Annotated in this window: 54 protein-coding genes, 4 tRNA genes and 1 riboswitch; of the genes, 20 read left to right on the forward strand and 38 right to left on the reverse strand. The window is 74.9% G+C overall.

Annotation, left to right across the window (positions count from 1 at the left end; all coding sequences use genetic code 11):
• The coding region (locus ACYVKY_RS05715) for an FAD-binding oxidoreductase (RefSeq protein ID WP_460434011.1) at positions 1-265 on the reverse strand (265 nt) is incomplete at its 3' end.
• A gap of 63 nt (positions 266-328) precedes the next feature.
• Positions 329-1,135, reverse strand: a complete 807-nt coding sequence (locus tag ACYVKY_RS05720; RefSeq protein WP_460434012.1) for a GGDEF domain-containing protein — start codon at positions 1,133-1,135, stop codon at positions 329-331.
• 128 nt (positions 1,136-1,263) lie between these two features.
• Between ACYVKY_RS05720 and ACYVKY_RS05725 the strand changes: the two genes are divergently transcribed.
• A complete protein-coding gene (locus ACYVKY_RS05725) occupies positions 1,264-1,971 on the forward strand; it encodes a M50 family metallopeptidase (protein ID WP_460434013.1) in 708 nt (235 codons plus the stop codon).
• 7 nt (positions 1,972-1,978) lie between these two features.
• Here ACYVKY_RS05725 and ACYVKY_RS05730 read toward each other — a convergent pair whose 3' ends face one another.
• The gene (locus tag ACYVKY_RS05730; RefSeq protein WP_460434014.1) at positions 1,979-3,166 is read right to left on the reverse strand and encodes a hypothetical protein; all 1,188 of its coding nucleotides are present in this window, start codon (positions 3,164-3,166) and stop codon (positions 1,979-1,981) included.
• Between the two features lie 86 nt (positions 3,167-3,252).
• On the opposite strand from ACYVKY_RS05730, the gene ACYVKY_RS05735 reads away from it, so the two are divergent.
• The 3 genes from ACYVKY_RS05735 (at position 3,253) to ACYVKY_RS05745 (ending at position 4,526) form a co-directional block, all read left to right on the forward strand.
• The gene (locus ACYVKY_RS05735; protein WP_460434015.1) at positions 3,253-4,050 is read left to right on the forward strand and encodes a siderophore-interacting protein; all 798 of its coding nucleotides are present in this window, start codon (positions 3,253-3,255) and stop codon (positions 4,048-4,050) included.
• A gap of 55 nt (positions 4,051-4,105) precedes the next feature.
• A complete protein-coding gene (locus tag ACYVKY_RS05740; RefSeq protein WP_460434016.1) occupies positions 4,106-4,291 on the forward strand; it encodes a hypothetical protein in 186 nt (61 codons plus the stop codon).
• Between the two features lie 82 nt (positions 4,292-4,373).
• On the forward strand, positions 4,374-4,526 hold the full coding sequence (locus ACYVKY_RS05745; protein ID WP_460434017.1) for a hypothetical protein: 153 nt from the start codon (positions 4,374-4,376) through the stop codon (positions 4,524-4,526).
• On the opposite strand, the gene chrA is transcribed toward ACYVKY_RS05745, so the two are convergent.
• The 5 genes from chrA to ACYVKY_RS05770 all read right to left on the reverse strand — a co-directional run bounded on the left by chrA (position 4,523) and on the right by ACYVKY_RS05770 (position 8,866).
• Positions 4,523-5,899 (reverse strand): chromate efflux transporter, encoded by a 1,377-nt coding sequence (chrA, locus tag ACYVKY_RS05750; protein WP_460434018.1) that lies wholly within the window; start codon positions 5,897-5,899, stop codon positions 4,523-4,525. The two genes, ACYVKY_RS05745 and chrA, sit on opposite strands and share 4 nt — an antisense overlap.
• A gap of 32 nt (positions 5,900-5,931) precedes the next feature.
• Positions 5,932-6,312 carry an ATP-binding protein gene (locus ACYVKY_RS05755; RefSeq protein WP_460434019.1) on the reverse strand — a complete coding sequence of 127 codons (381 nt, stop codon included), beginning with the start codon at positions 6,310-6,312 and terminating at the stop codon, positions 5,932-5,934.
• Positions 6,313-6,370: 58 nt separating this feature from the next.
• A complete protein-coding gene (locus ACYVKY_RS05760) occupies positions 6,371-6,556 on the reverse strand; it encodes a hypothetical protein (protein ID WP_460434020.1) in 186 nt (61 codons plus the stop codon).
• Positions 6,557-6,560: 4 nt separating this feature from the next.
• Positions 6,561-8,228 carry a serine hydrolase domain-containing protein gene (locus ACYVKY_RS05765; protein WP_460434021.1) on the reverse strand — a complete coding sequence of 556 codons (1,668 nt, stop codon included), beginning with the start codon at positions 8,226-8,228 and terminating at the stop codon, positions 6,561-6,563.
• Between the two features lie 95 nt (positions 8,229-8,323).
• The gene (locus tag ACYVKY_RS05770; RefSeq protein ID WP_460434062.1) at positions 8,324-8,866 is read right to left on the reverse strand and encodes a TetR/AcrR family transcriptional regulator; all 543 of its coding nucleotides are present in this window, start codon (positions 8,864-8,866) and stop codon (positions 8,324-8,326) included.
• A 128-nt stretch (positions 8,867-8,994) separates the two neighbouring features.
• Between ACYVKY_RS05770 and ACYVKY_RS05775 the strand changes: the two genes are divergently transcribed.
• The gene (locus tag ACYVKY_RS05775; protein WP_460434022.1) at positions 8,995-9,756 is read left to right on the forward strand and encodes a Rossmann-fold NAD(P)-binding domain-containing protein; all 762 of its coding nucleotides are present in this window, start codon (positions 8,995-8,997) and stop codon (positions 9,754-9,756) included.
• Positions 9,757-9,785: 29 nt separating this feature from the next.
• Positions 9,786-10,691 carry an SDR family oxidoreductase gene (locus ACYVKY_RS05780; RefSeq protein ID WP_460434023.1) on the forward strand — a complete coding sequence of 302 codons (906 nt, stop codon included), beginning with the start codon at positions 9,786-9,788 and terminating at the stop codon, positions 10,689-10,691.
• Here the strand turns inward: ACYVKY_RS05780 and ACYVKY_RS05785 are convergent.
• Complete coding sequence (locus ACYVKY_RS05785; protein WP_460434024.1) at positions 10,646-13,147, reverse strand: MMPL family transporter; 2,502 nt, start codon at positions 13,145-13,147, stop codon at positions 10,646-10,648. The genes ACYVKY_RS05780 and ACYVKY_RS05785 overlap by 46 nt on opposite strands.
• Before the next feature lies 1 nt (position 13,148).
• A complete protein-coding gene (locus ACYVKY_RS05790) occupies positions 13,149-13,826 on the reverse strand; it encodes a TetR/AcrR family transcriptional regulator (RefSeq protein WP_460434025.1) in 678 nt (225 codons plus the stop codon).
• A 132-nt stretch (positions 13,827-13,958) separates the two neighbouring features.
• Here ACYVKY_RS05790 and ACYVKY_RS05795 point away from each other — a divergent pair, with 132 nt between their 5' ends.
• Complete coding sequence (locus ACYVKY_RS05795; RefSeq protein WP_460434026.1) at positions 13,959-14,873, forward strand: hypothetical protein; 915 nt, start codon at positions 13,959-13,961, stop codon at positions 14,871-14,873.
• Between the two features lie 4 nt (positions 14,874-14,877).
• On the opposite strand, the gene ACYVKY_RS05800 is transcribed toward ACYVKY_RS05795, so the two are convergent.
• Genes ACYVKY_RS05800 through ACYVKY_RS05815 form a run of 4 tightly spaced genes read right to left on the reverse strand, consistent with a single transcriptional unit; the run spans position 14,878 to position 19,016 of the window.
• On the reverse strand, positions 14,878-15,876 hold the full coding sequence (locus tag ACYVKY_RS05800) for an alpha/beta hydrolase (RefSeq protein WP_460434027.1): 999 nt from the start codon (positions 15,874-15,876) through the stop codon (positions 14,878-14,880).
• Positions 15,873-16,697 carry a carbohydrate ABC transporter permease gene (locus tag ACYVKY_RS05805; RefSeq protein WP_460434028.1) on the reverse strand — a complete coding sequence of 275 codons (825 nt, stop codon included), beginning with the start codon at positions 16,695-16,697 and terminating at the stop codon, positions 15,873-15,875. The genes ACYVKY_RS05800 and ACYVKY_RS05805 overlap by 4 nt, the downstream gene beginning before the upstream one ends.
• Positions 16,694-17,671 (reverse strand): carbohydrate ABC transporter permease, encoded by a 978-nt coding sequence (locus ACYVKY_RS05810; protein ID WP_460434029.1) that lies wholly within the window; start codon positions 17,669-17,671, stop codon positions 16,694-16,696. Before ACYVKY_RS05810 ends, ACYVKY_RS05805 begins: the two co-directional genes overlap by 4 nt.
• Positions 17,672-17,678: 7 nt before the next feature.
• On the reverse strand, positions 17,679-19,016 hold the full coding sequence (locus ACYVKY_RS05815) for an ABC transporter substrate-binding protein (RefSeq protein ID WP_460434030.1): 1,338 nt from the start codon (positions 19,014-19,016) through the stop codon (positions 17,679-17,681).
• 202 nt (positions 19,017-19,218) lie between these two features.
• On the opposite strand from ACYVKY_RS05815, the gene ACYVKY_RS05820 reads away from it, so the two are divergent.
• Positions 19,219-20,277 (forward strand): LacI family DNA-binding transcriptional regulator, encoded by a 1,059-nt coding sequence (locus ACYVKY_RS05820; RefSeq protein ID WP_460434031.1) that lies wholly within the window; start codon positions 19,219-19,221, stop codon positions 20,275-20,277.
• A gap of 71 nt (positions 20,278-20,348) precedes the next feature.
• On the opposite strand, the gene ACYVKY_RS05825 is transcribed toward ACYVKY_RS05820, so the two are convergent.
• The 4 genes from ACYVKY_RS05825 to ACYVKY_RS05840 all read right to left on the reverse strand — a co-directional run bounded on the left by ACYVKY_RS05825 (position 20,349) and on the right by ACYVKY_RS05840 (position 26,149).
• Entirely contained in the window at positions 20,349-21,665 is a 1,317-nt protein-coding gene (locus tag ACYVKY_RS05825; RefSeq protein ID WP_460434032.1) for a hypothetical protein, read from the reverse strand.
• Between the two features lie 74 nt (positions 21,666-21,739).
• Positions 21,740-22,855: a COG1361 family protein gene (locus ACYVKY_RS05830; RefSeq protein ID WP_460434033.1), complete on the reverse strand. Its 1,116-nt coding sequence runs from the start codon at positions 22,853-22,855 to the stop codon at positions 21,740-21,742.
• A gap of 71 nt (positions 22,856-22,926) precedes the next feature.
• Complete coding sequence (locus tag ACYVKY_RS05835; protein ID WP_460434034.1) at positions 22,927-24,732, reverse strand: alpha/beta hydrolase; 1,806 nt, start codon at positions 24,730-24,732, stop codon at positions 22,927-22,929.
• A gap of 328 nt (positions 24,733-25,060) precedes the next feature.
• Positions 25,061-26,149: a LacI family DNA-binding transcriptional regulator gene (locus ACYVKY_RS05840; RefSeq protein WP_460434035.1), complete on the reverse strand. Its 1,089-nt coding sequence runs from the start codon at positions 26,147-26,149 to the stop codon at positions 25,061-25,063.
• 229 nt (positions 26,150-26,378) lie between these two features.
• Between ACYVKY_RS05840 and ACYVKY_RS05845 the strand changes: the two genes are divergently transcribed.
• Positions 26,379-26,454, forward strand: a tRNA-Lys gene (locus ACYVKY_RS05845).
• 14 nt (positions 26,455-26,468) lie between these two features.
• On the opposite strand, the gene ACYVKY_RS05850 is transcribed toward ACYVKY_RS05845, so the two are convergent.
• The 9 genes from ACYVKY_RS05850 to ACYVKY_RS05890 all read right to left on the reverse strand — a co-directional run bounded on the left by ACYVKY_RS05850 (position 26,469) and on the right by ACYVKY_RS05890 (position 35,915).
• On the reverse strand, positions 26,469-27,308 hold the full coding sequence (locus ACYVKY_RS05850; RefSeq protein ID WP_460434036.1) for an SMP-30/gluconolactonase/LRE family protein: 840 nt from the start codon (positions 27,306-27,308) through the stop codon (positions 26,469-26,471).
• A gap of 1 nt (position 27,309) precedes the next feature.
• The gene (locus ACYVKY_RS05855; protein WP_460434037.1) at positions 27,310-28,314 is read right to left on the reverse strand and encodes a Gfo/Idh/MocA family protein; all 1,005 of its coding nucleotides are present in this window, start codon (positions 28,312-28,314) and stop codon (positions 27,310-27,312) included.
• Complete coding sequence (locus tag ACYVKY_RS05860) at positions 28,311-29,777, reverse strand: glycoside hydrolase family 1 protein (protein ID WP_460434038.1); 1,467 nt, start codon at positions 29,775-29,777, stop codon at positions 28,311-28,313. The genes ACYVKY_RS05855 and ACYVKY_RS05860 overlap by 4 nt, the downstream gene beginning before the upstream one ends.
• On the reverse strand, positions 29,774-30,667 hold the full coding sequence (locus ACYVKY_RS05865; RefSeq protein WP_460434039.1) for a carbohydrate ABC transporter permease: 894 nt from the start codon (positions 30,665-30,667) through the stop codon (positions 29,774-29,776). The genes ACYVKY_RS05860 and ACYVKY_RS05865 overlap by 4 nt, the downstream gene beginning before the upstream one ends.
• On the reverse strand, positions 30,664-31,653 hold the full coding sequence (locus ACYVKY_RS05870; RefSeq protein WP_460434040.1) for a carbohydrate ABC transporter permease: 990 nt from the start codon (positions 31,651-31,653) through the stop codon (positions 30,664-30,666). Before ACYVKY_RS05870 ends, ACYVKY_RS05865 begins: the two co-directional genes overlap by 4 nt.
• Positions 31,654-31,755: 102 nt before the next feature.
• On the reverse strand, positions 31,756-33,054 hold the full coding sequence (locus tag ACYVKY_RS05875) for an ABC transporter substrate-binding protein (protein ID WP_460434041.1): 1,299 nt from the start codon (positions 33,052-33,054) through the stop codon (positions 31,756-31,758).
• 173 nt (positions 33,055-33,227) lie between these two features.
• The gene (locus tag ACYVKY_RS05880) at positions 33,228-34,217 is read right to left on the reverse strand and encodes a LacI family DNA-binding transcriptional regulator (protein ID WP_460434042.1); all 990 of its coding nucleotides are present in this window, start codon (positions 34,215-34,217) and stop codon (positions 33,228-33,230) included.
• A gap of 209 nt (positions 34,218-34,426) precedes the next feature.
• Positions 34,427-35,386 carry a S1C family serine protease gene (locus ACYVKY_RS05885; RefSeq protein ID WP_460434043.1) on the reverse strand — a complete coding sequence of 320 codons (960 nt, stop codon included), beginning with the start codon at positions 35,384-35,386 and terminating at the stop codon, positions 34,427-34,429.
• Positions 35,387-35,444: 58 nt separating this feature from the next.
• Entirely contained in the window at positions 35,445-35,915 is a 471-nt protein-coding gene (locus ACYVKY_RS05890) for a GNAT family N-acetyltransferase (protein ID WP_460434044.1), read from the reverse strand.
• A gap of 109 nt (positions 35,916-36,024) precedes the next feature.
• Between ACYVKY_RS05890 and ACYVKY_RS05895 the strand changes: the two genes are divergently transcribed.
• The gene (locus ACYVKY_RS05895; protein WP_460434045.1) at positions 36,025-36,399 is read left to right on the forward strand and encodes a nuclear transport factor 2 family protein; all 375 of its coding nucleotides are present in this window, start codon (positions 36,025-36,027) and stop codon (positions 36,397-36,399) included.
• Positions 36,400-36,405: 6 nt separating this feature from the next.
• Here the strand turns inward: ACYVKY_RS05895 and ddaH are convergent, their stop codons facing one another.
• Entirely contained in the window at positions 36,406-37,179 is a 774-nt protein-coding gene (gene ddaH, locus ACYVKY_RS05900) for a dimethylarginine dimethylaminohydrolase family protein (RefSeq protein ID WP_460434046.1), read from the reverse strand.
• A gap of 29 nt (positions 37,180-37,208) precedes the next feature.
• Here ddaH and ACYVKY_RS05905 point away from each other — a divergent pair, with 29 nt between their 5' ends.
• On the forward strand, positions 37,209-37,637 hold the full coding sequence (locus tag ACYVKY_RS05905) for a DUF1810 domain-containing protein (protein WP_460434047.1): 429 nt from the start codon (positions 37,209-37,211) through the stop codon (positions 37,635-37,637).
• Positions 37,638-37,644: 7 nt separating this feature from the next.
• Here ACYVKY_RS05905 and ACYVKY_RS05910 read toward each other — a convergent pair whose 3' ends face one another.
• From ACYVKY_RS05910 to ACYVKY_RS05925, 4 genes are all read right to left on the reverse strand, one after another.
• Positions 37,645-38,523 carry a hypothetical protein gene (locus ACYVKY_RS05910; protein ID WP_460434048.1) on the reverse strand — a complete coding sequence of 293 codons (879 nt, stop codon included), beginning with the start codon at positions 38,521-38,523 and terminating at the stop codon, positions 37,645-37,647.
• A gap of 18 nt (positions 38,524-38,541) precedes the next feature.
• Positions 38,542-39,234, reverse strand: a complete 693-nt coding sequence (locus tag ACYVKY_RS05915; RefSeq protein WP_460434049.1) for a class I SAM-dependent methyltransferase — start codon at positions 39,232-39,234, stop codon at positions 38,542-38,544.
• Between the two features lie 61 nt (positions 39,235-39,295).
• Complete coding sequence (locus ACYVKY_RS05920; RefSeq protein WP_460434050.1) at positions 39,296-41,011, reverse strand: hypothetical protein; 1,716 nt, start codon at positions 41,009-41,011, stop codon at positions 39,296-39,298.
• Positions 41,008-41,817 carry an ABC transporter ATP-binding protein gene (locus ACYVKY_RS05925; RefSeq protein ID WP_460434051.1) on the reverse strand — a complete coding sequence of 270 codons (810 nt, stop codon included), beginning with the start codon at positions 41,815-41,817 and terminating at the stop codon, positions 41,008-41,010. The genes ACYVKY_RS05920 and ACYVKY_RS05925 overlap by 4 nt, the downstream gene beginning before the upstream one ends.
• A gap of 123 nt (positions 41,818-41,940) precedes the next feature.
• On the opposite strand from ACYVKY_RS05925, the gene ACYVKY_RS05930 reads away from it, so the two are divergent.
• Together ACYVKY_RS05930 and ACYVKY_RS05935 are read left to right on the forward strand one after the other, a co-directional pair.
• Positions 41,941-43,164 carry a sensor histidine kinase gene (locus ACYVKY_RS05930; protein ID WP_460434052.1) on the forward strand — a complete coding sequence of 408 codons (1,224 nt, stop codon included), beginning with the start codon at positions 41,941-41,943 and terminating at the stop codon, positions 43,162-43,164.
• On the forward strand, positions 43,161-43,853 hold the full coding sequence (locus ACYVKY_RS05935; protein ID WP_460434053.1) for a response regulator: 693 nt from the start codon (positions 43,161-43,163) through the stop codon (positions 43,851-43,853). The genes ACYVKY_RS05930 and ACYVKY_RS05935 overlap by 4 nt, the downstream gene beginning before the upstream one ends.
• 16 nt (positions 43,854-43,869) lie before the next feature.
• Here ACYVKY_RS05935 and ACYVKY_RS05940 read toward each other — a convergent pair whose 3' ends face one another.
• From ACYVKY_RS05940 to ACYVKY_RS05950, 3 genes are all read right to left on the reverse strand, one after another.
• Positions 43,870-45,222: an aminotransferase class V-fold PLP-dependent enzyme gene (locus ACYVKY_RS05940; RefSeq protein WP_460434054.1), complete on the reverse strand. Its 1,353-nt coding sequence runs from the start codon at positions 45,220-45,222 to the stop codon at positions 43,870-43,872.
• 29 nt (positions 45,223-45,251) lie between these two features.
• Positions 45,252-45,365, reverse strand: a riboswitch (SAM riboswitch).
• 106 nt (positions 45,366-45,471) lie between these two features.
• Positions 45,472-46,293, reverse strand: a complete 822-nt coding sequence (locus ACYVKY_RS05945; RefSeq protein ID WP_460434055.1) for an ABC transporter permease — start codon at positions 46,291-46,293, stop codon at positions 45,472-45,474.
• Complete coding sequence (locus ACYVKY_RS05950) at positions 46,290-47,201, reverse strand: P-loop NTPase family protein (protein WP_460434056.1); 912 nt, start codon at positions 47,199-47,201, stop codon at positions 46,290-46,292. The genes ACYVKY_RS05945 and ACYVKY_RS05950 overlap by 4 nt, the downstream gene beginning before the upstream one ends.
• A gap of 141 nt (positions 47,202-47,342) precedes the next feature.
• Here ACYVKY_RS05950 and ACYVKY_RS05955 point away from each other — a divergent pair, with 141 nt between their 5' ends.
• Both ACYVKY_RS05955 and ACYVKY_RS05960 read left to right on the forward strand, forming a co-directional pair.
• Entirely contained in the window at positions 47,343-48,731 is a 1,389-nt protein-coding gene (locus ACYVKY_RS05955; RefSeq protein WP_460434057.1) for a sensor histidine kinase, read from the forward strand.
• A gap of 83 nt (positions 48,732-48,814) precedes the next feature.
• On the forward strand, positions 48,815-49,417 hold the full coding sequence (locus ACYVKY_RS05960; RefSeq protein WP_460434063.1) for a response regulator: 603 nt from the start codon (positions 48,815-48,817) through the stop codon (positions 49,415-49,417).
• Positions 49,418-49,423: 6 nt separating this feature from the next.
• Here ACYVKY_RS05960 and ACYVKY_RS05965 read toward each other — a convergent pair whose 3' ends face one another.
• Positions 49,424-49,609: a hypothetical protein gene (locus ACYVKY_RS05965; protein WP_460434058.1), complete on the reverse strand. Its 186-nt coding sequence runs from the start codon at positions 49,607-49,609 to the stop codon at positions 49,424-49,426.
• On the opposite strand from ACYVKY_RS05965, the gene ACYVKY_RS05970 reads away from it, so the two are divergent.
• A complete protein-coding gene (locus ACYVKY_RS05970; RefSeq protein ID WP_460434059.1) occupies positions 49,599-49,769 on the forward strand; it encodes a hypothetical protein in 171 nt (56 codons plus the stop codon). The genes ACYVKY_RS05965 and ACYVKY_RS05970 overlap by 11 nt on opposite strands.
• A 12-nt stretch (positions 49,770-49,781) precedes the next feature.
• On the opposite strand, the gene ACYVKY_RS05975 is transcribed toward ACYVKY_RS05970, so the two are convergent.
• Complete coding sequence (locus ACYVKY_RS05975; protein ID WP_460434064.1) at positions 49,782-50,126, reverse strand: metallopeptidase family protein; 345 nt, start codon at positions 50,124-50,126, stop codon at positions 49,782-49,784.
• 127 nt (positions 50,127-50,253) lie between these two features.
• On the opposite strand from ACYVKY_RS05975, the gene ACYVKY_RS05980 reads away from it, so the two are divergent.
• The 3 genes from ACYVKY_RS05980 (at position 50,254) to ACYVKY_RS05990 (ending at position 50,527) form a co-directional block, all read left to right on the forward strand.
• Positions 50,254-50,326, forward strand: a tRNA-Glu gene (locus tag ACYVKY_RS05980).
• Positions 50,327-50,351: 25 nt separating this feature from the next.
• Positions 50,352-50,425: transfer RNA gene (locus ACYVKY_RS05985), tRNA-Asp, on the forward strand.
• 29 nt (positions 50,426-50,454) lie between these two features.
• Positions 50,455-50,527 (forward strand) — tRNA-Phe (locus tag ACYVKY_RS05990).
• 30 nt (positions 50,528-50,557) lie between these two features.
• Here ACYVKY_RS05990 and ACYVKY_RS05995 read toward each other — a convergent pair.
• Entirely contained in the window at positions 50,558-51,004 is a 447-nt protein-coding gene (locus tag ACYVKY_RS05995) for an ATP-binding protein (RefSeq protein ID WP_460434060.1), read from the reverse strand.
• A 158-nt stretch (positions 51,005-51,162) separates the two neighbouring features.
• Here ACYVKY_RS05995 and ACYVKY_RS06000 point away from each other — a divergent pair.
• Positions 51,163-52,730: potassium/proton antiporter (locus ACYVKY_RS06000; RefSeq protein WP_460434061.1), on the forward strand; the 1,568-nt coding region annotated here is incomplete at its 3' end.

Below are 52,730 nucleotides of genomic sequence, written 5' to 3' on the forward strand. Positions count from 1 at the left end.
GGGAGGTGTCCAGCACGATGCCCGGCCCGATCGAGTTGCCCGCGATCGACGTCCCCGCGCCGCGGGCGGTCAGCGGCGTCCCCGTCGCGCGGGCCACCTCGAGCGCCGCCAGCACCTCCTCGACGTGCCGCGGCATCACCACCACGGCCGGAGGCACCCGGTAGTTCGACGCGTCGGTCGAGTACTCCGCGCGGCGCCGGGACGAGTCGTCGACGTCACGCAACCCGGCGGCGCGCAGGGCCGCGACGAGATCAGGTGACGTCACGCCCCGATCATCCCAGCCGGACCGCGGGCACCACCGGGCGGCTCGGTCGGTGGACGGTGCCGGTCAGGCCGGCTCGCTCGCGTCCTCGTCCTGCGGGTCGAGCACGACGCGGTCGCGACCGCGGTCCTTGGCCTGGTAGAGCAGCGCGTCCGCGCGCAGCAGGGCCGAGTCGACGGTGTCGCCCGGACGCACGACCGTGGCGCCGATCGAGATCGTCGTGCCCACCTGGTCGCCCGCCGCGCGGACGCGGTCGAGCACCCGCGCGAGGAGCTCCTCGAGCACGTCGCCGCCGCCGAAGACCACGACCGCGAACTCCTCGCCGCCGAGCCGGCTCACCATCCCCTGGCTGCCGACGGCCTCGCGGGCCGCCAGGGCGACAGCGGCCAGCGCGCGGTCGCCCGCCGCGTGGCCGTGCTCGTCGTTGACCCGCTTGAAGTGGTCGAGGTCGAACATCGCGACCGCCTCGACCGTGCCCGCGCGCAGGCGCCCGGCGAGCTCGGCCACCAGCGCCCGCCGGTTCGCCAGCCCGGTGAGGTCGTCCTGGCCGGCGTGCGCCCGCAGCACCGCCTCGGTGCGCTCGCGGCGTCCGATCTCGGCGGCGAGGTCGTCGAGCAGCGTGAACAGCACCCAGAACGCCGGCCCGGCGAGCACGACCGGCGACAGCACCGGCAGCAGCTGGCCCAGCAGCGAGCCGGCCATGCCCGGGTCGAAGGCGAGGTAGACGGCGTTGCAGAGCAGCCACGAGGCCAGCACGCTCACGCCGGTGAACCAGGCCAGCCCGCGCCAGCCGGGGAACCGCTCGCGCAGCTGCAGCGCACCCTGCGCGAGCCGCGAGAGCGCCGGCTCGTCGTCCTGGTCGTGCGCACCCACGCCGGGATGATGGCCCATCGGACCGCTCCCACGGGAGACCCAGGACGCGATCTCGCCGCTCCGGAGCAGCCCGCCGGGTGGCGGCGCGGGGTTCGTCCGGGTCCGTCCGCGTGGTGCAGGCTGGTCGGGTGACGGCGCAGGAGTGGTGGGGCCGCCTGACCACCCCGGCCGCCGACCCGCCCGGGCTCGTCGTCGTCGCCGCGGCGGCGCTCGCCCTGCTGCTCGTGGCCGGCCCGCGCACCTGGCCGCTGGTGCGGCACGCGGTGACCCTCGTGCACGAGGGCGGGCACGCGCTCGCCGCGCTGCTGACGGGGCGCCGCCTGCACGGCGTCCGGCTGCACGGCGACTCCTCCGGGCTCACCACCTCGTCCGGACGCCGCCGGGGCCCGGGCGCGGTCCTCACCCTGGCAGCGGGCTACCCCGCGCCGGCCCTGCTGGGACTCGCCTGCGCCGCGGTGCTGGCCCGCGGCTACGTCCTGGTCGTGCTGGTCGGCCTGCTCGTCGCGCTGGTCCTGCTGCTGGTGCAGGTGCGCAACCTGTTCGGGCTCTGGTCGGTGCTCGTCGTCGGGACGCTGCTCGTCGGCGTCACCTGGTTCCTGCCGGACGCGTGGCAGCAGGGGGCGGCGCACGCCGTCACCTGGTTCCTCCTGCTGGCGTCGGCCCGGCCGGTGGTCGAGCTGCACGCGGCCCGGCGGCGGACGCGCGGGTCCGACCCGGCGCAGCTCGCCGCCCTCACCCGCGTGCCCACCACGGTCTGGACCGGGGTGTTCCTGCTGGTGTGCTGCGGCGCCGCGCTGCTCGGCGGCTGGCTGCTCGTGCGGCCCTGGCTCGGCTGATCCCCGCTCACGGCGTCCGCACGAACCGGTAGCCGTCCGGCGCGAGCCACACCACGTACGGGCCGCCCGCGAACGCCTCGCCGCCGAGCTCGGCCGTCCGACCGCTGGCGGGGTCGTGCACGACGCCGCGCGAGCGCGCAGGGTCGCCGTCGACGGGCCACGTCGACCAGGTGACGAGCCGCTCGCCGACCCGGACCCGCACCCCGCTGCCCCCGTTCCCCGCGACGTCGTCGAGCCCCTCCGCGGCGACGGCGACCTCCCCGCCGTCGACGTCGAGCACGAGCAGGGCGTCGCCGGACCACCAGGCGAGCCGTCCAGCCGCCGCGTCGACGCCGTCCTCCCCGGTCCTGGCCACCTCGTCGGCCGGCACGCCGGGCAGCGACCCGGCGCCGGGCCGGTCCAGCGGGAGCCTGCGCCCCGTCCTGGTGTCGACCCGCACGAGCCAGTCCCCGTCCGCCGGCCGGACGTAGACCTCGTCGCCGTCCGCGGCCACGACCGCCCCCTCGAGACCCGTCGCGCGGGCGCGCTCGGGGCACCCGCTCGCGGTCCGCTCCGCGACCTGCACGACGGGTGGACCGTCGGCACCCGACCTCAGCGACCAGGCCACCAGGCTGCCGGTGAGGACGACCGAGCCCGGCAGCACGCTGCCGTCGGTGAGCACCGTGCGGCGACCGCCGACCAGCGGCGTGCAGACCAGGTCGTCGTCGTGGCGCGGGTCGAGGTGCTCGAGCGTGAGCAGCGCGGTGGCGTCGCGCGCCACCACCGTCGACGGCACGACGTCGAGCGCCCCGGTCGTCCCGCTGCCGAGGTCGACCTGGACCGCGCGTCCCCAGGTGTCGAACCAGTCGCGGTCGAGGTGCTGCTCGCCGCCGGCGAGGGTGCCGTCCGCGGCCAGGCCCAGGGCGCGCAGGTCGTACCAGCCGTCCTCGCGCACCACGAGGTGCGCGGTGCCGGTGCCGAGCACCGCCGCGAGGGCCGGGTCGAGCGGCACGGACGGGAAGGGGTCGCGGTCGAGCAGGTCGGGCACCACCACGCGGCTGCCCGCGACGCCCCCGACGCCCAGCACGACCGCGGCGACCGCGAGCACGCAGGCGAGGACCTGGCCGGTGCGGCGCCCCGGCGCGACCACCTGCTCCTGCTCCTCGACCGCGCCCGCGTCCGGCGCGACCTCGACGAGCGACCTCGACGTCGCCACCCCTCCAGCGTCCACCCGACGACGGCCGCGGGGAAGTCCCCGACCGTCGCGGGTTAGGGTGACCTAAGCCGATCGGAGGAGGACGCGTGCACGGCACGGTGGAGCAGGTCGAGCGGGTCTCGCCCGCGATGGTGCGGGTGGTGCTGGGTGGCGACGGCCTCGACGACTTCGCGATGGTCCCGTTCACCGACGCCTACGTGAACCTGCTGTTCGTCCCGCCGCACGCCCCCTACGCGGTGCCGTTCGACCTGGCCGGGGCGCGCGCGCTCGAGCGCGACGCGTGGCCGGTGCCGCGGCGGTTCTCCGTCCGGGCGTGGGACGAGGCGACCCGTCGGCTGACGATCGACTTCGTCGTGCACGGCGACGAGGGCACGGCGGGCCGCTGGGCGCAGGCCGCCCGTCCCGGCGACCTGCTGCAGCTGGCCGGCCCGAGCGGCGCCTACCGGCCCGACCCGGCCGCCGCCTGGCACCTGCTCGTCGGCGACGAGAGCGCGCTGCCCGCGATCGCGGCCTCGCTCGAGGCCCTGGGCGCCGGCGACGAGGCCGTCGCCGTCCTGCTCGTCGACGGCCCCGGCCACGAGGTGGCGCTCGGGGGCCCGGACGGCCTCGAGGTCGTGTGGCTGCACCGCGAGGCCCTCGCCGGCGACGCCGGGCAGGCGCTGGTCGACGCCGTCGCCGCGATCACGCGCCCGTTCGAGGGCGTCCACGCGTTCGTGCACGGCGAGGCGGTCGAGACCCGCGCCGTGCGGCGGCACCTGCTCGGCGAGCGGGGGGTGCCGCGCGAGGCGCTGTCGGTCTCGCCCTACTGGCGCCGCACCATGACCGACGAGCGCTGGCGCGAGGTCAAGCGCGACTGGCTCGCCGAGGTCGAGCTCGACACCTGAGGGCTCGACGCCGGAGCCCCTCGACACCCGGCGGCCGCCGGACGACGATGCGGGCGTGCTGTCCGACGCGCTCACCTGGCTCGCCGCGATCGCGTTCGCGCTCACCGTCGGCGTCTGGATCAACTGGTACGCCCGCCGGGTCGGCGAGGACGACGACCCGATGCCGCTCGCGCGCCCGGTCGTGACCACCGCCGTGTTCGTCGCGCTCCTCACCGGTGCGCTGGCGACCGCGAACCTCTGAGGACGGCCCCGACGTCCCTTGCGCGCGAACGCGTCCCGGAGGATCGTCGGACGCCTCGGGACGGCTGCCGAGGAGGTCGACGATGCGCTGGGGACGACTCATCTGCCTGGTCGCGTTCCACACGTGGGTCCGCCGCCCCACACCCGGCGACGACACCGGGTACCGGCACGAGTGCGTGCGGTGCGGGAAGATCGACGAGGGCTACGACCCGGCCCCGCGCCTGCAGGGGCTCTAGCCCAGCAGCGCCCGCACCCCGCCGACCGCGAGACCCGCTGCGGCGCAGACGCCCAGCACCCGCAGCACCGACCAGCGCAGCCGGAGCAGCAGCACCCCGGCGACGAGGGCGATCACGAGCGGCACCGGCTGCAGCGTGCCGACGTCCGGCAGCTCGAGCCGCAGCGGACCGGCGCGGACGACGTCGGTGCGGTCGAAGAGCGTGTGCACCGCGAAGTAGACCGCGAGGTTCGCGATCACGCCGACCACGGCGGCGGTGACGCCGGTGAGCGCGCTCGACAGCGCGTGGTTGCCGCGCAACCGCTCGACGTACGGGGCGCCGACGAAGATGAAGACGAAGCACGGGACGAACGTCACCCAGGTGACGAGCAGGCTGGCGAGCACGCCGGCGACCCACGGGTCGAGGGCGCCGGGGTCGCGGTAGGCGCCGAGGAAGGCGACGAACTGCACGACCATCACGAGCGGTCCGGGCGTGGTCTCGGCCAGCGCGAGGCCGCGCACCATCTCGCCCGGTGCGAGCCAGCCGTAGACGCCGACGGCCTGCTGGGCCACGTAGGCGAGCACGGCGTAGGCGCCGCCGAAGGTGACCAGCGCCGTCCCGCTGAAGAACAGGCTCTGCTCGGTGAGCACCCCCTGGGTGCCGGTGAGCCAGGCCGCCGCGGCGACCGGCACGCCCCAGGCCAGCAGCCCGACCCCCAGCACCTTGGCGACGTGGGAGCCCCCGGGAGCGGCGGTGTGCAGCGCGTCGTCCGGGACGAGCGCGGGGGTCGCGTCGTCGGCCTCGCCGCTCGCGGGTGGACTCATCGTCGAGGGCGCGAACCGCCCCAGCCCCCAACCGATCACGGCGGCCGCCGCGACGACGACGGGGAACGGGACGGCGAACGCGGACAGCGCGACGAAGGACCCGACGGCCAGGACGACCAGTGCCGGGTGGCCGAGCGCCTTCGCTCCCACCCGCAGCAGCGCGTGCGCCACGATGGCCAGCACCGCCGGCGCGAGCCCTGCGAACAACGCCGCGACGAGGCCGGTGTCACCGGCCGAGACGTAGAGCGCCGACAGCGCGAGCAGCGCGACCATGCCCGGGAGCACGAACAGCACGCCGGCGACCAGGCCGCCGCGCAGCCCGTTCAGCAGCCACCCGACGTAGATCGCGAGCTGCTGCGCCTCCGGCCCGGGCAGCAGGGTGCAGAAGCTCAGGGCGTGCAGGAACCGGCGCTGCCCGATCCAGCGCCGGCGCTCGACCAACTCGCGCTGCATGACCGCGATCTGCCCGGCCGGACCGCCGAAGGTCTGCAGCGAGATCGCGAACCAGGCGCGCACGGCGTCGCGGAAGGGGACGACGTCCTGCACCGGCGACGAGTCGGGGGTCCGCACGCGCACATCCCACCACCCGGGGCCGCGGTGGGTCAGGCCGGGACGCCGACCAGCCGGCTCCACACCGTCTTTCCGCCGGGACGCGTCCGCACGCCCCACTCGTCGCTCAGCACGTCGACCAGGCTGATGCGCGGACGCCCCCCGGGCGGCGGGACCAGGTCGCCCGGGTCGGGGTCTCGGTCGGTGACCTCGATCGTCGCGGCGGCGCCGTCGCAGTCGAGCCGCACGTCGACCGGCGGCGAACCGTGCCGGACGGCGTCGGCGACCAGCTCGCCCAGCACCATCTCGGCCTGGGGCCGCAGCACGTGGAGGTGCTCGATGCACCAGGCCTCGTCGAGGAACCGACGGGCCTCGCGCGCGGCCGAGGTGTCCATGACCAGGGTCGTCCTGGCGGAAGGGGTCTCGGTGCACACGTCACGATCCTGACCGCAGACCCGCGACGTCGCACGCCGAGCAGTTCGCCCGCGTGGGTCAGCCGTCGTGCAGGGCCTTCTGCAGCGCGGCCCACCACAGGCGGCGGTCCTCCGGGTCGTCGCGCTGGTCGACGATCTCCTCGGTGCGGGTGTCGTCGACGCCCAGGTGCGCGGGGAGCGCACGGAAGCGCCCGCCCGCGGACGCGTCCTCGTCGATGCGCTGCTGCAGCTGCTCCGCGGCCATGGCGTCAGTGTGCGACGTCGGACGGCGCCGCGCCAGTGCCCGGCACCCGCTCGGGTGCGGGGACGCGGAGCAGGCGGGCGCCGCCGCCCGCCACCAGGACGACCCGGTCGCCGTGCTCGCGCTCCAGCTCGAGCAGCCCGTAGCCGCTCACGAAGGCGGCGGGACCCACCCGGCGGGCCTCCTGCCGGCCCTTCCACCAGTGCACGACGAGCCTGCCGTCGACGACCTCGAGCCGGGCCGGGTCGTCGTCCACGTCCCAGGCCGCGTACTCCCCTGCGACCCATCCGATGTCGCCGGCGGGGTCGAACGGCACCGACGAGAAGCGCTGGTACGGCTCGCCATCGAGGACGAGGTGCCGCGCGGTGCCGTCGTCGGCGCGGACGACGCCGATTGGGGTGCCGTCCCAGACGGGGCCGTCGGGCGCGAGCTCGACCGGGGCCGAGCGGTCCTCGGAGGTGAGCACCACCCGGCCGTCGACCTCGGCCACCTCCACCGTCCCGGCGTGGACGTCGAGCCAGGTCCCCACCAGACCGTCGAGCCGCACCGGCGCCGGGCGCGGCTCGGGCGGGCAGGCGCACGAGGGTCCCGCGCCGTCGACCGCCCACCGGTGCAGCACCTCCATGAGCGCCCCCGTGCCGCGGCCGTCGTCCCAGCACGACTGCACGACCACCGCGCGGCCGTGCTCGGGGAACGCGGTGACCAGGCAGTTGTACGAGGCGAGCAGGCCGCCGTGACCGACGGCGCGGTGCCCGCGCCAGTGGCCGGTGTAGAGGGCGAGCCCGTACCCCGACTCGAAGCCGCTGGTGTGGCGGCTCGTCCACGGCGTGCGCAGCTCCTCGAGCGCCGCCTCGGGCAGGAAGACCGACCCGTCGGCGGCGCGGCCGTCGACGAGCACGGCACCGAGGCGCGCCAGGTCGAGGGTCGACCCGAGGCCGAAGCCGGCGGCGTTGCCGTCGCGGTTCTGCGGGAACCGGTGCTGCACCACCGGCCTGCCGTCCCCGCCGGTGCCGTGCGGCAGCGCGAGCGGGTACGTCGCAGCGACCCCGAGCTCGAAGGTGGTGCGCCCCATGCCCAGCGGCGCGAGGACGTGCTCGGCCACGGCGTCCTCGTAGGTGCGGCCCGTGACCACCTCGGCGACGTGCGCGGCGAGCACCAGGACCGTGTTGCTGTAGCGGTGCACCTCGCCCGGCTCGCCCGAGAACCGGTACCGCGCCAGGTCCTCGTGCACGAAGCGGCGCAGCGCGGCCGCGTCCGAGGCCCCCTGGTCCTTGCCCCCGCTCGGCAGCCCGGTCGTGTGGCTCAGCACGTGCCGCAAGGTGATCCGGCGCCCGCGGGCGGGGTCGTCGCGGAACGCGAGGTCGGGCAGGTGCTCGACCACCGGCGCGTCGAGGTCGAGCAGCCCCTGCTCGCGCAGCCGCAGCACCAGCAAGGCGGTCAGGGTCTTGCTGATCGAGCCGAACGCGAAGAGCGTCCCCGGCGAGACCTCGCCCGCGCCGTCCCCCGCCGAGGTGCGACCCCAGCCGCGCGCGAGGACGGTGCGCCCGTCCTCGACGAGTGCGGCGGCGACGCCGACGTACCCGCCGTCCGCGAGCGCGGTCGACACCAGCTCGTCGACCGCGCGGTGCACCGGGTCGGCGTCGTCGAAGCGGGTGGCCCAGGCGTCGTCGCTCACGCCGGGCACCGTACGGGGGCGGGCGCCGGCGGGCGCGCGACTTCGCGCGCGGCGCACCGCACCCATCGCGGACGACGACCGGACGACGCCCGGGCTCAGCCGCCGACGGGACGCACCAGGTTGTCGACCAGCCGGTCGGCGAACGCCTCGTCGAGCGGGAGGCTGGGCAGCAGCAGCCGGTGGTAGCAGGCGCCCCACAGCTGGTCGACGACCGTCTCGGCGTCGACCCAGGGGGCGAGCTGCCCGGCGTCCCGGGCAGTCTCCATCCGCTCGACGGCCAGCCGACGGCGCGGCCCGGCGTACGTCGCCAGGTAGGCCTGCATGAGCGCGTCGTCGTGCTGGGCCTCGGCGATGAGCCCGCGAATGACGGGCCCCGCCTGGGTCGTGGTGAGCAGCGCGACGAACGCGTGCAGCTGGCTGCGCAGGTCGCGCTCGAGGTCGCCGGTGTCGGCGAACTCCAGCGCGGGCTCGACCGCGGCGAAGTAGCCCTCGAGCGCGAGCGCGCCCTTGGACGGCCAGAGCTTGTAGATCGTCACCTTGCTGGCGCCGCTCTCGGCGGCCACCCGCTCGATCGTGAACCGGCCCATCCCGTCGTCGAGCAGCAGCCGGCCCGCCGCCTCCAGCACCTCCTGCCGCACCTGCTCGGTCGGCCGTCGCCCGCGTCCCACTGCGCCTCCTTGATTTGAACGCACCGTTCACTTACGTTCTAATGAACTCAGCGTACACATCTGGTGCGCGCTGGACCGCCCGAGAGGCAGGAGACGTCATGACCACCACCACCGCAGGCACCACCACCGGCCCCCGGCAGCGGGTCGCCCTCGTCACCGGAGGGTCCGGCGGCATCGGCGCGGCCGTCGTGCGGCAGCTGGCCGCCGACGGGTTCGCCGTCGCGGTGCACTACGCCGGCAACCGCGACGCCGCCGAGGCCGTCGCGGCCGAGGCCCGCGAGGCGGGCGCCGCCGCGCTGGTCGTCGGCGGCGACGTCGCCGACGAGACCGCGATGGCCACCGCGTTCGACACGGTCGAGCGCGAGCTCGGCGGCCTCGACGTGCTCGTGCACACCGCGGGCGTCATGCGCCTCGCGCCCGTGGTCGACCTCGACCTGGACGAGCTCGACCGCATGCACCGCACGAACGTCCGGGGCACCTTCGTCGTGGCCCGCGAGGCGGCCCGGCGGGTGCGCGACGGCGGCGCGATCATCACCTTCTCGAGCTCGGTCGTGAAGCTCGCGCTCCCCGAGTACGCGGCCTACGCCGCCACCAAGGGCGCGGTCGACGCGATCACCGCCGTGCTCGCCAAGGAGCTGCGCGGCCGCGACGTCACCGTCAACGCCGTCGCCCCGGGCCCCACGGCCACCCCGCTGTTCCTCGACGGCAAGCCGCAGGAGGCCGTCGACCGGCTCGCCTCGATGCCGCCGCTCGAGCGCCTCGGCGAGCCCGCCGACATCGCGCGCGTCGTCGCGCACCTCGCCGGCCCGGACCGCTGGACGAACGGCCAGGTCCTGTACGTCAACGGCGGCATCGCGTGACCCCCACCACGACCGGACGGAGTTCGATCATGACCACCACCACGACCCCTCGCACCGTCCTCGTGACCGGCGCCTCCAGCGGCTTCGGCGCGCTGACCGTGCGCGCCCTGGCCGACGCGGGTCACACCGTCTACGCCGGGATGCGCGACACCGCCGGGCGCAACGCGCGCGCCACCGCCGACGCCCTCGCCTACGCGAGCGAGCACGGGGTGGTGCTGCGCCCGGTCGAGATGGACGTCGTCGACCAGCACTCGGTCGACGCCGCCGTGCGCACCGTCGTCGACGAGGCAGGCCGCGTCGACGTGGTGGTGCACAACGCCGGCCACATGGTGCTGGGCCCCACGGAGGCGTTCACGCCGGAGCAGCTGGCGCAGGTCTACGACACGAACGTGCTGTCGACGCAGCGGGTCAACCGCGCCGTGCTGCCGCACCTGCGGGCGCAGCGCGACGGCCTCGTGGTCTGGATCGGCTCGTCCAGCAGCCGAGGCGGCACGCCCCCGTACCTCGCGCCCTACTTCGCCGCCAAGGCGGGGATGGACGCCCTCGCGGTCAGCTACGCGGCCGAGCTCGCACGGTTCGGCGTCGACACCTCGATCGTCGTCCCCGGCTCGTTCACGGTGGGCACCAACCACTTCGCGAACGCCGGCCAGGCCACCGACACCGCGGTCGTCGACGCCTACGAGGTCGAGTACGCGGGCCTGACCGACCAGGTCGCCGCGCGGCTCGCCGAGCTGGCACCCGCCGACCAGGACCCGTCCGAGGTGGCGCGCGCCGTCGTCGACCTCGTCGGCACCCCGAAGGGACGCAGGCCCTTCCGGGTGCACGTCGACCCCGCCGACGACGGCGCGGCCGTGGTGTTCGCCGTGGGCGACCGCGTGCGCGCGGAGTTCTACCGCCGGGTCGGGTTGGAGGACCTGCTGATCCCGGTGGGCTGAGCGGCCGCCCCCGCCGCCCGCTCGAGCGAGGCGCCCTCGACGTCCACGTCCGGGAGCACCCGCGCGAGCGGGCGGGGCAGCCACCACGCGCTGCGGCCCAGCAGGTGCATCACCGCGGGGACGAGCAGGAGCCGCACCAGGAAGGCGTCCACCAGGACGCCGAAGGCGAGGGCGAAGCCGAACGAGCGGATGATGACGGCGTCCGAGCCGATGAAACCGGCGAACACGGCGACCATGATGATCGCGGCGGCGACGACGACGCGCCGTCCGGCCCGGACGCCGGCCGTGACGGCCGTGCGGGCGTCGGTGCCGTGGGCCCAGGCCTCGCGCATGCCCGAGACCAGGAACAGCTGGTAGTCCATCGCCAGGCCGAACATGATGCCGATGACGATGGTCGGCAGGAAGCTCAGCACCGGCCCGGGTGTCGTCACGCCGAACAGCGTGGACAGCCAACCCCACTGGAACACCGCGGTGATCGCGCCCAGGGTGGCGAACAACGACAGGACGAACCCGAGGGTCGCGGTCAGCGGCACCAGGAACGAGCGGAAGACCACGACCAGGATCAGCAGCGACAGCCCCACGACGAGCCCGAGGTAGCCGGGCAGGGCGCCGGCGAGCTGCTGCGACACGTCGATGTTGCCGCTCGCGCTGCCGGCCACGCCGTACCCCTCGGGGAGCGCGCGCAGGTCCTGCACCAGCTGCTCGGTCGACTCGCTGGTCGGGCCCCCTGCGGGCACCACCTGGAAGGCGAGCAGCCGCTCGTCGTCGGAGGCGCCGATCGGCGCGACCGCCACGACGTCCTCCTGGTCGGCGAGCTGCTCGGCGACCCGCACCTGCTCGGCCAGCTGGTCGGCGCCCGAGACCGGCTGGTCGAGCTCGGCGACCACCAGGAGCGGCCCGTTGGTGCCGGCGCCGAACGCCTGCTCGGTGAGCGAGAACGCCTGGTACTGCGTGGAGTCGACCGCCTCGGACGACCCGTCCGGCAGGCCGAGCCGGAGCGAGGCGGCGGGGACGGCGAGCAGCCCCAGCACGGCGACGCCGACCACCAGCGTGACCGCGGCCCGCCAGGTGGGCATCGGCCGCAGGCCCGCCTGCGCGGCCGCCTCGGCCTCGTCGTCGGCGTGCCGCTGCTCCTCGGCGGCGTCGTCGTGCCGGTCGTAGAACTGCCGCTCCCTGCGGCGCAGGGCGCGGGTGCCGAGCAGCGCGAGCACCGCCGGCGTGAAGGTGACCGCCATCGCCACCGCCACCAGGACGCAGAACGCCCCGACCGTGCCCATCAGGCCGAGGAAGCCGATACCGGTGACGTTGAGGGCGGCGAGCGCGATCACGACGGTGAGCCCGGCGAAGACGACCGCGTTGCCGGCGGTGCCGGTCGCCAGCGCGATCGACTCCGGGACGGCCATGCCGTGCAGCAGCTGGCGCCGGTGCCGGTTCAGCAGGAAGAGCGAGTAGTCGATGCCGACCGCCAGACCGAGCATGACGCCGAGGATCGGCGTGACGGAGAGCATGTCGACCACGCCCGACAGCGACAGCGCCGCGGTGACGCCGACGCCGACGCCGACCAGCGCGGACACGATCGGGATCGCCGCGGCGAGCGCGGTGCCGAGCACCACGAGCAGGGTGATGGCGGCGACCGCGAGGCCCGCGGCCTCGGCGGGGCCGAAGATCTCGGGCACCTCCTGGACGAGGTCCTGGCTGAGCGCGACCTGCACGCCGGGCAGGTCGGCGTCGAGCAGCTCGGCGGCGACCGCCTCCTTGGTCTCCGGCGTCACCTCGAGCAGCGGCTGCGCGAACTGCACGACGCCGAGCGCGGTGGCGCCGTCGGTGGAGACCTGCCGGACCTCCTGCGAGACGGCGAGCAGGCGCGCACCGAGGTCGGCCTGGCGCGCCTGGTCGTCGAGCTGCGCGCGGCCGGCGTCGAGCTGGGCCTGCTGCTGCTCGAGCGCGGCGAGCTGCGCGGCCACCTCCGGGCTCTGCTGCGCCTGCGGCGGCAGCGCCTCGAGCTGCGTGCGCCCCGCGTCCAGCTGCTGCTGACCGGCGTCGAGCTCGGCCCGGGCGGCCTCGAGCTGCTGCTGACCGGCGGCGAGCTGGTCGGCCTGCTCCTGCCGCTGCTCGGTCGTGGTGAACGGGTCGACCGTGCCGGTGACGCCCTCGACGTCGGCGACGCGGGTGAGCAGGTCGGAGATCCCGGCGCGCTGCTCGTCGGTGAGCTCCGCGTCGTCCTCGGCGTGGAAGACCACGGTGCCGCTGCCGCCGCTCGCGTCCGGGAACTCCTGCGCCAGCTGGTCGACGACCTTCGCCGTCGGGGTGCCGGGCAGCGTCACCTGCGCGGACAGGGTGCCCCCGAACGCCAGGTAGCCGGCGACGCCGAGCGCGAGCAGCACCCCCCAGACCCCGAGCACGGTGCGGGGGCGGTGCGCCGCGAGGGAGCCGAGCGAGGACAGCCAGCGGGCCACGTCAGGGGCCTTCCGTCGAGGGGGTGGGGTCGGGGGGTGCGGTGCGGCGGTCGACCGCGAGGGGTGCGCCGAAGCCGTGCCGGACGAGGCGGAACAGGTCGGCCAGCAGCGAGGCGAGGCGGGCGCGGCTGGTGCGGCCGAGGTCGCCGCCCGTCTCGTCCAGCCAGGTGGCGGCCACGACCGCGGCGCCGTTCATGACGGTGGTCGTCAGCAGCTCGACCTCCAGGGGCGCGAGCTCGGGGTAGCGGGCGCGCAGCCGCCCGGCGGCGCCGGCACCGAGCTGCTGCAGCGCCTGCTGCCGCACCCGCTCGGCGACGGCCTCGCGGCCGGGCGCGGTGAAGACCCGTCCCAGCCGGCTGATCACGTCGGCGACGTCCGTCGACGACAGGGACGCCTCCAGGTCGTCGAGGGGGCTGACCCGCTCGGAACCGGCGCCGAGGTCGTGCCCCACCGCCGCCACGGCCTCCTCCAGCTCGGCCTCGGCGCACGCGACCACGACGTCCTCGAGGTGGGCGAAGTGGTTGAACACCGTGCGGCGCGACACCTCGGCGCGGGCGGCGAGGTCGTCGGTGGTGAAGCCCGTGGGCCCGCGCTCGTCGACCAGCTGGCGGGCGGCGGCCACCAGGGCTGCGCGGTGACGGACCTTGAGCGCCGTGCGGCGGTCGGTCGCGGTGGTCACTCCGTCATTCTGCACTCAGTGCAACTAGTTGCTGCAGGCGGGTCACGGGCCTTGGCCGCACCCGCCCGCCGTGGTTCACTCGATCGCGTCGCCGGACCGGCGACGCCCCCTCTCCCTGCAGGTGGTCCCCGGATGGCTCAGGCGCGACGTCGGCACGCCGCGCGTCCGCTCCCCCGCCGCCGCGACCCCCGCCGGCTCGGCGCCCTGCTCGTCCTGGTCGGCCTGGCCGGCCTGGGCGCCGTCGCCGGGCCCGTCTCCGGTCCGGACGTCGCGCTCGCGTCGGGTCAGCAGGCGGCGGTCGGCGCAGCAGCCGTCCCGCAGGAGCGCCTGGCACCTCGTCGGGTGTCGCGCGACCAGGCGCGTGCGAGCGTGGTGCAGGCGGCCGCCGACGCACCCGTGGCCGCCGTGAGCGCGCCGCTCGCGGTGCCCGGCTCGACCCCCGGGTACGCCCAGGACGAGACGGCCGTCGTCGCCGACCCGGCGCGCGGCGCGGCGGTCCTCGCCCGGCTCGACCGCGGGGCTCGCGTCGACCTCACCGGCCGCACCGAGGCCGGGTTCGCCGAGATCGTCGTGAACGGCGTCACCGCCTGGGTGCGGGCGGCCGACACCGGCGCGAACCCGCCGCCGGCGGAGGTCGAGGAGGCCGCTGGCGACACTGTCGTGGCGAGAGGCTCTGTGCCGCAGGGGGTGTCGGGTGAGCCGTGCCCCGGCGGCAGCGCCGTCGAGAGCGGCCTGCGCGCCAGCACGATCACGACCTACCGCGCCGTCTGCGCGGCCTTCCCGGGCCTCAGCTACGGCGGCCTGCGTCCCGGTGACGACGGGGAGCACGGGACGGGCGAGGCGCTCGACATCATGGTCGACCGGGCCACCGGCGACCGGGTCGCCGCGTACCTGCAGGAGAACGCCGGCCGGCTCGGGGTCGACAACGTCATCTGGCGCCAGCGCATCTGGTTCGTCGGCGATCCGTTCACGCAGTGGAAGGCGATGGCCGACCGCGGCTCGCCGACGGCGAACCACTACGACCACGTGCACGTCGGGACGCGCTGACGCCCTACGTCCCGGCGGCGGGGCGCGCCTCGGGCGGTGCGACCAGGAGCCGCTGCAGCCACCCGACCCGGGCCGCCCGGGCCCGCACCGACAGCTCGGCGTCCGGGGCGAGGAAGTCGAAGCCGTGGACGCCGCCGGGCCACACGTGCAGCTCGGCCTCGCCGCCGTCCGCCCAGATCCGGCGCGCGAGCTCGACGTCCTCGTCGCGGAAGGTCTCGGCCGACCCGACGTCGACGAAGGCGGGCGGCAGCCCCCCGAGGTGCTCGGCACGCGCCGGGGAGGCGTAGCCCGGGACGTCGTCGCCGCCCGCGCGACCGGGGAGGTAGGCGTGCCACCCGGTGGCGTTCGCGGTGCGGTCCCAGGACCCGTGACCCGCCATCTGCCGCGCCGAGTGCGAGTCGTTGCGGTCGTCCAGCATCGGGCAGACCAGGAGCAGGCCGAGCGCGCGCGGCCCACCGCGGTCGCGGGCGAGCAGCGCCGTCGCGGCGGCCAGGCCCGCCCCGGCGCTGACCCCGGCGAGCACGACCCGGTCGCCGTCGAGCTCGAGCGAGCCGCCGTGGCCCGACACCCACTCGAGGGCCGCGTAGGCGTCGTCGACGGCTGCGGGGTACGGGTGCTCGGGGGCGAGCCGGTAGTCGGGCGAGACGACGGCGCACCCGGTGGCGTGCGCCAGCTGGGCGGCCCAGGCGAGGTCGTCGTAGGCCGTCCCGGCCACCAGGCCGCCGCCGTGCAGGTGCAGGAGCACCGGTGGCGGCGCGGCGGTCGCCGGCGGGCGCAGCACGACGAGCGGCACCGGTGCCGCGGCACCACGGGCCGGCACGGCGTGCTCGGTCAGCGCGAACGTGCCGTCCAAGGTCACGGCGTCCAGGTCCGGCGCGGGTGCCCGGTCGCGGATGCCGGCGATCTCGTCGGCGTGCAGCGCGGTGACGACGACGTCGGCCTGCTCGGTGAGGGCCCGCGCGATCTCGGGGTCGATCGGCGGCCGGCTGGTGGCGGTGGTCATCCCTTGAGAGATCCCTGCAGGAGGGCGGCGACGAAGCGGCGCTGGAAGACGAGGAAGAGGATCAGGGTCGGGGTCAGGATCAGCAGCGAACCGGCGCACAGCAGCGGGATGTCGGTGCCCCACTGCCCCTGGAAGGCACCGAGCGCGCCGGCCATCGTCCGTCTGGCCGGCTCGTCGACCAGCACGACGGCGAGCAGGAACTGGTTCCAGGTCCACAGGAACAGCAGGATCGCCAGGGACGACAGCGCGGGCATCGACAGCGGCACGTGGATGCGCCAGAACAGCTGCCACGTCCCGGCCCCGTCGATGCGAGCGGCCTCCGACAGGTCCGGCGGCAGGGTGACGAAGTGGGCGCGCATCCACATCACCGCGAACGGCATGTAGAGGCCGATCAGCGGCAGCACGATGGCCCACCGCGTGTTCAGCAGACCGAGGTCACGCATCTGGTAGTAGAGCGGGATGATCACGCCCTCGAACGGCAGCGTGAGCCCGAGGACGAACGCGATGAAGACGACGCGCCCGCCGGGCGGTCGCAGCTGGCCGAGCGCGAAGCCCGCGAGCGTCGCGAACAGCAGAGCCGCTGGGACGACGCCGATCTCGATGAGCACGCTCGACAGCAGCAGCCGGGCCATGCCGGACGACTGGAACGCGGTGACGAAGTTCGCCCACTGCGGGTCGTCCGGCCACTCGAGCCCGGACGGGTAGGTGCCCTGCGGGTGCAGCGCGGTCGCGAACAGGCTGACGAACGGCATCACCGTCACCACCATCAGCACGACCAGCAGCACCCGGCCGACCCACGTCTCGCGGGAGGACACGATCACGACTTCCCCTCCCGGTTGAACCACTGCAGGGGCAGCACGACGAGCAGCACCAGCACCATGAGCGCCACGGCGAGCGCCGAGGCCATGCCGACCTCGCGCTGGAAGAACGCCAGGTAGTAGATCTGCAGCCCCGGCACGAGCGTGCTGTTGCCCGGCCCGCCCTGCGTGGCGATGTAGACGATGTCGAAGCTGGCCAGTGCGGCGATGATCGTGATGGTGAAGCAGATGACGACCTCCTGCCGCAGGCTCGGCAGCGTGATCGAGACGAACTCGCGCAGCGGCCCGGCACCGTCGATGCGGGCGGCCTCGTAGAGCGAGCCGTCGATCTTCGACATCCCGGCCAGCAGCAGCAGCATGCACAGGCCGAACAGCACCCACGCGCCGATCACGCCGACGGCCGGCAGGGCCGTGCCGAAGTCACCGAGCCAGGCGCGGGTGAGGCCTCCGAGGCCCACGAGCCGCAGCACCTGGTTGACCAGGCCGTCGGTCGACAGCTGCCAGCTCCACATGATGCCCGCGGCGACCAGCGGGATGATCTGCGGCAGGAAGATCACGGTGCGGGCGACGACGGCCAGCCGGCTCGTCGCGATCTTGCGGATCGTGTTGGCCGTGAGCAGCCCCAGGGTCACCGGGACGAGGCTGAAGAACACGATCAGCTCGAACGCGTTGACGATCGAGCCGGACAGGCGCGGGTCCTCGAACAGCGCGGCGTAGTTGGCGAGACCGACCCAGGTCGAGGCGGTCACGCCGTTCCAGTCGTAGAACGAGTACTGCACCGTCAGGCCGATCGGCCGCAGCACGAAGACTCCGTACATCAGGGCGGCGGGCGCGATCAGCGCGAACGCGACGAGCGCGTCCCGCCGGCGCCGTGCCCGACGGGCACGGTCGCCGGCGAGCGCCACGGCCTCCACGGAGGGGTCGCGCCGGCTATCCGCCCCGCGACCGACGGCGGGGTCGGACAACCGTTGCGTCATGGAGCCGTCAGCCGCCGATCTGGCTCTCGTAGTCCGCCTGCACCGCCGTCAGCAGACCGGCGGCGTCCTGCTCCCCGGCCACGAGCTTCTGCAGGTTCGGCGTCCAGCTCTGCGCGTAGATCGCACCGGTCGCGTTCGCGATGAAGTCCATCGCGCCGTCGACCTCGCCGATCTGCGCGCCGGCCTCGAGGGTCTGGGCGGTGACGGTGTCGGCCGCGACCTCGGGCATGAAGGCGTCGGCAGGACCCATCGGACGCGAGCCGCCGACCTCGACCGAGATCGTCCGGGCGGTCTCGTCGGTCGCCGCCCAGTCGAGGAACACCGCTGCGCACTCGGGGTGCTCGGCGTTCGCCGAGACGCCGTAGGTGAGCGGCGCGGACATCGCTCCCTGCGACCCGCCCTCCTCGGCCGGGGGCACCAGGAAGAATCCCGCCTTGCCCGCCATCTGGGTGTCGAGGTTCCCGGACTCCCAGTCGCCGTTGAAGATGAACAGGCTCTCGCCGCCGATGAAGCGGCTCATCATCGTGGCGTAGTCCATGGAGTTCACGTCGTCGGCGAAGTAGCCGGCCTCGACCCAGCGCTGCAGGTGCTCGGCCGCCTCGAGGTTGGTCGGCGTGTCGATGGTGGCACCGGGCTGCTGGAAGATCCACGAGTTGATGTCGGCCGGCGGACCGTACGCGGCCATCAGCCCCTGCAGCGGGAACGCGAGCCCGCCGGTGGCACCGCCGTTGAACTGCGCCAGCGGGACGATGCCCGCCGCCTTCGCGTCGGCCATGGCCTGGTCGAGCTCGTCGAGGGTCGCGGGCGGCTCGGTCATGCCGATCTGCGAGGCCAGGTCCTTGTTGTAGAAGATGCCGGTGAGCGAGGAGTTGAGGCCCATCGCGTACAGCGGGCCGTCACCGCGACGGCCGTCCTCGTCGACGCGCATCTGCTCCAGCTGCGAGGCCGGCCACTGGTCCCAGCCCAGCGCCTCGGCGTACGGGTCGAGGTCGAGCAGCAGGCCGTCGGCGGCCAGCTCGGACACCTGCGGCAGGCGCATCAGGTCCGGCGGGTCGTCGGACAGCACCCGCGGCGCGTTCTGGGTGATGACGGCGAACTGGTCCTCGCGGATGTCGAAGGTGACGTTCGGGTTCTGCTTCGTGAACTCGTCCATCAGCGCCTTGGGGAGCGGGAAGCCGGTCTCGATGTAGGCGCTCAGCTCCACCGGGTCGTCGCCGCAGCTCGGGCCGTCCTCGGCGAAGGTCGGGGCCGCGTCGTCGCCGCCGCTGGGGGCGGGGTCGCTGCCGGGTCCGCTGCAGCCCGCGAGCACGAGCGCGCTGCCGGCGAGCAGCGCGAGGGCCGCCACCCGGCCCGGGGTCCTTCCACCACGTCGAGACACCGGTGTCTCCTTCCGATCTACGTCGCCGCCCCGGGGAGTCCGGGAGGTGTGCTAAATCGTGTTAGCAGTGGCAGTGTCGGCCCGAGCGCCGCACCTGTCAAGCGTCCCGCCGACGGCGCCGGGACGGCGGTCACGACCTGGTTACGATGTGCCCGGCAGAGGGGGTCCGATGGGACGACAGCGGGTGACCCTGGCGGACGTCGCCAGGTCGGCGGGGGTGTCGTCGCCGACCGCGTCGCTCGTGCTGTCCGGACGCGGCGACGAGCTGCGCATCTCCGACATGGTGCAGCAGCGCGTGCGCTCGGTCGCGACCTCGCTCGGCTACCGACCGAACATCGCCTCGATCGGGCTGCGCAAGGGCACGACCCGCACGCTCGGCTTCGTGTCCGACACCGTCGCGACGTCGCAGCTCGCGGGCGACATGATCAAGGGCGCGCTCGAGGCGGCGCGCGAGCGCGGCTACATGCTGTTCATCGGCGAGGACGAGGGTGACGACGCCGTCGAGCGCCAGCTGCTCGACGCGATGCTCGACCGCCAGGTCGACGGCATCGTGCTGGCGTCGATGTACACGCAGCGGCGGCGCGTGCCCACCCGGCTCGAGCAGGTGCCGGCCGTGCTGCTCAACGCGCTGCCGCAGGGCCGCCGGCGCGGCGTGCCGGTGGTCGTCCCGGACGAGCTCGAGGCGGGCCGGGCCGCCGCCCGGTTGCTGCTCGCGGCCGGCCACCGCGAGATCCACCTGGTCGGGGCGGGTCCCACGCCGGACGACGTGCCCGAGGGCGGCGTCGCCGCCGCCGAGCGGCTCGCCGGCATCCTCGAGGTGCTGGGCGAGGCCGGGCTGGAGCCCGCGAGCGGGCGGCTCCACGCGGCGTGGCACCCGCCCGAGGGCTACGAGGCGATGCACGCGGTGCTCGACCGGCCGCGCCGCGGCGGCCGGGCGCCGGGTGTGGTCACCTTCAACGACCGGCTGGCGATGGGCGTCTTCCAGGCGGTGCAGGAGCGTGGCCTGGCCGTGCCGGCCGACGTGGGCGTGGTGTCCTTCGACGACCACCCGATCGCGGACTGGCTGCGGCCGGGCCTCACCACGTTCGCGATCCCCCACCACGAGCTCGGACGCCGCGCCGTTCACCTGCTGCTCGACGCCGTAGCGTCCGGGCCCCCTGCGCGGGCGACGACCCACCGGGTGCCGATGCCGCTGCGCCTGCGCGGGTCGGTCGCCACCCGGGTCTGACCCGTCCGCGCGCGGGACGGGGCCGGGACGTCGCGCGCACGTCCCGACCCCGCACCGTCAGCGCCGCTCGCTCACTGCGCGAGCAGCCACCGCAGGATCGACGGGTCCTCGTAGGTCGGGGCCGCCGCCAGGTGCTGGTCGGGCTCGTAGAAGGCCGCCAGCGGGTACTCGGTGTACTTCACCAGCGCCGTCGCCTGCGCAGGCGTCTTGCCCGCGGCGACGTACGCGGCCCAGATCCGGTTGAACGAGGTCTGGCCGGTGGTCACGACCGGCAGCAGGTGGTCGCCGGTGCCGTGGGTGACCCACACCGGCGTCTCGGACGCCGCGATCGCCTGTGCCTGCGCCTCGCTCGCCACGAACCCGCCCGTCACGAGCGCCGCGTCGAACAGGCCGGGGTGGTTCTGCAGGGTCGCCCAGGCCAGGGTCGAGCCGTACGACACGGTCGAGGCGTAGATGCGGTCCTGGTCGACCGAGTACTGCTGACCGAACTGCGCGAGCAGCTCCACGACCAGGTTCGACTGCGCGGCCGGCGTCCCGGTGCGCCGGTTCTGCGGGGCGATCACGATGACGTCCTCGTCGGTGCCCGTCCAGGACTCCTGCAGCCACGCGACCGCCGGGATGTCCGAGACCACCTGCACGCCCTCGTTGTTCGTCCCGTCCGGGGCCTCGATGTAGCCCTGACCGAACCCCGGCAGGATGACCAGCAGCGGGTACGCGCGCGAGGGGTCGTAGTCCTCCGGCACGTGGTACGCGTACGGCAGCACGGTGCCCGTCGAGCCGGTGAAGCGCTCGTAGGTGAAGTCGTCCGCCAGCACGTTCACGGCGGGCTGGGTGGGGGCGTACTGGGTGAGCGACGGCCGCGCGAGCACCGGGCCGCGCCCCTGGCCCTGCCCGACGAGCCCGTGCACCTTGTCGTTCTGGACGACTCGCGTCTGGAGGTCGGTGTTGACCTTGACTCCGCCCTGCCAGGCGATGATGGTGCTGCCGCCCGGGTCGCGGGGCGCGAGCTCGACGATGACGTACCGGCCGCGGTCGGACTGCTTGTCGGCCTCGAGCGACGGGGTGTCGTTGGTGTAGACCGCCGTCACGGTGCGGTCCGCCCGCTTGGTCGGGTCGGTGAGGTCGGCGATCGGGTTGAAGCGGAAGTTGTAGAGGCTGTCCGAGACCGTGAAGCTGCCGGTGTCCAGGTTGCTGGGATCGACCGCCTGCGAGTACTTCACGGCCACAGCCGTGACCTTCTGACCGTAGGAGAGCACCTCGGTGATGGGCACCACCTGCAGGATGCCGGCGGGCTTGGCTGCGGATGCGGCGCCGGCGGTGCCGCCGGCGAGGAGCAGTGCGCCGGCGGCCGCGCCGGCGACCAGGGCGACGCGATGACGTCTCGACATGAAAGAGCCTCTCTGGGTGGGGATGACGTTGTGAGGGTTGTCTCGGACGCGGGGGCGGCGCGAGCGGCGCCGGGTCACGGGTCGGTCGGCGTCGCACCTCCCACCCCGACGGGCGCGGGCCGGGTCGCCGCCGCGACCGCCGCGTCGATGCGCGCCTGCACCCGCGCGGCCGACCGTCGGCGGAGCACGCGGACGACGACCACCCCGAGCACGAGCGCGGCGAGCAGCACGAGCTGCGACCACGGCACGGTCCACACCTCGAACGACGACCGCGCGGTGACGAGCTCGACCGGTACGTCGTCCGCGCCGACGCTCGCGGGGGTGGAGGCGACCTGGCCGGACGACCGGAAGAGCGGCGCGACGGGCAGCCGGACGCTGACGGTCGCGCTCGAGCCGGGCAGCACCTCGCGCTGCTGCGCGGACGCGGTCGAACCGGCGAGGCCACCAGGGCCTGCGAGCGAGACCACCGAGTCGGCGCCGAGCCGGACGTTGCCGTCGTTGCGCAGGTCGAAGACGACGGTGACCTCGCCGCGCGAGAACGGGTTCCACGACGGGGAGTAGGTGGTGCGCACCGCAGCCGGGCCCAGGTCGGCACGCACGTCGCCGCCCACCCGCAGGTGCACCCGGACGCCCACCCGGGAGGCGAGCTGCACGCCGCCCCCGGCGTCGCCGACCAGCTCGGCCACGACACCGACAGGGTGGTCGCCCGGTGCGGCGTCGGCCGGTACGTCGATCCGGACGGGGACCACCACCGTCGAGGCGGGGCCGACCTCCAGCACCACCCCGCCGCCGGGACGGTCCCTGGCCCCGGCGACCGGTCCGACGGCGACCCACCCCCCGGCACCCTGGTCGGGTGCGTCGGCCGGCAGCAGGTCGAAGCCGCCGTCGGCGGTGACCGTCCCACCGCCGGCGTACACCGCGAACGTCGCCGGTCTGTCGCCGAAGTTGGTGACCGCGACCAGGTCGTCGACCCCCGTCCCGGCCTCGACCTCGTGGCGCAGCGAGACCCGGTCGTCCGGTCCCTCCGCCGTCGCGGGACGCAGCGCCCACGTCGTCGCCGGCGGCGTGGCCGCGCCGGTGAGCGCGAGCGCCCAGACCAGCGGGGTCAGCAGCAGGACGAGTCGCTTCGTCGTCGTGCGGTGCGTCGTGCAGTGCGTGACGTGCCTCGTGCAGTGCGTCGTGCGGGACATCGAGCGGGTCCTCCGGGGTGAGGCGTGGCCGACCGGGTCCGCCGGTCGGCCACGCCTCGATCTGGGTGTCGTCAGTCGACCGGGAACAGCGACACGGTGAGCATCCCGGTGTAGGTACCGGGCTGGGTGCCGACCGGTACCTCGAGCCGCAGGCCGGCGCCGAGCGACGCCGTGCCGTACCTACCTTGGGCGTCGGCCGAGGCGAGCCTGGCCGGCACCGCGAGGCCCGGACCGCCGTCGAGCGCGGTGCCCACGGTCGCGCCGGGCACCAGGCCCGGACGCGGGGTCAGCACCTCCGGCGTCCACCCGAGGTGGGCGGCCGAGATCGACTGCCCGGTGGACGTGAACGCGTCGGACTGCCCGCTGACCGCCCAGCCGCCCTGGCCCGCCTGCTCGCTGGTGCGCGAGTCGGTGACCGTGACCTCGGGCAGCTCGCCGGTGAACCGCAGCCGGTCGCCCGTGTTCTCGGGTGCCGAGAGCTGCACGGCGTCACCGAAGTCCGCCACGGTCATCGCGAGGACACCGTCCTCGCCCTCGGGGATCACTGCCTCGACCGGGATCCCGTCACGCAGGTCGGCGTTGCGCCACAGGTGGTCCCGGGCGTAGCTGGTGAACAGCTGCCCGGCCGTCATACCGTCGTGGGCACCGGGCACCTGGGCCGTCGACGCCGGCACGCCTCGCGAGCGGAAGCTCTCGGCGATGGCGTTCTGCCGGTCCAGCGTCCCCTCGAAGACGCCGTTGCCGAGGAACACCTCCATCCCGTTGGTGCCCACGGCGGCCGCGACCGCGTCGTACTGGGCCTCGGTGAGGGAGGGGTTGCCCGAGAAGTGGCCGTAGTAGCCGAACGTGGTCGGGTAGCTGCGCATGACCACGCCGCCGGTCATGCCGCCGTACGAGAAGCCGCCGTACGCACGACCCTCGCGCTCGTCGGAGACGTTGTACCGCTCCTCGACGAACGGCAGGATCGTCCGCACCAGGTTGTCGGCCGCGTTCTGCTGGTTGTACGACGCGAACCCGAGGCTGTCCCCGGTGAAGTGGTTGCCCATCGTGATCGCCACGGTGGGCTCGATCTCGCCGCGGGCCGTCATGTTGTCGAGGATGTACGGCACGCTCGCGGGGACCATGAAGTCGGTCTCGTCGCCGAAGATCCCGTGCGCCAGGTACACGACCTTGTAGGGCTCTGCCCGGTCCGGGTCGTAGCCCGGTGGGAGGTAGACGCCCAGGTAGTGGCCGTCGTCGCCCAGGATCGTCGTGTACTCGACGTACTGCACGCTTCCCCGGTCGGCGGGGTCGGCAGCCGGCAGCTCGTACCGCGCCCGCTGCTCGAGCACCGGGTCGTCCTGCTTCGGCGAGTAGGGCACTCGCACCGCGTCCAGGACGTCGTTGTTGCGGGTGCGGAACGACTGGTCACCGGGCGGACGGGGGTCGGTGGAGGCCGGGTCCCAGATCCGCTTGTTCTCCCAGCCGCGGGTGGGGTCCCACACGCGGTACCAGTAGCTGATCGCGCCAGCGTGCAGGGGCAGCGAGACCGACCAGTAGCCGTCCGCGTCCTTGGTCATGTCGCGCAGGAACTCGGTGCCACCCGAGTGGTAGCGGCCGGTCTGCCACGCCTCCGGCTGGTAGCGGGTCGTGCCGGACCCCAGCCCGAGCAGGGTGAGGTCGCCGGCGAGGCGGACCTGGGTGGCCTGCGGGTTCTTGTAGACGAACGTGACCGTGTAGCCGGTCGGCGAGCTGTCGTTCGCGGTGATGGTCGGACCCTCGGTGCGGGCGTCCGCGGCGAGGGCGGGGGACGCCGCGAGGACACCCACCCCCAGCGCCACCGACGCGAGCAGTCCGACGGTGCGTCTGACCGTGCGTCGCGTGCTCGTGCTGCTCACTCGATACTCCCTCGTACCAGGCGTGTGTCGTCGCGTGCTCCGGTCGGGCAGGACCGGTCCCGGGGTCTGCGTGCCCCTCTGCGTCCCTCCGTCCCGTCGTGGGGTCGCGCCGCGGACGGACGGAGCCTGCGCGGCGCACCGCGGCCCGGCTGACGACGTCCACGTCGCCTGGGAGCTCGCCGGCACGGGGGCCGGTGGGTTCGCGGACAGGGCGACGGCGATGGCTGGACCGGTGAGATTGCCCTGCTAAACCGCTTGAGCAGATCGCACGCTAGACCCGTTCGCGGCGACTGGTCAATGGTTGTCCGAAGTCGCGCCTTCGCCGGGTTCAGCGTGGGGCGCGGGGGCGGGCTGCGGCGACAGAGGCGCGGTCGGCGAGCGGCATGGGCAGGCGGTGGACGGTGCCGGGCCCGATCTCGACGACCGGCGACGTCCCGTCCCGCCTGCGCTCCACCGCCGAGACCAGCAGGTCGACGGCGCGGCGACCCATGTCGTAGTGGGGGATGGCGAGCGAGGACAACCCGGGGCGCAGCCACTCGGCGAGCTGGGAGTCGTCGAAGGAGACCACCGAGACGTCGTCGGGCACCCGCAGGCCGGACTCGCCCAGGGCCTGGTACGCCCCGAACGCGAGGCGGTCGTTGAAGCAGATCAGCGCGCGCGGGACCCCCCACGAGTCCACCAGGTCCCGGGTCGCCCGCCAGCCCTCCGGCGGGATCCAGTCGAGGCAGCGGTGGCCGGTGGCCGGCTCGAGCCCCTCGGCGGCGAGCACCTCGGTGATGCCCGCCAACCGCTCGCGACCCGCCACCGTGCCCGGCGGCACGTCGTGGGCGGACGGTCCGGCCCCGACCAGGTGGATCTCCCGGTGACCGGCCTCGAGCAGCATCCGGGCGGCGGCCCGCCCGGCCTCCAGCTCGTCGGGCACGACCGACGGGATCGGCGTCGCGTCGTGGCTCAGGGTGTTCAGCAGCACGGCGGGGACCTGGTCGAGCAGATCGGGCAGCACCCGCAGGTGGGTGAACATCGACGCGAGCAGAATGCCGTCGACCTGCCGGTCGAGCATCGCCTCCAGCAGCCGGCGCTCGGTCGCAGGGTCGCCGCCCGACTCGGCGGTGAACAGCATGAAGCCGTGGTCGAGCGCCGCCGACAGCGCGCCCTGGATCAGGTCGCCCGCGAGCCGGGAGGTCGCGACGGTGTCGGAGACGAACCCGAGCGTGCGCGAGGTACCGGTGCTCAGGCCGACCGAGACGATGTTCGGCCGGTACCCGAGCTCGTCGGCGGTCGCGCGGACGCGCTGCTGGACGGCCTCGGAGATTCGCAGGTCGCGGGCCCGTCCGGACAGCACGAGGGACGCCGTGGCCGAGGAGACGCCGGCGGCGGTCGCCACGTCGGCGAGCGTGATGCGCTTGCTCCTGGCCATGCCCCTCCTCCCGGACGACTGCGGGCACGCTACGGGTGCCGGTGACCCCGCGGTGGGGCGGGCCCGTCCGCTGCGGACCGGGGCGGCGGGGTCGGCGCCGGAACGGACCTGCATCCGGTCCGGTGTGGACCCGGCACCGACGCGTCGGTACGCGGTCGCGCTGCCACGCGCTCCCCGGCGGCCTCTACGATGAGCCGGGGAAGGCGGCCTCGTGCGGCTGCACCACCCGGGGCCTCTAGCTCAATTGGCAGAGCTGCGGACTTTTAATCCGTAGGTTGTGGGTTCGAGCCCCACGGGGCCCACCACGCCGACGTCCGCGTCATCCGGCGAAGTCGGCGACAGGCACGCCGGGCACGTCCGCCCGGACGGTGAACACCGCTCCCGCGCAACCGTCGTCGTGGTCGAGATCGAGCTGCGACGTCGTGACGTACAGCGTCCGCAGGTCGTCGCCACCGAGCGCGCACGCGGTCACCCGGGGGGTCGGCAGCTCGACGACGCGGTCGAGCTCGCCGGCGGCGGTGTACCGGACGACCGCGCCGCCGTCCCAGAGCGCGACCCACACGCCGTCGGCCTCGTCGACGGTCAGCCCGTCCGGCACCCCGCGCGGGGGCGTCGCGAACGGGATGCGTCCGGCGACCTCGCCGTCCGCGGTGGTCCGCAGCAGGTCGACGCGTCCGGTGCCGCTGTCGACGTAGTACGCCGTGAGCCCGTCGGACGTCCACCCGAGCCCGTTCGACGTGGAGACACCGCGCAGCACGGTGGTCACCGTCCCGTCGGGGTCGAGCCGGTGCAGCGCTGCGGTACCGGGCGTCTCCCCGAGGGTGCCGCACCAGTACCGGCCGTGCGGGTCGCACGCCCCGTCGTTCATCCGCGCGCCGGGGACGCCGCCGACGTCGGCGAGCACCCAATCGACCGTCCCGTCCTCGTCCAGCAGCGCGAAGCCGTGGTCGACCCCGAGCACGGCGCCGCCGCCGCGACGGGGGCGGGGAGCCGCGACCGCGTCACCGACGTGCGTCCGCACCAGCTCGTCCGGACCGACGAGGTGCACGAGGTCGCCGGCCAGCATGTCGACCAGGCGCAGCGACCCGTCGGGCCACCAGACCGGGCACTCGCCGTGGTGGAGGCGCCACTGCGTCAGCCGCTCCGCGACGTCGACCACCTCAGGACCCGACCCGCACCGCGGCCAGCTCGTCCGGCCGGGCCACCCCGAGCTGCCCGAGCGCCTGCTCGAGCACCTCCGCCACCGCGAGCGTCGTGGCGAGCGGGTGCAGCGGGCTCTCGGTCAACCCGGCCCGGACGCACTCCTGCACGTGCTCGAGCACGTGCACGTACCCGGCGCCGGTGGCCGGCACCCTGACGTCGCGGTCGCTCCCCGCCGCCGACCGCACGCCCAGCCCGGACGGCGACCACAGCGGCGCCTCGACCCGGACGCGACCCGCCGTCCCCTGCAGGACGGCGTCGTCCGGGGCGTCGCTGCTGAACGTCGCCGACAGCAGCGAGATCCCGCCGTCCTCGTGCGTCAGCAGCAGCCCGCCCAGCACGTCGACGCCGTCGTCCGAGACCTCACCCGCCGCGCGGACGGCGGCGACCGGCCCGAGCAGCAGGTGGGCCAGCCAGACCGCGTAGACGCCGATGTCGAGCAGCGCGCCACCGCCCTGCCGCGGGTCGTGCAGCCGTCCGCCCGGCACCGCCGGCACGACGGACCCGACCGAGGCGTGCAGCGCCCTCGGACGGCCCGCCTCACCGCTGCGGACGACGTCGAGCAGGGCGGCGGTCACCGGCAGGAAGCGCGTCCACATCGCCTCCATGCAGAAGACGTCCTGCTCGCGCGCCACCTCGACGAGCCGCTCCGCACCGGCGAGCGTCGCGGTGAGCGGCTTCTCGACGAGCACCGCCGTCCCCGTCCGCATCGCCGCGACGGCCGCCTCGAGGTGCGTCGTGTGTGGGGTGGCCACGTACACGACGTCGACGTCGGCGGCCAGGGCCCCGACGTCGGTGTACGTCGCCGCCGCACCGTGGGCGTCGGCGAAAGCCGTTGCGCCCGAGACGGTGCGCGAGCACACGCCGTGCACGACAGCGCCGGGGGTCAGCCGGAGGTCGCCGACGACCTTCGTCGCGATGGGGCCGGTCCCCACCACGCCCCAGCGCACTGCCGACGAGCTCACCCGGACGCCAGGCCGTTCCGCCGGATGACCTCGGCGTACCAGTGGGCGCTGTCCTTGGGCGTGCGCACCTGGGTGTCGTAGTCGACGTGGACGATGCCGAACCGCTTCGAGTAGCCGTAGCCCCACTCGAAGTTGTCGAGCAGCGACCACAGGTAGTAGCCGCGCACGTCGACGCCGTCGCCGATCGCCCGGTGCACCGCCCGCAGGTGGTCGTCGACGTAGGCGATCCGGTCGGCGTCGTGCACGGCGCCGTCGGCCGAGACGACGTCGGGGTAGGCGGCGCCGTTCTCGGTGACGTGCACCGGCACGCCGGGCGCCTCCTCGTGCAGCCGCACCAGCAGCCGGTGCAGGCCCTCGGCGTCGACCGGCCAGCCCATCGCGGTCAGCGGCCCTGCGGGCTCGGGGAACTCGACGTCCTCGCTGCCCACCCACGGGCTGTGCGTGCTCGCGCCGTGGCCGTCGGCCTCCTGGCGCTCGCTCGTGCCGTCCCACGCGCGGACGACCGTCGGCGAGTAGTAGTTCAGCCCGATCGCGTCGAGCGGCTGCTGCACCACCTCGAGGTCGCCGTCGCGCACGAACGCCCAGTCGGTGACGCCGGCGGTGTCGACCAGGACGTCGGCCGGGTACCGCCCGTGCAGCACGGGGTCGAGGAACACCCGGTTCTGCAGGCCGTCGACCCGGCGCGCGGCGTCGACGTCGGCCGGGGCGGCCGGGTCCTGCGGGCGCACCCAGGCCAGGTTGAGCGTGATCGCGACGGGGACGCCGGGCGCGTGCTCGCGCACGGCGAGCGTGCCGAGGCCGTGGGCCAGGTTGAGGTGGTGCACCGCCGCCAGGGCCGAGGCGGGCTCGGTGCGGCCCGGGGCGTGCACGCCGCTGGCGTAGCCCAGGTAGGCCGAGCACCACGGCTCGTTCAGCGTGATGACGGTGCTCAGCCGGTCGCCCAGCGCCTGCGCCACGACGGCCGCGTACTCGCCGAACCGCTCCGCGGTGCGGCGGTCGGTCCAGCCGCCGCCGTCCTCGAGCGCCTGCGGCAGGTCCCAGTGGTACAGCGTCGCGGCCGGCGTGATGCCCGCCGCGAGCAGCTCGTCGACCAGCCGGTCGTAGAAGCCCAGCCCCTGCGGGTTCACCGGGCCGAGCGCGTCCGGGGTGACTCCTGGCGTGATGCGCGGCCAGGCGATCGAGAACCGGTAGGACGCCAGGCCGAGCCGGCGCATCAGCGCGACGTCGTCGCGGTAGCGGTGGTAGTGGTCGTCGGCGACGTCACCGGTGTCGCCGCCGTGCACCTTGCCCGGGGTGCGCGAGAACGTGTCCCAGACCGACGGCGTGCGCCCGTCCTCGTCGTGCGCGCCCTCGATCTGGTAGGCAGCGGTCGCCGCACCCCAGACGAAGCCGGGCGGGAACGCGAGGTCCGCGACGTCCGAGGACGCCTGCGGCGCAGTGGATCGCGCGTCGACGGCGGTCACCCCTTCACCGCCCCGGCCATGATGCCGCTGACGATCTGACGTCCCAGCACGACGAAGACGACGATCACCGGCAGCGTGCCGACGAGCGTGCCGGCCATGATGATCGCCTGGTCGGGCACGTACCCGCTGCCGAGGTTCTTCAGCGCCACCTGCACGGTCGGGTTCGACGACACCAGCGCGATCACCGGCCAGAAGAAGTCGTTCCACGCGGCCATGAAGGTGAGCATCGCGAGCACCGCCATCCCGGGCCGGGCGATCGGCAGCACGATGCTCCACACCGTCCGCAGCGACGTGGCGCCGTCGACGCGGGCGGCCTCGATCAGCTCGTCGGGCAGGGCCTGCACGAGGTACTGGCGCATGAAGAAGACTCCGAAGGCGGTGACGAGCGAGGGCAGGACGACGGCGGACAGCTTGCCGGTGAGGTCGAGGGCGGCCATCACCTGGTAGAGCGGGACGATGCCGAGGGTCGGCGGGATCATCATGGTGCCCACCGTGATGGTGAACAGCACCTTCTTGCCGGCGAACCGCTGCTTGGCGAACGCGAAGCCCGACAGCGTGCACAGCAGGACGGTGGTGACGGTGATGATGCTGGAGACGGCCACCGAGTTCCAGATCGCCAGCCCGAGCGGCTGCGCCTCCCACGCGCTGACCACGTTGCGCCACAACCCGTCCCCCGGCGTGAGCGGTGGCGGGAACTGGTTCATCTCGGACATCGGCCGGCTCGCCGCGACGATCATGTAGTAGAAGGGCGCGAGGAACAGGAAGGCCGTCACGACCAGCAGGACGTACGCGACGGGTCCCGCCTGGTCGCCGCGGCGCGGCCGCCGGCGCGAGGGCCGGGTCGGGAGCGGTGCGGCCGCGGCGACGTCGCGGACGGGTACGGCGGTCATCGGGCTCCCTTGGCGTCTCGGGTCCGCCAGCGGGCGATCCCGGTGTTGAGCAGGACGAGCAGGACCACCAGGACGAAGGTGACCCAGGCGATCGTGGCCGCCCGTCCGAGCTGGAAGTAGTCCCAGCCCTGCTGGTACATGAACAGGCCGAGCGTCTGGTACTGGCCGAGCGCGCCACCGTTGGCCTGGCCGTTGCCGAACAGCAGCGGCTCGCCGAACAGCTGGGTCGCGCCGATGGTCGAAACGACGACGGTGAACAGGATCGTCGGGCGCAGGCCGGGCAGCGTGATGTGCCGGAACTGCTGCCACCGGTTCGCGCCGTCGAGCGCGGCCGACTCGTACAGGTCCTGCGAGATCGACTGCATCCCGGCGAGGTAGATCAGGGCGTTGTACCCGGTCCACCGCCAGGTGACGATCACCGCGATCGCGATCTGCGCCGACAGGTCGCCGTTGCGCCAGTCGATCGCGTCGACGCCGAACCACGACAGCACCCAGTTCACGAAGCCCGCGTCGCGCCCGAACAGCTGCGCGAACACCAGGGTGGACGCCGCGACCGAGGTGGCGTACGGCATCAGCATCGAGATGCGGAAGAAGTTCCGCACCACCATCCGGTAGTTCAGCAGGTGCGCCAGCCCGAGGGCGAGCAGCAGTTGCGGCACCGTCGACAGCACGCCGATCGTGATCGTGCGCCACAGCGAGTTGTAGAACTCGGGGCTGTCGAAGAGCCACCGGTAGTTCTCGAGCCCGACGAACACCATCGGCGAGCCGAGCTGGAAGTCGTTGAGGCTGATCCACGCCGTCCAGGCGAGCGGGAACAGCCCGAACGCGAGGAACAGCAGGAAGAACGGCGAGACGTACAGGTACGGGGCGGCGCGCAGCTCGAGGCGGAAGAGCCGGGCGCGCAGCCCCGCGGGGGCCTTCGGCGGTGGTGCCTGGGCGACCCGGACGCCGTCGGCACCCGCGCGCGGCGGGGTCTGGACAGCCATGACGGCCTCCTCGGTCGGGACGGATCGGGACGTGCGGGAGCGGGACGGACCCCGGGTGGGTGGACGGGCGCGCCGGTACGCGCCCGTCCACCCCGCGGGAGGTCAGCCCAGCTGGTTCTCGACGGCGCGCTGCGCCGCGGTCCAGGCGTCGTCCGGGCTCACGTCGTTGACCTCGACGGTCAGCAGCGCGTTGGTGATCTCGTTCTTCAGCACGCCGTCGTCCGGGCCCAGGATCTGGGTGGGCGCGGACGTGGCGATCTCACCGAAGATGCGCCCGATCGGTGCGCCGCTGAAGTACTCGTCGGTGGTGTCGGCGACCGCCTCGATCGCGGTGGTGTTCGAGGGGAAGTTGCCGCCGACAGCGAACACCTTCTCCTGCTGCTCGGGGGCGGTCAGCCACATCGCCAGCTTCACCGCCTCCTCCTGGTGCTCGGAGGCGGCGGGGACGCCGAGGTACGCGCCGCCCCAGTTGCCGGCCGCGCCGCCGGGCAGCGAGGTGACGCCCCACTTGCCCGAGCCCTCCTCGCCGGCCTGGCCCTTGATGTAGCCGATCATCCAGGACGGGCAGGCGATGGTCGCGAACGCGCCGTTGCCGAAGCCCGGGTTCCACTCCGGGTCCTCGAACTGGGCGAGCTTCGCGGTGAGGTCGCCCGCGGCCGCGGTGGCGGCCAGGTCGAACGCGTCCCGCACGGCGGGGTTGGAGTCGTAGACGAGCTCGCCCGCCTCGTCGTAGTAGATCTCCTCCTCGGTGGAGATGATCGCGTTGTAGAGGCCGCCGGCCGAGTCGGTCCACGCGCTCCCGGCGGGCGCCGAGGCCTTGTACTGCTCGCCGAGGGCGAGGTAGTCCTCCCACGAACCCATCTCGGCGGCCAGCTCGTCGGGGTCGGTCGGCAGGCCCGCCTGCTCGAGCAGGTCGGTGCGGTAGCAGATGCCGGTCGGCCCGATGTCGGTGCCGATCCCGACGACCTTGCCGTCCTCGGTCGTGGCGGCGTCCTGCTTGGCCTGGGTGTACTCGCCCAGCTGGTCGGCCGCGGCCGTCCCGGTGAGGTCGACCCACTTGTCGGCGAGCTCGGTCGTCGCGGTGCGGATGCGGGCGACCTCGATGCCCTGGATGTCGGCGGTGCCGCTGCCGGCGTTGAGCTTGGTCAGCAGCGCCGGCCAGTAGGTGTCCTCGCCCTGGGTCGTCTCGTACCGGATCGTGATGCCGGGGTTCTCGTCCTCGTACTGGTCGAACAGACCGGCCTCGTCGTACCCGAAGGTGCCGAACAGGCTCACGCTCAGCTCGATGTCGCCGCCGTCGGGGGTGCCCGCGGCCTCGCCGTCGCCCCCGCAGCCGGCGAGAGCCAGCATGGCTCCGGCCGTGACCGCCGCGGTCGCCATCCGTGCTCGACTCGTCCTCATGTCGATGGTCCTTCCGCCTCGCCGTCGAGGCACCTGGGGGCCGGCGTCACGATCGTGCCGCAGGATGCGAGAGCGCTCTCGCACCATCGCTCGCACAGACTCACCGACACTGCCAGGGCTTGTCAACGACTTCTGGCGACAAATGCGAGAGCGCTCCCGCGTTGCGTTCCGGTTCAGGCGGACGAGCGCACCACGAGCTCGGTGCGCAGGCGCACCAGCGACGGGGCCGTCTCACCCTCGTCCAGGGCGGCGACCACCGAGAGCGCCATCCGGCGCCCGAGCTCGGCGATCGGGTGGTGGACGGTCGTCAGCGGGGGGTGGGTCGCCTGCGCGAGCGGGATGTCGTCGAACCCGACGACCGCGACGTCGTCGGGCACCGCCAGGCCGCGCTCGGAGACGGCCCGCAGGGCCCCCGCCGCCATCAGGTCGCTGGCCACGAAGACGCCGTCGACGCCCCGCTCGCGGTCGAGCAGCTCGTGCATCGCGCGGTACCCGCCCTCGACGGTGTAGTCGCCGGTGACGACGTCGTCGTCGGACGGGACCAGCCCCGCTGCGACCATCGCCGACCGCCAGCCGGACAGGCGGTCGAGCGAGCCGGCCATGTCGGTGGGTCCGCTGATGGTGGCGATCCGGGTGCAGCCCCGGTCCACGAGCCGCTGCGTCGCGACTCCGGCCCCCTGCACGTTGTCGACCTCGACGACGGGCAGGTCCGCGGCCGCGGGGTCGAGCGAGCGGCCGGCGAGCACCACGGGGATCCCGAGCGCCGCGAGCCGGGCGGGCATGTCCTCGCTCCCGTGCAGCGACACGAACATCGCCGCGTCGAGGTGGCCGCCCGAGGCGAACCGCTCGAGCTGGTCGCGGTCCTCGTCGGTGGCCACCACGACGAAGACGAGCTGGAGCCGGTGCGCCGCGACGACGCGGTGCGCGCCCTTGAGCACGGCGGCGAAGAACGGGTCGGAGAAGAACTTCTCCTCGGGCTCGCAGACGACGAACGCGACGGCGTCGCTGCGCCGGGTGACCAGGGTGCGGGCGGCGGCGTTGGGCACGTAGGCCATCGACGCCGCGATCGCGCGGACGCGGTCGCGGGTCGCGTCGCTCACCCGGGCCGACCCGCGCAGCGCCCTGCTCGCCGTCGCCCGGGAGACACCCGCTGCGGCCGCCACGGACTCGAGCGTCGCCGGGACGCGCTGCCCTGACCCGACCATCCGCGGCGCCCCTCCCTGACGACCCGTCCGAGCGGACGGCGAGCGCCAGCGTAGTTGCGCCGCACCGGCCCGCTCACCCCGCGACGCGCTTCGGCGTACCGCCGGACGGGTCGTTCCGCGCCGACCGGGTCGAGCCGGGCACCGGCGCGCCGAGGAGCCGTGCGCCGTCAGCCGCCCTCGACCTCGAGCAGGCTGGGCACCACGACCACGTCGACCATCGCCCCCGAGCGCAGGACGGTGATCTCGAGCCGCTCGCCGACGGCGCCGCCGACCAGCAGCCGCTGCAGCCCCCGGGCGTCGTGCACGTCGGCGCCGCCCGCGCGCAGCAGCAGGTCGCCCGGACGCAGACCGGCCGACGCCGCCGGGCTGCCGGGCACGACCTCGACCACCGCCGCACCGGCCGCCCGGCCGGCCAGGGCGTGCCAGCGCGGCGGCACCGGCTGCGGCGACAGCACCAGGCCGACGTAGGCGCGCCGCACCCGGCCGTCGCGCACCAGGGTCGCGAGGATCTCGCGGGTCGTGGCGTTGACCGGCACCGCCAGCCCGAGCCCCGCTCCGGCGACCGCGGTGTTGATGCCGACCACCTCGCCCCCGGCGACGGCCAGGGCACCGCCGGAGCTGCCCGGGTTCAGCGCCGCGTCGGTCTGGATGACGTCCTCGACCACCCGGGCCGCCCGGCCGCTGCGGGTCGGCAGCGACCGGCCCAGACCCGACACGACCCCCGCGGACAGCGAACCCGCGAGCCCGTGCGGGTTGCCGATCGCCACCACCAGCTGCCCGACGCGCAGACCGTCGGCGTCCCCGAACCGGGCGGCCGGCGGCGTGGCGCTGCGGCTGCGAACGACCGCCAGGTCGGAGAGCGGGTCGGCGCCGACCAGGTCGATCTCGCTGGTCGCGCCGTCCGGGAAGGTCACGCGCCCGGTGCGCATCCCCGCCACGACGTGGGCGTTGGTGACCAGGTGCCGGTCGTCGGTGAGCACCACCGCCGACCCCGCGGCCGCGCCGCGGGCGGTCGTCACCGCCACCGCGGCCACGTGCGGGCTCACCTGCTCGGCGACCCGCGTCACCACCGCCGAGAAGACGTCGAGCGCGTCGCGACCGTCGTCGACCGTCCGTCCGTGGTCCACGCCGGTGCAACACCGGACCGGCACCCGGCGCATCCACCGTTCGCTGCGGGCGGACCCGTCAGTCCGCGGGCGCCAGCTCGAGCGCGCCGACGGTCTCGCCGAACAGCTCGCCCTCGGGGACGAAGCCGAGCCGCAGGTAGAAGCCCTCCGGACCGCCCTCGCCCTGCTCCCAGAGCACGGTGATGCGGTCGAACCCGCGCCGCCGCGCCTCGACGGCGACCTGCTCGACGGCGAACCGGCCGACGCCCCGCCCCTGCGCGGCCGCGGCGACGTTCAGCCGCCAGACCCCGGCCCGGAACGCCGCGACCTCGTTGCCCGCGTCGAAGTTGGCCATCACGAAGCCGACCACCTCGTCGCCGTCGAGCACGACCCGCGGCCACGCCGTCGGGTTCACGTACGCCTCGGCGACGGACTCTGCGACGGGGGCGACGAAGCGCTCCTGGCCCGGGGCCAACGCGATCCGCGTCGCGGCCGGCAGGTTGTCGACGGTCAGCTCGGCGAGCCGCAGCCCGCCCTCCTCGGTGGTCATCCGCCGACGCTACGACCGGTCGAGGACCGTCCCGGTCCGCTGCGGTCCGCTCGCGCCCCGGGCCCACGGACCGCAGAGTGGGAGGAACCCACCCGAACCGGAGGACACCGTGCACGAGACAGCCGACACCTTCATCCAGGCGCTGCACCGCCTTCACACCGACCGCGACGTCGACGGCCTGGTGGCGCTGTTCGCCGACGACGCCACCCTGCGCCGGGGCGACCGCCAGCACGAGGAGTCGGGCACCGACGGGGCGCGACGGTTCTGGACCGAGTACCGCGAGGTCTTCGACGACGTCCGGTCCGAGTTCCGCCCGACCATCTGCGACGAGCACGGGGCGGTGCTCGAGTGGACGTCGACCGGCACCCTGGCCGGCGGCGAGCCGGTGGAGTACAGCGGCGTGAGCGTCCTGCGCGGCACCGAGGACGCGATCTCGGACTTCAGCACCTACTACGACTCGCGGCCGTTCACCTCGACGACCTGACCGCCCCTACGCCGGGGCCTCGCGCAGCCGCACCGACAGGCAGGTCACGCAGCCCTCGAGCTTCTCGAACTCGCTGATGTCGACCACGACGGTGCGAAGACCCCTGTCCTCGAACAGCTCTCGAGTGCGCGGAGCGCTGGCCGCCATCAGGACGGTGCGCTCGTCGAGCACCACGACGTGCGACCCGCCCTCCTCCGGCACCGGGAGGAACGACGGCCAGACCGACGGGTCGTCGACGAGCGGCTCGTAGCCCACGACCGTCCCGTCGGGCAGCGCCGTCACGGCCGACTTCAGGTGCAGCACCTTCGAGACCGGCACCGCGACGACCTCGGCGCCCTCCGGGGCGAGCAGCGCCCGCAGTTGCTCGACGCCGGCGTCGTCCGTCCGGCCACCGACGCCGACCCACACGGTACGACCGTGCTTCAGCACGTCGCCGCCGTCGAGCGTGCCCGGCGCCTCGATGCGCGCGACCCGGTACCCGAGGTCGCGCAGCGCCCGCTCGGTGCCGTCGGTCTCGGGACGCCGCGACTCCGCGCCCGGGCGCGACACCACCGCGAGGTCGCCGAGCACCACCACGGTGTCCTCGACGAAGACGCCGTCGGCGCAGTCGGGCACCTCGTCGACCTCGACGGTCTCCCAACCGTTCTCGCGCAGCGCGGCGACGTAGCCCTCCCACTGCCGGCGGGCCAGGTCGAGGTCGACGTCCTGCCGCTCCAGGTGCGTCAGGAGCCCTTCGGCCAGGCGCGGGCTGGGACGGCGGACGAGTGCTCGAGGGGCCATCGTCGCAACCTACTGGCACCGTGGAGGGCATGGCCTCCGACCTCACCCGCTTCGTCACCGCCCAGGCCGACGGCGGCACCTACGGCACCGCCCTGGCCGAGCTGCGCGCCGGCCGCAAGCGGACCCACTGGATGTGGTTCGTGTTCCCGCAGGTCGCCGGCCTCGGCCGGTCGTCGACCGCGCAGCACTACGCGATCGCCGACCTCGACGAGGCGCGCGACTACCTCGCCCACCCGGTGCTCGGGCCGAGGCTGGTGGAGTGCGCGCAGGCCCTCACCGACCTGCCGGGACGCGACGCGACGGCGGTGATGGGGACCCCGGACGACCTGAAGCTGCGCTCGTCGATGACCCTGTTCGCGCACGCCGCGACCGACGACGAGCAGCGCGACGCCTTCCGGGCCGTGCTCGACCGGTACTTCGGCGGCGAGGACGACCCGGAGACGCTGCGACGGATCTGACTGCGGCTCAGTCGAGCCCGCACTGCTCGAGCAGCACGTCCTCCAGCTGCACCCGCGCGCTCTCGACCGGCTCGACGGTCACGAGCACCGGCTCGCCGCCGTCGACCGAGACCCGGACACCGAACGCGTAGCCGCGCTTGCTCTCCCCCACCGCGTGCGGGTCGCACCGGGCGGGCACGACCGTCACCGGCAGCGTGGCCCGTTCTCCCGCAGCGACCTCGACCGGCACGGGCCCGGTGATCGAGAAGAGCGTGGTGCCGACGAGCTCGACCACCTCCACGTCGCGGCTGTCGGCCACCGGGCCGACGACGAGCTCGCCGGACGCCGACAACGCCCCCGGTGCGCCACCGCGCGTCCACCTCGGGCCGAGCGCGAGCGGCGCCGCGTCGAGCGCGGCCAGCGACGAGCACTCGCGCGACCAGGTCTGCGGGCCGACGCCGTCGGGGTCGGTGAGCTCGACCCGCACCGGCTCGTCGAGCCCGGCGACCGTCGCGACGGCCACCACCGGTCCGGCGGGCACCGCGTCCTCGGTCGTGGGCGCCCCGGCGTCCGGGCACAGGGGGTCGCCGAGCTGCACCGGCAGGTCGACGACGTCGCCCGGGCGCGAGGTGCTGCCGAGCTCGGACGGCGGGCCGTCGGCGTACCCCGGCAGCTCCAGCGCCAGGGTGAGCACCTCGACCGGGTCCTCGCCCTCGGCCTGGCCGAGCTTCACCTGCAGCCGACGCAGCGCCTCGTCGCGCCGGTACCGGGTGAGCTCGCCGGTGAGCGTGGGCGCGGTGACCGAGGGCCCGTCCGTGGGCTCGGCGGGCGCCGTGCACGCGGCGAGCCCGGCGGCGAGCACCACGGCCGCGACGAGCGACGTCGCGACGGCGGACGACCTGGGCACCGCCCCAGTATGCGAGGGCTACGCCACCTCGAGGGCGAGGAAGAGGAACCCGATGAAGCGCCTGGGCGCGTCCATGCCCGGCAGCAGCTCCGGCGGCGTTCCGGGCGCCGGCGGCGGCTCGCTGATCGCCGCGATGCGGAACCCGGCCTGCTCGAACGCCTCGGCCATCGCGTGCAGCGGCCGGTGCCAGAAGGTCAGCTCGACCGTCCGGCCGGCCATCTCGTAGTCCTCCGAGTACCGCGTGACCTCGAAGTACGGGGCCTCGGGGTACGAGAGCTTGTAGCCGAACGGGTGGTTCACCGACACCAGCACCCGGCCGCCCGGCACGACGACGCGGTGCAGCTCGGCCAGCGCCACCGACCAGTCCTGCAGGTAGTGCAGCACCAGCGACGCCGTCGCCAGGTCGAAGGCGTCGTCGTCGAACGGCAGCGGCGCCGCCAGGTCGGCGACGTGCAGGTCGACGTCGTCACCGAGCCGGCCGCGTGCGAGCGCCACCATCGCCGCGCTGGAGTCGAACCCGGTGACCGAGGCCGCGCCGCGCTCGAGCAGCGCCGCGGTGAGCGGTCCCGAGCCGCAGCCGGCGTCGAGCACCCGCAGGCCCGTGACGTCACCAGCCAGCCGCAGCGTCTCGGGCCGCTCGTACCAGGCGTTGAAGAACCCCCGCTCGTTCTCGGCGTCGTAGGAGTCGGCGAAGTCGTCGTAGTCGGTCACGCGACATGCCTACCGGTGCGGCACCCCGGCAGCCGAGGGCGCGGCGCCGGTCTGCACACGATCACCCCGGACCGACCGTGCTCCGTCCACGCCGGTGCTCCTCCTTGTCGCGCCGCACCTTGGCCTCGTACTCGTGGCTCGAGCTCTCCAGCTTCCCGAACCACCCCGTCCCACCCACGGCCTCGTCGCGCAGCCCGTACCGGACGCGCATGAACGTGCCGACCAGCCGCGGACGCAGGAACGCCGTGGTGAGGCGACCCAGCAGCCACCACACCGCCACCCCGTTGACCACCCCCACCGGCACCGCGAGCCACGGCGAGCCGGCGGCGTACGCCCAGCCCAGCGCCACGCCGGTGGGCACGACCAGCAGCACGGTGCCCCAGAAGGCCACCTGCGCCTGCAGGCCGAGATCGCCGCCCGCGTCGTTCGGGCCGACCCGTCGACGCGGGTCGACCCCCGGCGACACCGCGACGGCCGAGATGCTCACGGCCACAGCGGACGCCACCCCGAGCAGCGCCGGCAGCGCGGCCAGCACGAGCGGCCACGCCCAGTGCGCGCCGCCCACCAGCACCAGCAGCAGCGAGATCAGCACGGTCGGCACGCCGAACAGCAGGAGCACCGCGACCTGGCGCCCGCGCACCTCGTCCCGCGCCGTCGTCGCGCTCTCGCCCACCACGGTGAGCCAGGCCGCGGAGCCGTCCTGACCGTAGAGGTTGCAGGCCGCGAGGCAGACCATGAACGCGATGACGAGCCCCGCCAGCGGGGCGAGCGCCTGGTACTGCACCGACACCAGGGCGAGCGCGCCGGTCAGCAGGCCGGTGTAGACGGCGGTGCGGACCTCCAGGCCCCGCCACGGGTCGCGCCACCACTGCCGCAGCTCCTTGCCGACCACCGCGCCGAGGGGGGTGTCCGGCAGCACGCGGCGCCCGGTCAGCACCCCGCTGCCGAGCAGGCGGCGACGCCGTCCGCCCCGGTCGCGGCGCAGGTCCGGCCGCAGCACCAGCGCGGCGAGACCGGCCAGCAGGGCGGCCAGGGCCACCAGCGCGCCGGTCCACGCGGCGGCCTGCGCAGGGTCGCCCGCCGAGGCCGACCCGACCGCGACGACGGCCCAGCCGGACGGCAGCGCGCGCAGCACGTCGACCACCGGGCCGTCGGGCAGGCCGCCGCGCAGCAGGTCCGGCACGGTGCCGAACGCGGTCGACACGACCATCCAGCCGGCGAGCATCGCGGAGATGATCGCGCCGAACTGGAGCGCTGAGATCTCGACGCCGAGCCAGGTGCGCATCAGCGAGCCGAGCACGCCGAACACCAGCCGCGACGCGGTGATCATCACGACCCAGGTGAGGACCCCACCCACCACCGCGACCGCGGCGGCGCCCGCCGAGGTCGCGAGCGCGAGCGGCGAGAGCACCGCGAGCAGGACGAAGCCGGACGCGACCCCGGGGAAGGTCGCGGCGAGCAGCCCGGCCGCCATCCGGCCGCGCGAGACGGGCAGCAGCGACAGCTGGTCGGCCCGCAGCACCCCCGGACCGCTCATCGTCACCGGCCCGAGCGCGCTGCCGACGCCCCACCCGACCAGGACGAGCAGCAGCACGTCGGAGCGGACGGCCTCGTCGGCCGCGAGCACCGCCGCCCAGGAGCCCGCCACCAGGACGCCGCCGAGCACCCACCCGAGGGGGCGCTGCCCCTTCGGCGCGTGCCGCAGCATCGTGAACCTCATCGCGACCAGCGTGCGGACCAGCTCGCCCCACCCGATCTCGGCGGGGCGCGCAATCACTCCCCCAGCCACGCCAGCTCCTCGCCCGCGAGGTCGCGGGCGCCGACCAGGTCGACGAAGCGGTCCTCGAGCGTGCCGCCCGCGCGCACCTCGTCGAGCGTCCCGTCGGCGAGCACCTGCCCGCGCGCGATGATCGCCACGCGGTCGCACAGCTGCTCGACGAGCGGCATGACGTGGCTCGACATCACGACCGTCCCCCCGGAGCGGGTGAACCTGCGCAGGATCGAGGTGACCACGCGGGCCGACACCGGGTCGACCGCCTCGTAGGGCTCGTCGAGCACCAGCACCCGCGGCGCGTGCAGCAGCGCGGTCGCCAGCCCGATCTTCTTGCGCATGCCGGTCGAGTACTCCATCACCACCAGGCCGTCCTCCTCGGCCTCGGTCATCTCGAGCACCCGGAGCAGCTCGACGGTGCGCGAGCGGATCGTCTCGAGCGGGAGCCCGCGCAGCCGTCCCCAGTAGCCGAGCAGCTCGGCGCCGGTGAGGCGCTCCGGCAGCGCCAGCCCGTCGGGCAGCACCCCCAGCGAGGCCTTGGCGCGCACCGGGTCGGCCCAGACGTCGGTGCCGAGCACCCGGGCGGTGCCGGACGTCGGACGCAGCAGCCCCGTCGCCATCGACAGCGCGGTCGTCTTGCCGGCGCCGTTCGGGCCGACCAGCCCGGTGAACGACCCGGTGGGCACGCCGAGGTCGACGTGGTCGACGGCGACGTTGCCGCCGAAGTCCTTGGTGAGGTCGACCAGCTCGAGCGCGGGCGCTGCGGGGCCGGCCCCCGTGGGCGGCAGGTCGGGACGGGTGCTCGTCGTCATGCCACCAGCCTGCGCCGCGCGGCCCGTCCGCGTCCCGCGCCGATCGTCCAGACCCGGCCGCCGGACGACCAGACCGCCCTCCGGGCGCCGGGACGCGGTGGACCGCAGCCGTAGGGTCGTGGCGTGCACCGGCAGCAGGAGCAGGCGGTGCGCACCCGCCGGGTGCGGGTGCGCGACGTCGTGCTGGTGCTCGCGCTGGTCGGCGGCTGGTGCCTGAGCGCCTTCGGCCAGGACGAGGCGTGGAGCGTCATCCCGGCCTGGTGGAAGCCGGTCGACCTCGTCGGCGGGCTGCTCGCCGTGGTGGCGCTGCGGTGGCGGCGCACCCACCCGGTGCAGGTCGCCCTCGTCCTCGGCGTCGTGGGCGGGCTGTTCCTGTCGGCGATGGTGCCCACCCTGGTGTCGGTGTGGACGGTGGCGACGCTGCGGCCGCTGCGCGTCGCGCTGGCCGTGGCGGCGGCGCACCTGGTCGTCGCGGTCCCCTACTACCTGCTGTTCCCGATCGTGCCCGACGGCTTCGTCGCCTGGACGCTGGTGCTGGTGCTGCTCTACGCGGTCGTGGTCACCAGCGGCGCCGCCGTGCGGTCGCGGCGGCAGGTCATCGTCGGGCTGGTCGAGTCGGCCGAGCGCGACCGGCGGGAGTACGAGTCGCGGCTCGAGACGGTGCGGGGCGCCGAGCGCGCGCGGATCGCGCGGGAGATGCACGACGTGCTCGCGCACCGGCTGTCGCTGCTGTCGGTGCACGCCGGCGCGCTCGAGTACCGCACCCGCGCAGGCGGTCAGCGTCCGGACGACGCGGAGCTGCACGAGAGCGCGGAGGTGGTCCGCGACAGCGCGCACCGCGCGCTCGAGGAGCTGGCCGAGGTGCTCACGGTGCTGCGCGACGACCCGGACGGCTCCACCGACGACGACGCGCTCGGCACCGCCCGGCCGCAGCCCGAGGTGGCCGACCTGCCCCGGCTGGTCGCCGAGGCGCGGCGGTCGGGCCAGCGCGTGCGGCTGCACCTGCCCGACGACCCCTCCCCGCTGGCCGACCTGCGCCGCCAGGCGCACCGCACCGTCTACCGCGCGGTGCAGGAGGGGCTGACGAACGCGCGCAAGCACGCCCCCGGCGCCGAGGTCGACGTGCGCGTCGAGGTCGAGCCCGGACGCCGCGTGGTCGCGGTCGTGCGCAACCCGCTCCCGCTGGGCGTCGCGGGCGCAGAGCTGCTCGGCGCCGACGCCATACCGGGCGCGGGTACCGGCATCGCGGGGCTGCGCGAGCGGGTGCGGCTCGACGGCGGCACGCTGCGCACCGGCGCGCACGACGGCGAGTTCACGCTGGAGGTCGAGCTGCCGTGGCGGACGTGACACCCGTTGCCACCGGACCGGTCTCGGTCGCCCTCGTCGACGACGACCCGCTCGTGCGCCGCGCCCTGCGGCTGCTGCTGGCGGGCGCCGAGGGCGTGGAGGTGGTCGGCGAGGCCGGGGACGGCGAGCAGGTGCCCGACCTCGTCCGCGCGCACCGGCCGGACGTGCTGCTCGTCGACGTGCGGATGCCCGTCGTCGACGGCATCGAGGCGATTCGCCGGCTCGCGCAGGTGGAACCGCACGAGCGGCCGGCCGCGATCGTGCTCACGACGTTCGAGTCCGACGCGAGCGTGCTCGAGGCCGTGCGGGCGGGGGCGGTCGGCTTCCTGCTGAAGCACTCCCCGCCCGACCGGATCGTCGACGCGGTCCGCGCGGCCGCGAGCGGCGAGCCCGCCTTCAGCCCGAGCGCGCTGCGCGCTCTGGTCGCGCACGTCGGGACCGGTTCTGCGGCAACGGTTCCCGAGCCGGCCCTCGAAGCCTCCGCGCTGTCCGAGCGCGAGCTGCTGGTGGCCCGCTCGGTCGCGCGCGGCCTCACCAACGCCGAGATCGCCGCCGAGCTCTACGTCTCGAGCGGCACCGTCAAGGCCGACGTGTCCGCGATGCTCACCCGGCTCGGGCTGACCAACCGCACCCAGCTCGCGATCGCCGCGCACACGCTGCCCCCCGAGCCGGCAGCGGGTGCGGACTGACGAGAGCCGTTGCGGCTCAGGCGCTCTGACAGGGCGACGCCGAGCCGTGGCCCTCGTCGTCGAGCCACGCGGGCAGCGCGCGGGGGTCGCCGACCGGCGCCCACCGGCCCTCGACGAGCTCGTACGCGAGCCGCGGGCCGTCGGCGACCAGGGCGCGCACGCCGGCCAGCAACCGGTCGACGTCGTCGGAGCAGGTGCCCACCCCGATGCTCGCCCGGACGGCGCCGTCGTCGAGACCGAGCCGCGCCAGCAGCGGGTGCGCGCAGAACTTGCCGTCGCGCACGCCGACGCCGTGCTCGGCGCTCAGCACCGCGGCGACCAGACCGGCGTCGTAGCCGGCGACGGTGAACGTCACCACGCCGATCGTCGACGGGGTGTCGTCCCAGATGCGCTGCACGCGAACGCCGTCGACCTGCACGAGCCCCTCGACCAGGCGGGAGCGCAGCGTCTCCTCGTGCACCTCGAGCGCACCCTCGGGCAGCGTGGCGACCGCGTCGCACGCAGCCGCGAGCGCGACCGCACCCAGGACGTTCGGCGTCCCCGCCTCGTGCCGCGCGGGAGCCGGCGCCCAGCGCACCTCGGCCAGCGCGACCTCGTGGACCGCGCCGCCGCCGGCCAGGTACGGCTCGGCCGCGTCGAGCCAGTCGCGTCGGCCGACGAGGACGCCGGCGCCGTACGGCGCGTAGAGCTTGTGGCCCGAGAGCGCCACGTAGTCGAGGTCGGAGCCCTCGAGGTCGACCCGGCGGTGCGGGGCGAGCTGGGCGGCGTCGACCACGATGCGCGCACCGTAGGTGTGGGCGAGGGCGGCCAGCCGCGCGACCGGCAGCTCCTCGCCGGTGACGTTCGAGGCGCCGGTGACGGCGAGCAGCGCGGTGGGGTGCGCCCGCAGCGCGTCCTCGACCGCGTCGAGGGTGCGCTCGAGCGTGCCGGACGGGGCGAGCACCCGGTGCGGCAGCCGCAGCCACGGCAGCAGGTTCGCGTGGTGCTCGATCTCGAGCACGAGCACGTCGCCGGCACCGGTCGGCACCGCGGTGGCGAGCAGGTTGAGCGCGTCGGTGGTGTTGCGGGTGAGCACGACGACGTCGTCGTCGCGGGCACCGAGGAAGCGGCCGATGCGGCGGCGGGAGGCCTCGTACGCGCGGGTGCTCACCTGCGACAGCCAGCCGGCGCCGCGGTGCACGGACGAGTAGTAGGGCAGGGCCTGCTCGACCCGCTCCTGCACCGCGACGAGCGCGGGGGCGCTGGCCGCGTAGTCGAGGTTGGCGTAGGCGGCGGTGCCGCCGGTGGCGAGCGGGACGTCGGTGGCGGCGCCCACGACGGGCAGCAGCGGTGCGACGAAGGAGCGCTGGGCGAGGGGGGTGGTGGTCATCGCTGGTCCTCGGGTCCGGGACCGCAACGGGTCCGCACTTGCCGGACCCGGTCGGGCCACGGCCTGGTCGTCACCCGGGGCACCCCACCGCGGAGGAGGGTTGCCGGCCAGCGAGCCGGGGCTTGTCGCTGGCGCTCTTGACCTGGCGTCCACGATGACCGAGCCCCGGCGACGTGTCCAGCGCGCGGACGTGACGTCCCACGATCCGGACCCGTCGCCGGGGCTCCCCCCGATCCCGCGGTCAGGTGGTCAGGAGACCTCCCGCCGCAGGGAGCGCACGGCGCCCGCCGCGAGCGGCAGCGCCACCCAGAGCGCCACTGCCGTCCCCACCTGCGGCCACGACGTCCCCGAGCGCGCCGCCAGGTCGACGAGTGCGCCGTGCAGGTCGACCCACGGCGCGGCCTCGCCCAGCACCCGCGGCGCGGCCAGCGCGACCGCGAGCGGGAGCACGAGGAACGCGACGAGCGCGGGCACCGTGGCGCCGAGCAGCGCCCCCAGCCCGGCGGCGGTGAGCGTCAGCAGCAGCGTCGTGGTGAGCTCGCCGAGGACGGCGTCGGTCGCACCGTCGAAGGAGGCGGGCACCCCCGCCCACCACGCACCCAGGACGGCACCGCCGACCGCGAGGACCGCGGTGACGAGCGAGGCCGCCAGAGCCACGAGCAGCGCCGCGACGACCTCGGCCGCCAGCACCCGCCCGCGCCGGGGCACCAGCGTGAACGTCGACAGCGCGGTGCGCTGCGTCCACTCGCTGGTGGTCGCCAGCACCCCGACCACGGGCAGCAGCAGCGCGACCCCGTCGAACGCGCGGGCGAGGTACGCCGGGAACGACACCGCGCCCGGGTCGGCGGCCGCCGCGGACCGGGCGTCGGTGAGCTCGTAGGCGAGCGCGCCGACGGCGAGCAGCAGCACCGCCAGCAGCACGGCGCGGCTCGCGCGGGTGTCGACCGCCTTGCGCAGCTCGAGCCGCAGCACCGTCCACCAGGACGGTCCCCGCACCGCCATGGCGCGCGCGAGGGGCCGCAGACCGGGCTCGACCTCGAGGAACTCGAGCGTCTCGGGCGGACCGGTCACGCCGCCACCGCCACCCGTGCCCGCGCCGGGAGCGGAGTGGACGCCGAGGTGAGGTCGAGGAACAGCTCCTCGAGCCGGGTGTCGTCGGCCCGCAGCTCGAGCACGGCCTGGCCGGCGGCGAGCGCCACGCGTCCCACCTGCTCGGCGTCGGCCTCGACCCGGGCGAGGTCGCCGTGCGGCGAGACCCCGAGCCCGCCCGCGACCAGCGCCGCGACGAGCGCGTCGTGGTCGAGACCGCGCACCAGCACGCCGGACGGCGGACGGAGCACCTCGTCGAGCGCGCCGTCGGCGACCACCCGGCCGCCCGCGACGACGACGAGCCGGTCGACGGTCGCCTGCACCTCGGCCAGCAGGTGGCTCGACAGCAGCACCGTGCCGCCCGCGTCGGCGAAGCCGCGCAGCAGCCCGCGCATCCAGCGGATGCCCTCGGGGTCGAGGCCGTTGGCCGGCTCGTCGAGCACCAGGACGTGCGGGTCGCCGATCAGCGCCTGGGCGATCCCGAGCCGCTGCCGCATCCCCAGCGAGTAGTCGCCGACCCGGCGGCCGGCGGCGGCGTGCAGCCCGACGCGGTCGAGCATCTCGCCGACCCGCGACGTGGGGACCCCGGTGGCGATGGCGGCCAGCATCAGCGTCTCGCGGCCGGTGCGGCCGGGGTGGTGGGCGGTGGCGTCGAGCACGGTGCCGACCACGCGGCCGGGGTTGCGCAGCTCGCGGAACGCCGCCCCGCCGACCGTCGCCCGCCCGGACGTCGCCCGGGTCAGGCCGGCGAGCACCCGCAGCGTGGTGGACTTGCCCGCCCCGTTCGGGCCGAGGAAGCCGGTGACCGTGCCCGGTGCGCACGCGAAGCTCACGTCGTCGACGGCGAGGGTGCGGCCGTAGCGCTTGGTCAGGCGCTCGATCGAGATCATGCGACGAGCCTGCTGCGCGCACCCGGCCCCGCGCGTCGGTCCGCGGTCTGCTCCCGGGCAGACGAAAGTCGGTGCCCGCGCGCCGGTCGGACCGACGTGCGGTGGACGACCGGCGGCGGCCGCGGTGCCTACGCTGCTGCGGTGACGCTCACCGACCGCGCCCGCGCCCTGTGGACACGCAGCTCGGGCCCGCTGTCGACGACGGCGTACGTCGTCCTCGGGCTGGTGGGCGCGGGGCTGATCACCGGCTACGCCGGCTCGGTCGGCGGCACGGTGCCCGGGGTCGCCGCCGCCCTCGGCAACGCCGCGCTCACCCTGCTGCTCGTGCGCCGCCGCACCTGGGCGCTGCCGATCGCCGCGATCGCGGCCGTGGGCTGCCTGCTGGCCTTCACCTACGCCGCGGCGTGGCTCGCCCTGTTCGCGCTGGCGATCCAGCGTCGCGACCGCTGGCTCGTCGTCGTGGCCTTCGGCGCTTGGGCGGGCAGCGTCGTGTCGTCGACGTTCATCATGATCGACCCGCTCGGGGGCGTGCTGCTCGCGAGCCCCATGTACGGGTTCGCCGTCGCGGGCGGCGCCTACATCGGCAGCCGCCGCGCGCTGCTGGTGAGCCTGCGCGAGCGGGCCGAACGGGCCGAGTCGGAGCAGGCGATGCGCAGCAACCAGGCCCGGCTGGCCGAGCGGTCGCGGATCGCGCAGGAGATGCACGACGTGCTGGCGCACAAGATCTCGCTGGTGACGCTGCAGGCCGGCGGCCTCGAGGTGAACTCCGGCGCCGGCCCCGCGGAGGTCGAGCGCGTCGCCGGGCTCATTCGCACGACCGCCCGGCAGGCCCTGGACGACCTGCGCGGCGTGCTCGGCGTCCTGCGCGGTACCGAGGGCGACGACCTGGTCACCACCGCCCGCACCACGCCGCTCGCCGTCGCCGAGGACCTCACCCCGCAGCCCGGCCTCGCCGACGTCCGCGCGCTCGTCGAGGCCTCGCGCTCGTCCGGCGTGCCCGTCCGGCTCGACTGGGACGTGCCGGACGCGCCGGTGCCCGACCAGCTCGGCCGCACCGTCTACCGCGTGGTCCAGGAGGCCCTGACCAACGTGCACAAGCACGCGCACGGCGTGAGCGCCGCGGTGCTCGTGCGCGGACGTCCCGGCGGGCGGATCGACATCGAGGTCGCGAACCCGCGTCCGGTCGGCTCGACGGTCGAGCCGCTGCTGCCCGGCACGGGCACCGGCCTGGACGGCCTCGCCGAGCGGGTCCGGCTCGCCGGCGGCCAGGTGCACGCGGGCCCGACGCCGGACGGCTTCCGCGTCCGGGCCTGGCTCCCCTGGCCCGCGCTCCCGCCCGGGCCGGCGCCCGCACCGGTGCCCGCCGGTGCGCCCGCGCCGTGGCCACCCCCGGGACCGGCCGGGTCGCCCGCACCGGGCAGGCTGGCCACGCTCGCCCCGCCGCTGCTCCCCGTCGACGCGGCCGTGCCCGACGACCCGGACGCACCCGAGGCGCCCGACGCACCCGTCCCCGAGGAGGACCGCCCGTGACGACCGCCGGTACCGGCGCCGAGGCGCGCACCCTGCGCGTGCTGCTGGTCGACGACGACCCGCTGGTGCGCGCCGGGCTGTCGATGATCCTGTCGTCCGACCCCGCGCTCGAGGTGGTCGCCGAGGCGGTCGACGGCGCGCAGGCGGTCGACGCGGTGCACGCCTCGCGCCCGGACGTCGTGCTCATGGACATCCGGATGCCGAAGGTCGACGGCCTCGCCGCGACCGCCCGCATCACCGCGCTCGACCCCGCGCCGAAGGTGCTGGTGCTCACCACCTTCGACCTCGACGACTACGTCTTCCGCGCGCTGGAGGCGGGAGCCAGCGGGTTCCTGCTCAAGGACACGCCGCCGCGCGAGCTCGTCTCGGCCGTCAAGGTCGTCGCCGCCGGCGACGCGATGCTGTCGCCCGGCGTCACGCGCACCCTCATCGGGCACTACGCGACCGAGGGCGCGCAGGGACGCCGGCAGCGGGCGCTGACCCGGCTGCAGGTGCTCACCGACCGCGAGCGCGAGGTGCTGGTCGCCGTCGGCAGCGGCCTGTCGAACGCCGAGATCGGCCGCACGCTGTTCCTGTCCGAGGCGACGGTGAAGGCGCACGTGTCGCGGCTGCTGCTCAAGCTGGAGGCGACGAACCGGGTGCAGGTGGCGATCCTCGCCCACGACGCCGGCCTGCTGCACGACTGAGCGACGTCAGTCGTCGCGGTCGAGCTCGGTCAGCAGCCGCAGCAGCTCGGCGCGGTCGGCGGGGGCCAGCCTGGCCGTGGTCGCCGCGAACTCGGCGGACAGCGCGTCCAGGGCCTCGCCCAGCACCTGCCGGCCCGCCTCGGTGGTGGCGAGGCGGTGCCGGCGCAGGTCGTCGTCGTCGATGGCGCGCACGACCAGGCCCTCGGCCGGGCACGAGCTGTTCGCCCTGGCGCCGAACCCGGTCGACCTGCTGGTCGTCGAGGGCGCCGGGCACTACGAGCTCTACGACGACCCGCGCTACGTCGACCAGGCCGTCGACCGGCTGGTGCGCTTCTACGACGCCCACCTGTGAGCGGCGGGGCGCTCAGCCCCAGCCCAGCTCGTGCAGCTTCTCGTCGTCGATGCCGAAGTGGTGCGCGATCTCGTGGACGACGGTGATCGCGACCTCCTCGACGACGTCGTCGACGGTGTCGCAGACGCGCAGCGTCGGGTTGCGGAAGACCAGGATGCGGTCGGGCAGCGAGCCGGCGTCCCACCAGCCGTCGCGCTCGGTGAGGGGCGTGCCCTCGTAGAGCCCGAGCAGGTCGGGCTCGTCCTGCGGGGCGTCGTCCTCGACCAGCACGACCACGTTGCGCATCTGCCGCGCCAGCTCCGGCGGGACCAGGTCGAGGGCGTCCGAGACGGCCTCCTCGAAGGCCTCGCGCGTCATCTCGACCACGCCCCCATCCTGCCCCGCGGGTACCGCTTTGGAGTTGGCGGGCCGCTGGCCCTATGCTGTCCGACGTCCTCGACGGTCTCGTCCCGAGGCTGGTGGACGGTATCGGTCGAGCTCCTCGGCCCCCATCGTCTAGCGGCCTAGGACTCCGCCCTTTCAAGGCGGCAGCGCCGGTTCGAATCCGGTTGGGGGTACAGCACGAACGCCTTGTGCGAACAAGGCCCCGTAGCGCAGTCGGTTAGCGCGCCGCCCTGTCACGGCGGAGGTCGCGGGTTCGAGTCCCGTCGGGGTCGCTCGGCGAGCAGGTCACCTGCTCGCAGAGGGCCAGATAGCTCAGTTGGTAGAGCGTCCGACTGAAAATCGGAAGGTCAGCGGTTCGACCCCGCTTCTGGCCACCCTCTCTGCTCTTCCTCCCCCGTCCGGCCTCACGCGGCCAGGGCGCACCACACCACCTTGCCGTCGCCGGAGCGCTCGGCGCCGCGCGCGGACGCGACCGCGTCGACCAGCGCCAGACCCCGGCCGTCGACGTCGTCCTCGTCGGCCGCCCGGGCGACCGGCAGCGTGGGGTCGCCGTCGCGCACGAGGAGCAGCACCCGGCGCGGCTCGACCCGCACGACCAGGTCGCAGTCGGTGCGGGCGTGCACCACGACGTTGCCGACCAGCTCGCTCACCGCCAGCTCGGCGTCGTCGACGAGCCCGTGGTGCCCGTGCTCGACAAGCACGACCCGCACGTGGTGCCGGGCCTGCCCGACGCTGCCGGCCACGCCGCGCAGGTGCAGCGCGACGAGGGCGTCGGTGGGTGGCCGGGACGGTGCGGGCTCCGGCGCGGCCGCGCGGACGGCGGGCGGGGCGGGGCAGGTGGCGACAGGCACGACGGGTCTCCCGAGATCGGTCCGGCTGTGCCCACGACGATCCTCGGCCGCCACCGCGCGCAGCCAGATCCCACGGGGCCACCCCGCATGGCGCAACCGCACCAGGCGCGCTGTGGAACGGCCCGCCCCGGGCCGCCGCGGTACGGGACGATGTGCGCATGACCGACCTCGTCCTGGCCGGCCCCCTGCACGCCGCGTCCGAGAACCCCCTGCACGGCTTCAACGTCTCGGCCGCGATCGCGGCCCTCGCCCTGCTCGCCGCCGTCGTCGGCGCGCGCGTCGCCACCCGGGTGGGGCTGCCGGCGCTGCTGGTGTTCCTCGCCGGCGGCGTCGCCGTGGGCCAGGTCAGCGACGTCGTCACCCTCGACGACGCGGAGACGGTGAAGCTGATCGGCACCGCGGCGCTCGTCCTGATCCTGGTCGAGGGCGGCCTCGCCACGCCGTGGCGGACGATCTCGCCGGTCATCGGGCCGTCGATCTCGATCTCGGTCGTCGGCCTGCTGGTGTCGGCCGGCGCGACCGCCGCGGCCTCGCACTTCCTGCTCGGCATCGACTGGCACACCTCGCTGCTGCTCGGCGCCATCGTGTCGAGCACCGACGCCGCCGCGGTGTTCTCCCAGCTGCGCAAGCTGCCGCTGCCGCACCGGCTGACCGCGATCCTCGAGGCCGAGTCGGGTCTCAACGACGCCCCGTCGGTCATCCTCGTCACCGCGATCGCGGCGACGCCGCTCGCCGCGCTGTCGGTGGGCGACCTCGGCTGGTCGATCCTCACCGAGCTGGTGATCGGGGCGATCGCAGGCGTCGCCCTCGGCTACGTCGGCGCCTTCACCCTGCGCGTGGTGGCCCTGCCGGCCGCCGGGCTCTACCCGCTGGCGGCGCTGGCGTTCGGGGTACTCGCCTACGCGGGCGCCGCGCTCGTGCACGGCTCGGGGTTCCTGGCCTGCTACCTGGCGGCGGTCGTGATCGGCAACTCGCACCTGCCGCACCGGGCCGCCGTGCTCAGCCTGTCCGAGGGGATGGGCTGGCTCGCCCAGATCACGATGTTCGTCATGCTCGGCGCGCTCGTCGAGATCGACCAGCTCGACGAGGCGCTGCTGCCCGGCCTGGTCATCGGCCTCGGGCTGCTGCTGCTCGCCCGTCCGCTCTCGGTGGTGCTGTCGCTGACGCCGTTCCGCGTCCCCTGGCGCGAGCAGGCGTTCCTGTCGTGGGCCGGTCTACGGGGGGCGGTGCCGATCGTCCTGACCACGATCCCGCTCGCCGCCGGCATGCCCGGCGCCGAGCTGCTCTTCCACATCGTGTTCGTCCTGGTCGCCTTCGACACCCTCATCCAGGGGCCGACGCTGCCGCTGGTGGCGCGGTGGCTGCGGGTGGCCGACCCCGCCGAGGCGCGCGAGCTCGAGTTCGACTCGGCACCGCTCGAGGGCCTCGACCGGCACATGCTCGGCGTCACCGTGCCGACGGGGTCGGCGCTGTGCGGGGTGCGTCCGGTCGACCTCGCGCTGCCCGAGGGCGCGGTCGTCAGCCTGGTGGTGCACGGCAAGGACGCCGCGCCGCCCTCGGCCGGCACCCGGCTCGCGGCGGGCGACCACCTGGTGATCGTGGCCGACGGCGACCTGGTCGACGACGTCGAGCGGGCCGTGCTCGAGGTGCACGAGCGGCCGGCGCGCGGGCGGGCCGGTCGCGGCCAGGGCGGCGAGGCTCAGCCGGGCGACGGCGCCGCCGCCGA

Source organism: Angustibacter speluncae, assembly GCF_054777815.1.

Coding starts and splice junctions, on each gene's coding strand:
- ACYVKY_RS05745 (WP_460434017.1), top strand. CDS start 4,374: ATGCGCTGGGGACGACTCATCTGCCTGGTCGCGTTCCACACGTGGGTC.
- ACYVKY_RS05760 (WP_460434020.1), bottom strand. CDS start 6,556: ATGGCCGCGGAGCAGCTGCAGCAGCGCATCGACGAGGACGCGTCCGCG.
- ACYVKY_RS05775 (WP_460434022.1), top strand. CDS start 8,995: ATGACCACCACCACCGCAGGCACCACCACCGGCCCCCGGCAGCGGGTC.
- ACYVKY_RS05780 (WP_460434023.1), top strand. CDS start 9,786: ATGACCACCACCACGACCCCTCGCACCGTCCTCGTGACCGGCGCCTCC.
- ACYVKY_RS05795 (WP_460434026.1), top strand. CDS start 13,959: ATGGCTCAGGCGCGACGTCGGCACGCCGCGCGTCCGCTCCCCCGCCGC.
- ACYVKY_RS05800 (WP_460434027.1), bottom strand. CDS start 15,876: ATGACCACCGCCACCAGCCGGCCGCCGATCGACCCCGAGATCGCGCGG.
- ACYVKY_RS05810 (WP_460434029.1), bottom strand. CDS start 17,671: ATGACGCAACGGTTGTCCGACCCCGCCGTCGGTCGCGGGGCGGATAGC.
- ACYVKY_RS05820 (WP_460434031.1), top strand. CDS start 19,219: ATGGGACGACAGCGGGTGACCCTGGCGGACGTCGCCAGGTCGGCGGGG.
- ACYVKY_RS05825 (WP_460434032.1), bottom strand. CDS start 21,665: ATGTCGAGACGTCATCGCGTCGCCCTGGTCGCCGGCGCGGCCGCCGGC.
- ACYVKY_RS05830 (WP_460434033.1), bottom strand. CDS start 22,855: ATGTCCCGCACGACGCACTGCACGAGGCACGTCACGCACTGCACGACG.
- ACYVKY_RS05840 (WP_460434035.1), bottom strand. CDS start 26,149: ATGGCCAGGAGCAAGCGCATCACGCTCGCCGACGTGGCGACCGCCGCC.
- ACYVKY_RS05865 (WP_460434039.1), bottom strand. CDS start 30,667: ATGACCGCCGTACCCGTCCGCGACGTCGCCGCGGCCGCACCGCTCCCG.
- ACYVKY_RS05870 (WP_460434040.1), bottom strand. CDS start 31,653: ATGGCTGTCCAGACCCCGCCGCGCGCGGGTGCCGACGGCGTCCGGGTC.
- ACYVKY_RS05875 (WP_460434041.1), bottom strand. CDS start 33,054: ATGAGGACGAGTCGAGCACGGATGGCGACCGCGGCGGTCACGGCCGGA.
- ACYVKY_RS05890 (WP_460434044.1), bottom strand. CDS start 35,915: ATGACCACCGAGGAGGGCGGGCTGCGGCTCGCCGAGCTGACCGTCGAC.
- ddaH (WP_460434046.1), bottom strand. CDS start 37,179: ATGGCCCCTCGAGCACTCGTCCGCCGTCCCAGCCCGCGCCTGGCCGAA.
- ACYVKY_RS05905 (WP_460434047.1), top strand. CDS start 37,209: ATGGCCTCCGACCTCACCCGCTTCGTCACCGCCCAGGCCGACGGCGGC.
- ACYVKY_RS05925 (WP_460434051.1), bottom strand. CDS start 41,817: ATGACGACGAGCACCCGTCCCGACCTGCCGCCCACGGGGGCCGGCCCC.
- ACYVKY_RS05940 (WP_460434054.1), bottom strand. CDS start 45,222: ATGACCACCACCCCCCTCGCCCAGCGCTCCTTCGTCGCACCGCTGCTG.
- ACYVKY_RS05950 (WP_460434056.1), bottom strand. CDS start 47,201: ATGATCTCGATCGAGCGCCTGACCAAGCGCTACGGCCGCACCCTCGCC.
- ACYVKY_RS05960 (WP_460434063.1), top strand. CDS start 48,815: ATGATCCTGTCGTCCGACCCCGCGCTCGAGGTGGTCGCCGAGGCGGTC.
- ACYVKY_RS05970 (WP_460434059.1), top strand. CDS start 49,599: ATGGCGCGCACGACCAGGCCCTCGGCCGGGCACGAGCTGTTCGCCCTG.
- ACYVKY_RS05975 (WP_460434064.1), bottom strand. CDS start 50,126: ATGACGCGCGAGGCCTTCGAGGAGGCCGTCTCGGACGCCCTCGACCTG.